This window comes from Bacillus cereus group sp. MYBK216-1 (assembly GCF_051916495.1).
Taxonomy (GTDB): Bacteria; Bacillota; Bacilli; order Bacillales; family Bacillaceae_G; genus Bacillus_A; species Bacillus_A thuringiensis_K.
Genome location: NZ_JBQAGT010000002.1, coordinates 115,343 through 173,013, shown reverse-complemented (window position 1 = coordinate 173,013; position 57,671 = coordinate 115,343). Strand labels below are relative to the sequence as shown.

The window sequence follows — 57,671 nt, the reverse complement described above, 5'->3', positions numbered from 1 at the left end:
TTAATGTATTTATGAAGATTTCTTGCTTTCCATCATTCGACATAGATTGCTTTAACTTCTTAATTACCGTCTCTTGAATATCACTTTCTAACTTTCCTGCAAGTTCTGTATCATATTCAGATACTTGTTTTTTTACATCTGCTAAATATTTTTGAATCGCTGCAGCATCAGTTAAAATATTCGGTTCTTTCTCTGAAAACGTAAATTGATTTGAAATAATTTTATTAGCGGATTCCAATGCACTTAATTGCTTTAAAGCATCGCCTGTATTCATATCATTCATATATTGATTGAATTGATTTGTGAAATTATTCGCTAACAAATTGTTATCAGTTTGCATTTTTTGAAAGTTATTAAAACCATCTAAGTACGTACTGTTAGATTTATTCCCTTCATCTAACGCTTGACCGAAACCTTTTAAAACATCCTGAAATCCTTTGAAACTATTAACAGAAACACCTGTATAATCTTGTACTGTTTTAAATTGATTTGTGTAATTTGCTAACGGACTATGTATATCTTTTTTATACATAGTTGTTTGAACGTTTCCTTTTTCAATTATTTTACCTATATTATCTTGTGCACCTTGTAGCTTACCGATAATACTCGCAAAATAAACGTCGATTATTTGCTTATTGAAATCTTCTAAAATAACAGAAGCTGTATTTTCTGCCTCAGCTTTCAAATCCTTATTCCCAGTTGCATTTACTTTGTAGTTTAACGTTAATTTCTCTGGAATCTCTGAATCAATCGCAACTGCCTTCCTAGAAAAATCATTTGGAATAACAATCATCATATTGTAATTATTATTTTTCAATCCATTTTCCGCTACCCCGCGACTAACTACGTACCATTCTTGTTTCGTATTTTTATTTACATTTTTAACAAATTGATCTCCAAACGCTATTTTATTGCCCTCAAATACAGTGCCCTGATCTTCATTTACCAACGCAACTGTCATTTTTGGTGTAGTATTCTCATTAGCTTTCTTAACATTTTGATTTAATGCTAAATAGGAGACCCCTGTTGATAGTACAAGAGCTAAAATAATAAACAACAAGATGCTCCATTTGAACTTTTTCACTACTTATCACTCCTGCGACTGCGAGTCTATCTGATGAAAGACTTCGTATCTTACTCTAGTTTTAAAGTAATTTAGCCATACAACGTATGGTTGCATGGCTAAATTATATATTTCTTTTTATCTGTCTTATTGTAGACCGAAATTACGAGAAAGATCTTCGTCATGTCTAGCAACAGCTTCTGCAGTTTTATTAAGCTGCATATTAATTTCTTGTAATAGCTGTGCGAAGTTTTGTACTTTTGGCTTTAATTGATTGAACTGTTGGTCAAAACCTTCGAAAGCACGACCTTCCCATTCTCCTCTTAATTCATTTTGTAAGTTTTGTAGTTGACGTAAAATGTCCTCAATTTGATTTGCACCTTGTCCATATCGAGTCGCTTTCGATTTAAGCTCCTCTGGTGACATACGAATTTGTCCTGCCATTATTAAATCCCCCTTAAAATTAAAAAATAGTAAAATTAACCAATAATCAATTCTACAAATTGATTATATCAATAATTTAAAAATTTCTAAACAAAAAAATGATATTTTTCCAAAATTTATCTTTTACTATAATAACGATATATTATATAATACTAATTTATTTGTTTTTTAAGCACACTCTATAAATCTACTATAAATAAAGGCAAACCATCTATTTTATACTTATTCGCTTTAAATTCCAGCGATAAAGTAGCCACTAAATCATTATTTTCTCTTCTCTCATTCAGACTATTCTACTCACTTCAAAGTCATAATTACCTGCCTTTCAACAAACCCAAACTCTTCGTACATCTCTTTTGCAAAATTCCCAGCAAATACATTCAACCGAATTTCTAAATACTTCTCCTTTAATTCCTTAATACCAGCTTCCATCAGTTCTCGCGATAATCCTCTCCTGCGATATTCTGGGAAAACGTACAATTCATATATAAATCCAAGTTTTTCACGAGAAAAATAGTCTGTATTTTCCCCTATTAATATCCACCCCATTACTTTATTTTTTTCTTTAACGATTAAATAGTATGCTCCTTTTTCTACAATCGGCTTTGTAATCTCAATTGCTTTCTCGGTACTTAATTGACAATTGCCTCTCGTCCCTTCAAAAAGCGATTGAGCCGAATATTTTAATATTTCATTGGTATCTTCTTGATTCGCCTTAACAATCATTTTTCACAACTCCCCTTGAATAATAGGCATTACTATCGCTTGTTCAAGATTCTCCGCTTCCATAACAATTGCTGTTAATCCGTGTTCTGTACTTGTTTCATGGAGCTCTCCCTTTTCCCAAAACACAGCTTGTCCCGCCTCTATCTTTATCTTTTCTTTATTTACCCCACATACATATCCAGCTCCTTCCACAATAAGAAGCAGTTGAGATACAACTGCTTCGTGATAAAGTGAAACTTTAATCAGTGGGGGGTTTATTCATCCCCCACTGATTATTAGTTGAACCAATCGGGCTTTTACGGGCAGTTGATCCCCCACCTAACTTGTTTGCTTTCGCTGAATTTTGAGGCAGGGTTCTTACTGCCCGTTAATGCGGGATAACCGATGATTCCATTCTCGTGTAAATGCATAGCACCGATATGTATATTTCCTCGATGGTTTAATATTTTCGACATGATGAAATTAGATTGAAATACTGATAGGTGCTTTCCTACTTTTTCACTAAAATCAAAAATTTTCATTACTAGTCCTCCTTATACGTATAAAACCATCCTTACTGTCTGCATCATATGTCCTTCAAAGTCTTCTTCAAATTGCTCTAATTCAGCAAAACCTTTCGCTTCATAAAAGCGTTTTCCTTTTTCATTTGCTGCTTCTACATGTATGTACAATTTCCGTATCCCATTTAATGCTTTAATTCCTTTTTGTAATAAAGCACTTCCGATCCCTTTTCCTTGCTGATCTGGTAACAAATAAATCGCACCTAATTCCGCTTCATTTTGTAGTCTAACAGGTGAAAAGTTCGCAAACCCTATTACTTCTCCTTCTTCTTCCGCAACGAATAAATGCGTATTTTTAAGACGATATTTCATTTTTTCATCAGAATATGCCTCGTCTAAAAAACTGTCTTGAATTTCTCTTGGAATAATGCCTTCATATGTATCATGCCAAGCTATTTTTGCTACTGATTGTACAGCATGAATATCTTCTTGCTTCATTTCTCTAATTATATATGTCATCTCGATGTCTCCATTCTCTTTAAATTATATTCTGCTAATATACTAGAAGAAACGGCAAAACCATTTTCATAATTCACCTTAATTAATTTTAATTTCTCAATTGAAGCTGTTGCAAAATCAAACTTTCCATAAATATATTCCATTACACTTAAAAACTGCTTTGTATGTAATTTATTTGCAATTGTACAATGCGGAACCCATTTTCCCGGTACGTAATATGAATTTGGGTTGTCATGAAAAGTTTTAAAATAATCATGATAAGAATAATGAAGTTTTAACAATTCATCGGTAACGGTCGGCGCTAGAAAGACCGTTCCATTAGTAGGAAAAATTCCAACAGAAGGAAAAGTTACTGCGTCCATGTTTTCTTGAATAGCTACAAATCCCTTTAATTTTTCAATATATAAATTAACATCTAACTCATTATAATCCGCAATCGTTATATGAGGTTCTACTCCAGCTAATTGATTTGTTCCAATTACATTTGTTAATTCATTTTGCAATTCTGTAATTTTATTAGTAAACACACGATCAAATGTAGCAATAATAGCGTACAATCTTTCTCACCCCTTCGTTACACATAGCGCTTCCCATTCTTCACGAATCATGCCCATTCGAATAGAATCATAGTATGTTCCGTTATAATAACGACACTTTCGCATTCTACCTTCTAAGCTCATTCCTATTTTCTCCGCTACTTTCATCATTCGTTCATTACCAGACCAAGTCGTGAGCCCTACTCTACCAATTTCCATCTTTTCAAATAATAAATCTCGATATAACGTTAACGCTTCTGTACCGTAGCCACCATTCCAGTAAGTTGGATTATAAATAACAATTCCCATCTCCAACCAACGCGTCGGTTTATGCTCCCAATAAAATCCGACCGTCCCTATAATTTGACCGTTATTTTCTATAATTAAATTTGACAGTGGTTCTTCTTGCAAACGAGTTTGCATCTTCTCTTTATAGGAAGAGTATTCTTGCATTGAGAACGGGAAATATGGCGCATCCCATTTCTTCCATTCTGGGCTTTCTTCTTTAAATATGATATTCCATAATGTTTTTATATCCGATTCTTCTATTGTACGAATTGTAACTTTCTTCCCCTTTAATACAACGTTTTGCATAATTCCCTCCTGCATTCCTCTTTATTTCATATATAATTATAATATTTTTTCAGAAAAATCAAAACTAATATCATTTATTATATTGTATAATTTTGTTATTAGATACCAATTATTGATTTAGAAAGCTGGTGATTCAGTGAAGAATCGATTTAGTATTGCTTTATTTCTCACTATTGTTACGACAAATATTATTCTATATTTCTTCTTACCATCAAATATTGTTACGAAATGGGACTTTAATGGAACGCCTACATCAACAATGGATAAAAGCACTTTTGTAATCGTAAATATAATTATATGTTCCTTCTTATTCTTTGTATTTTTAGCTTTATCTAAAGCAGCGAGTAACCAGAAATTTCTCCATTGGATCGGCAACACAATGTTACTATTCTTATTTTTTGTCGATATTGTCATCGCCCTCATCGCTCTTGGCTTTTCACTTCCTCTTGATCATTTCATATTTTTAGCATTAGGGCTTTTATTTATATTAATAGGTTATTTCAGTTCCAAAATTGATACGACTAAATCAACCGTTTCATTAGAATGGAATGATAAGCACCTTGAAAAAAGAGCTTCAAATATTAGTAGTATTTCAATGATGATAGCAGGTATTTTTTTAGCGATACTTCCTTTTATCGTTTCTGCTCCCTATAGAGGTTATGCTATACTAGCAATTCTTTTAGGAATGACGCTTATCATTCTGCCGAGTACGATTTATTTACTTATTAAAGACAGCAAGCAATCTACTCCTTTAAAAAAATAGGAGGTTATATCCCTCCTATTTCAGCTTAATGTTTTATTTTTCACTTTTTCTATCTCAACTAAAATCCCTTTCTCTATCCAACCCTCTACGCCATCTTTTTTAATTAAATCATATCCTGAACAGCTATCATCAATGAGAGAAACGATATCTCCCTTCCTAACGCTTATTTGCGCACAAGAAATATCAGTTTTCACTGTATATTCACCTGACTTAAGTTGTTTCATATATTCATTTTTTACAGTGAGCACATTATTCGTTTCCTTTTGTTTACATACGGTGTAATCTTGCATCTTCTCGATAGGCTCTATGTAATAATACGGATATGTCACTCCGCCCTGCATTTCTGAATTCGCATTAAAATCCGCTATTACTTCGTACTCTGGAAAATAGTCTACATATGTATAAGAAAACGTATCGCCCGTTTGTTTCCTCTGAATAATAAATACGTTTAATTGCCCTGCTTCTTTAATTGCATTTCCTCCATCAATTGCAATAATTTTTTTCTCCTTATCAATAACTGGATTATTAGACGGCGCTTCTTCAGAATAGTTCACGACAGGCCAATGACCGACTATTACATACTTATTTGCTTTATGTGATTGATTGAAAAACTCCGGCATTGCTATCGCATTTTTGCGCTCAGTTTCTTTCCAATCTACTCTATCTTCTAGACCGGCATGCACAAAAATATAATCTTCTGTTTCAATCGCTGTTGGCAACTCTGTTAGCCAATATAGTTCTTGTGAAAATTCACTTAACAATGCTTCTTTCACTTCACGAATTGAAGTGCCCTCATGAACTGAAAAACCCAATTGCTCTAGCCATTCATTAAAAATTGAATGCTTCCTCGTACATAAATAATTAATAAGACCAGGATTTTCATTTAGAAGAGCATCAACTAAAACTTCACAATTCCCTTCAACAACGTGAACCTTTGAATTGTTCTTTACAAGATTCATAACGTAGTTTACTACGCCTACGCTATCTCGTCCTTTCTCGCAAAGATCTCCATTAATAATTAAATAATCTTCATCTTTAAAGTTAACTTTATGTAGTGCTTCTTTTAAAAGATTTAATTCTCCATGAATATCAGATATGACGATAACTCTAGCATCATTAGGGATTGATAGTTTCTTTATTTTTTTCAAGTATAAGCGCTCCAATCATCCTCTTTATTAAATTAAAACAATTCGACAAAATACACTATATAACCTTTTCAAATACATATACCATAACTTACAACCTATTTACGGTTCAATAATAACTTAAAAAATAAGAAGAAGCTGTTCCCAACTTTTGCAGGACAGCTTCTTCTTATTTTTTTATAATTCTTTATAAAAAGAATAACTCACCTTATCATACCCTTCTCTTTCATAAAAACGATGAGCATCAATTCTTGAAAATGCTGACGTGAGGACGATAGACTCACATCCGTTTTCCTTTCCCCAGTTCTCTATATACGAAAGTAATACTTTCCCATGTCCTTTTGAACGATGTGCTTCTGCTGTTACAAGGTCATATACGAAAACGTGTTTCTTATTATAAAAGTTCGTACAAATCGCTACACCTGCAAGGCTAACAACTTCATCATTCTCATTACGCAGCGAAAATAGTTTATAATTTTCTTCTTTCATATTTCGAAATAAAGAGCTTGTTTCCTCTTTTGAAAGTTTCATTCGTAATTGCTGTAAAACAGGTAATACTTCATGTAATTGCTCTTCTGTTACTACTTCTTTAACATTCATTTTTAACTCTCCTCTAACTATTTATTTAATTTTCTAAATGTTATATCATTATTATAGAAAGTAACTGCCCTTCACTTAAGTGACAGTTTAAGTGTTTTTTATAAGGCCAGTTTTAAAGGAGAGTTTTATATGGATTTTACTATCCCATTGCAATTACAAAGTAACACACCTATTTACTTGCAAATTTACGAATATATAAAAGCTGAAATTATACAAGGGACTATTTCTGTTGGCACACGTCTACCCTCACACAGAAATTTAGCATCACAACTTAATATTAGCCGCATTACTGTTGAATCAGCTTATCAACAGTTATTAGCTGAAGGTTATGCAGAAAGTAAACCGAAACGTGGTATTTTTGTAGCAAATTTCGATATTGACGTTATCCCAAATAACAAACGAAATGCAGCAAAGAAGACGAACAATTTGATAGAAGAAAAATTTGAATATGATTGTAGCCAAGGTCTTATTGATCAAAATACATTTCCGATTACAAATTGGAAACGAGCATTACAAGAATCCATACTTACATACGAAAATGCACTATTTGCCAAAGAAGATCCTCAAGGTGAATTCGCTCTTCGAGAGCATATATCAACATATTTATATCATTCTCGCGGTGTACATTCTTCACCTGATCAAATTGTGATCGGCGCCGGAACACAGCCACTTCTCTGGCTACTACTTCAACTGCTTGGCCCTACAAAAGAATACGGCATTGAAAACCCTGGATTTCACCGTATACACGCAATTATTAAAAGCTGTGATAGACAAATTCATCCCATACCATTGGATGAAAAAGGGATTGATATTTCTAGTTTATACAATACAAATTCCAATGTCGCATACGTTACACCATCACACCAATTTCCACTCGGGATTATTATGCCTTTATCTAGAAGATTAGAATTGTTAAAGTGGGCTAATGATTGCAATGGATACATTATTGAAGATGACTATGACGGAGAGTTTCGCTACGCTGGTAAGCCGATTCCTTCTTTACAAAGTCTTGACTCAAATGAACGCGTTATTTATATGGGGACTTTCTCAAAATCTTTTTTACCTTCTTTACGAATGGGATATGTTGTTTTACCACCACACCTTTTAAAAATATATCAAGAACTGCATGGAATTTTCAAACAAACAGTCGCTACAATACAACAACTTGCTTTTGCTAACTTTATACAAAACAGGAATTGGGAACGTCACCTTAATCGGAGTCGTACACTATATAAAAGAAAACATCATACGTTAGTAAAATCCATTACGAAAGAAATGGGGGCTAATGTTCAAATTCTTGGCGAACAGTCCGGACTTCATATTGTCTTATGTGTAAATAACAGTATGAATGAAAATGAACTGATTGAATCCGCTAAAAAACAAAGCGTTAAATTATACCCACTTTCTCCATATGATTTCGTGAATGATTTACGTGAGGAATCATACGTATTACTCGGCTTTGGTAGTATTCCGGAAAATAAAATTGAAACGTTGGCTATATTATTGAAAGACGCTTGGTTCCCTAGTTGCAAGGAAACTTGTTAACAGTGGGTTTAACTTGTAACATGTTAACAACTCAACAAAATAAAAAAGAAGGCTGTTCCAAAATAACTTTTTGGACAGCCTTCTTCTAGTTATTCACCTGACCTAACTTTCCTTCCCGGACGTTTCACACCAGTCGTTTCTGTTGAATAGGAAGCTTCAATTATAGCGGTTGGATCTACAGAGAGAACGAGATCTTTCATTTTCGGATAAATGAATCGGTTTGTAATGCAATAAATGATTCTCTTATGCTCCCCTAAAAAACCACCTTCTCCATGTAGATACGTAACAGATAGTTGCAATTCTTTCATAAGTAAATCGCCTATTTCTTTATTCTTACCAGAAATAATCATAACGCTCTTACCTTGATTAATACCATCTAGTATAAAATCAATCATCTTCGTAACAATATAGAAAATTGCTAACGAGAACATCGCTTGTTCGATTGAAAATAAAATGGCAACAAAGATGAAAATAACTGCATTTACTGCAAGTAAAAATGTACTAATCGGTACATTAAAGTGTTTATTCATCCAAACTGCTAACATTTCTGAACCGTCAATTGCTCCACCCATTTTAACAACAATCCCAACACCAATTCCAAACAGTACTCCACCATAAAGTACAATTAATAACTCAGAAGTCGTAATTGCTGGAAATGGTTTTAAATAAATTAATCCGAGTGTTGTAACTACATTCGCATAAGATGTACGGATAAAAAATTTCTTTCCCATTACTTTTGCAGTAAATAATAAAATTGGGATATTAATTCCTAAGAACACACCATAAAGCGGTAATCCTGCGACTTTATTTGCCATAATAGCAATAGCCGTTACCCCGCCATCTACTAATCCATTAGGTGCTAAAATAAGCTCTAATGAACCTGCTACTATAATTGAGCCAATTGTTAATAATACGTATTCAAATACTTTCTTCATTCATTACCCCCAAAACTTATATATTTTCTTAGTATTATTTTAACGTAAATTTACTACTAATTCAAAGGTATCGATTTATATACAGAAAAGTTTCACCTTTGTCGCTATTTTTATGTACTACATGTAACGCGTAATACTAAAAACACACTTACCAATTAAAAGTAAGTGTGTTTTTAACATCTATTTAATCTTTACGTACGGCTTCATTTTTAATTTGAATATTTCCTCAACTGCCCTTTGGTATCCACCAGCATTTCTAAGCGACTCTCCCACTTTACGACTATTTTCCTTAAACGTCACATCATCCATTACTTTCTTTACAGTCTCACGTAACAATTCAGAAGTTAACTCGTTACGATTAAGTGTTATGCCTGCCCCTACTTCAGCCAATCGTTTTGCAACGAATGGCTGATCCCCTGTTACCGGAATTACAACTAATGGAACACCATAATATAACGCTTCACTCGAACTATTCATACCACCATGTGTCACGAATACATCAGCATGCTGTAAAACTTCTAATTGGGGGACATAATTATACAATTTAAAGTTTTTCGGGATATTTTCAAATTGACTTATATTTATCTTCTTACCAACGACTAATACGACTGTCGCATCAACATCTTTAAACGCTTCAAAACATTTTTCATACAGAGCAGGTTGTTCATTAAAAACTGTTCCCATAGAAATGAAAATCACTTTTTCATTTTTTAAATCTTCGGTAGGAAAATTCCCCACTTCTTTTCGAGTAGCAATTGATGGACCTACAAATTTATACGATTCATCAAATACATCTGAACGTGGCTGATATTCTTTTGAAGTATATACAATCGTAATATCACCAGGATGGTTCATAATATCATACATACTATTACATTTCATTCCATACTGCTTATTCCATCTTTCCATTCCCGCTAAACAAGATTGATATAATGGATCCATTTCATCTACTTGTCTCGATTCTTGCTCATCATGAAAATTAATGTACTGATTAACAGCAAACGTTGTACAGGATGAAACGCTTGGTAATTGTAAAATATTCGCTATAATACGTCCTACTGGAAAATGATTATCATATATTAAATAATCATATTTTTCCTCTTTTGTTTCTTCTACAATTTGAGTAACAATACGCTCTGATGCTTCAATCATATGAGATAGCATCGTCAAAGGGCTCCCACCTTCATTTACTCGTTCCATAATATTAATTTGAGAGAGAAAATTCTCAAATACTCGGAATTCCGCACCTGTTGCTTCAACCTTCTTTCTATAATCTTCAATACAATAAGAAACAACTGTTTCCCCTCGCTGAATTAACTCACTTACAACAGCTAAAGTCGGATTAATATGACCTTCCCCAGGAAAATTTATTACGAGTACATTTGCCATAACATTCTCTCCTATCCAATTAATATAATAAAATTAACAATTAATTATATTAATTAATTTAAGTCTATTATAAATGAATGCATTCTACTTCTTCATGCTTTTCTCTTCATTTTATTATTGAGAAATATTTTCTATAGCCTACATTATTGTGATTCACAATCTTATAAATGAATGCTTAATTTTACTTTTACTCTTCATAGATTTAAAGATACGAGTCTTACATTCAAGTATTACCACCATTATTTTTAGACAATTCATACAAAAATAGAGAAATATAATATTTTTAATGAGTTTTCACTATAAATGTAAGTATGCTTTCAATCTTTTTATCTTTATCCTCATAACTCATCATCTGTTATATAATGAATTTATAGAATTTCCAGAAAAAGGAGTCTTTTCATGTTACAAAAACTATTCAATTCACCTATTCTATCCGTTCAAGCCTTGCACCCAGGTTATGAAGATCATGCAAGTGATGTTTTTCTCGTTCAAACAGAAGATACAGAAATTATCGTTCGTGCTTCTAAAATGAATGAAGAACCAAATAATGATTTTTGGTGGGGATGTAAAAATCTATTTGGAATTGATCCAAGGAACGTCCATCATTTAGAAACTGTACATACATTGCTGCAAGAACATACGAATCTTCCTATCCCAACAATATTAGAAAAACATGTTTTAAATGGCCGTGAATTTGTGGTGGTCGAAAAGTTAGTAGGTAACACAGTTCAATCTTTTATCGAGCAACCAGATTCTATTTTATTCAGCCTAGGAAAAGGACTTGCAGAAATACATAAATTTAAAGCCGATTTCATAGGAAATCCGTCAGGCAAGTTCCAAGTTCCACTAGATGAATTCCAATCACATATTTTAAACGTGAGTAAAGAGCTTGTGAATATGTTTTATTCCGATGATGAAAGCATACAAAATGCATTCCCTACTTTTGAATCACAACTTTCTTCCCTGTCCGTACCAAAGGAATCTACACTCGTCTTAATTGATATGGATCCTACTCAATTTTTATCTGACGGTACAACTATTACGGGTTTAATAGATACTGAAGCTTACGCTGTTGCTCCGCGAGAGCTTGATGTTATCGGACTAGAATATGTACTTACAGAAAAAGAAGCGCATGCCTTTAAAAGTGGTTACGAAACAATTATGTCTATTCCTCACTTAGAAGAATATAGACAGCCTTATCGTTATTTATACCGACTGTTATCTGTGCAAGGTAATGTGGAATTAAAGAAATGGTTAAGTCACCCATCCTATTTTTAAATACAAATGAGAGGGAGTATACAATGGATATTCAGAAAAAGCGTTCTGTAACAGAAAGTGAAATACAGCAAATGAAGGATTTGGCTTATATTTGTGGGCAACAAGACAATCTTGATTACTCTTCAGATTTACATATCAACTTTTTAAAAAATCGAAATGAAGATTATATAAACGATTTTCTTCTTTATAACGGTACTCAATTAATTGGTGCTTTAAATATGTATGATTTCGAAAGACCAACAAAGCTTGAACTAATAGGCTTTGTACATCCTCATTTTAGAAAACAACGTTTCGGAACTATCCTTTTACAAACTGCAATGAAAGAAATACAAAATAGAGAGACAGATGAAGCTCTTCTTATTATTAATGGGGATTCTATTTCTGGGAATGAATTTGTAAAACATATGAAGTTACCATATTTATATAGTGAATATAGTATGGATTTCAAAACAAACGAAATTCAAAAAACAACAGATAATAATATACAGCTTACTCTTACACCTTCAGAATCACTTCTTGATCTTATTGAAATTTCTAGTAAAGCTTTTGGTGATTCAGTAGAAAATACGGCTACATGGTTACAAAAAATGATGAATTCATCTTCCCATCAAGTTTACAGTGCCCTTATTGCTGGAAAAGTGATAGGAACAATTACAGTTTCTAAACAAGAGCAATCTACTACAACACTATCAGGATTCGCCGTTCATCCTTCTTATCAAGGTAAAGGATACGGAAAAGATATTCTTTGTAATATAGTACATACTCTTATTACAGAAGGAGTTTCAACAATTGAGTTAGACGTCGAAACGAAAAATATCCACGCTTTAAAACTATATACACAATGTGGTTTTGAAATTAACACGAGGCATGACTATTATAATTTAATTAATTTTTAGGTGAATACATATGTTAAAAAAACAATTTATTCTAATTATGATATTTTAGCAGACATCTATAATAAACATTGGGGACATTTTGTTGAATACTCCTATCCAGCCTCGTTTTACAAGATGCTCTTCCCTACTCTCGTATATTAGATCTTTGTTGCGGGACTGGTCATCTCTGCCGGTGATAGTTTAATTTAGTTGAACTAAAAAGTGTGTTTCACAAAGTTTACTCCGTATTACATAACGAGGGTATATTCGCATTTGATATGAATAAAAAAATAAAAAAACTGAATCGAAATGATTCAGTTTTTTCTTAATATATTTACAATTGCAGTTGTTTCGTCATTTTCTTTATAGACACGCGGAATTCTTCTATCTAGCATACATGTAACTTCATAGTTTATTGTACCTAACATATCCGCTATTTCTTCTACTGCGATATTTTCTTCACCTTGTTTACCGTAGAATACTACTTCGTCTCCTACTTGTACTGGCATCGCTTTTGAAACATCCAACATTAACTGATCCATACAAACACGGCCAATAACAGGTACTCGAACCCCATTAATTAACGCATAGCCTTTATTAGATAATTGACGATTATAACCATCAGCATAACCAATTGGTACAGTCGCAATCCATTCTTCACCAGTTGTTACATACGTATTCCCATAACTTACACCACGATTCTTCTTCGCATGTTTAATATGAGCTACTTTTGATTTTAACGACAACGCAGGCTGTAAAGAAACGACTGAATGATCCACTTCTTTTGATGGATACATACCGTACACTCCTATTCCAACGCGTACCATATTTTGAAATGTGTTACTTAATTCCATTGATCCCGCACTATTTGAACTATGAATATATGGTATTTGAATTCCTAATTCTTTCGCTGTATTAACAGCCTTTTCAAATAAACTTGTTTGCATATTCGTATATGATTTATCGATTTCATCTGCTGTAGAGTAATGCGTAAATATCCCTACTACCTCTACATACTCCATACGGTTTAATTCTTCTAAAAATGGTTTAACTTCTTCTTCTTGTAAACCGATACGACTCATTCCTGTATCAATTTTCACTTGAATTTGTACTTTCTTTTGAAGACGGTTTGCAATTTCATTTATACCATGTAAATCTTCCACTCTATAAACAGTCATCATAACGTCATATTGAATTACATCTTCTACAGCCGCTACTGGTGTGTATCCTAAAATTAAAATTGGTACAGTAATTCCTGCTTCTCTTAATTCTATTGCTTCATCTACAAATGCAACTGCAAGTTGATGTATTCCCGCTTCAATTGCTGCTTTGGCAACTTCAACTGCCCCATGGCCATACCCATTCGCTTTTACAGCAGCCATCATCTTAATTTCTTCATCATTTACATGTTTTTTAAATTCTTTTACATTATGTTTTACAGCATTTAAGTCAATTTCTACAATTGTATCTCTTCCATATTTCAAACTCATTGGTCTAACTCCTAACTCAATAATTGCATTCCATTCTATTTCACGTTTCATATGACCTTTTACAATATAATACTTTTCATTATGCTAGTCAAACTACTAGAATTTTCGGAATTTTGAGTATGATATAATATCCTCAAGAAACTATTATATACGGAGACGAGGAGAATTACAATGTTTGTTCAATCTGCATTGCATCAACTAAAAGTTGCTATTGATACTTCTATTTATATGCTTAACCAATATAGTGAAAACGATTTAAAAATACAACTTTGTACATAAGTCTTTACATCCCGTCCAAATGATTCGTATCATTAATGAAATGCACCGTTTTTTGTTCACCCTCAATTTCAATTAAACTTATTCCCGTATCTCCCATTTTGAAATAGTAGTCCATTGAAATTGGCATTTTGAAAAATGCACGTAATAGACTATTAATTACGCCTCCATGGGCAACAATTGCAATTCGGTCATATGTATTCTCTGTCACGATTTTAGAAAAGATTCCTTCTATTCTCATTCGAAACTCAATAAACGATTCCCCGTTTTCAAAACGATCATGAAGAAACTTTGGTTCTGGATATTTCTTTGCTTCTTCAAATGATAAGCCTGCTTGCACTCCATTATTAAACTCCATTAATTCCTCTTCTAATTGAATTGGACAACCAATTGCTTCTGCTAATGTTTCACCCGTTTCACGAGCGCGTTTTAATGTGCTTGCCCAAATGAAATCTGGTGCAAAATCTTTTTTCACTTTCTGTACAAGTTTTTGTACTTGTTGTCTCCCTTTTTCAGTTAACTCAAAATCAGCTCGTCCTTCATGCACATGTAAAATATCAGCTTCTGATTCTCCGTGGCGTATTAGTAGTATTTGCATGTTTCTCTCCCCCTTTATTTAACATTCATAAAATTCCATTATATCACATTTTAAGATTCCAAAATAAAAAAGGAACGGTCTCCCGTCCCTCATCCATTCACTTTTTCCGCATCATTCCAATAATATTTACTAAACGCTTCTGTTAACACATCAATTGTGTTATATAATTCATCTAACGTATTATCAACACCACCAACTTCAATTAACATCGCATTTTTCGATAAATCTTGATTATAAACGCCATTTCCATCTTTTTTATACTTTGGAAAAATCCCTCTACTTAATCCGTAATAGTTTTCATCTAAATAACTATTGATCGCTCTTGCAATTTTTTCATTTTCAGCACGGCCTTCATTTTCCATCCCAATTATAAAATATAATCTTGCATACGATTTTCCGTTAATTACTTTTGTTGTTACTTTCTTACGCTGATCGTCACGGTGTATATCAATCGGAAACGCAATTTTATTATTTTGTGCTAATGCCTCTTTTACATATTCATGAGACGCTTTATATGACTGATACCATACCCACTTTTTACTCGCTAATAAATCACCCATATTCGTTTTATCATGAACTACCGGAATTCCTTGTCCTTCAAGTTGCTCTTTCATACGTTTCCCTAGTAAAGACACATTTACATCTGGGCTAGATGGATCAGTTGCCCCTGGTAATAATGGAAAGAAGGATTCCCAGCTATGTGTATGATAAATATATACTGCACTTTCACCTTTTTTCGCTCCGTTCTTTTTCTGAACCGGATTATTCTTTTCCGCTTCTGTAACTTTATCTTTTGCTATTTCACGTTCTTTCGTTACTTCTTCAATCGGTACACTAGATTCATTTGGGATATTCGTCAAGTTTGTCCCTTCCCCAGCTACGATAATATTAGAATAATACTTTGACATACCTGGTACTTCTTTACCGACGAATGTTCTTAAATCTTTAATTTTCAAATCTGTCGCGATAGAGAACATTAAATTCCCAACTGACTCTCTTTTATTCTTCTTAAAATAATCAAATCCGTAATAGCGATTCTCACTTTCTATCATTTGAACAAAACCTTGCATCGATACTTTTCCAAACCATTGATTTGCATAATTCGATTTCATTGTATGTAAAAATGACGTCAAAATCGACGCTATCATAATTACTATTAGCGCATATAAAAGGAGTAACGAAATCAGTTTCTTCCCATGTATTCGAGTTGCATACTTTTTCACTGCATCACCTTCTTTATACATGGATATGTACAAGCTTTTCGGAATATACGCAAAAAAAGAGAAATGGTATCCCATTTCTCTTCCTCACTTTTATTGTTCTTTTCCTGTATCATTTGAAGGTAGTTTCTTCGCTTGTTTTTCTTTAAATATTTCTCCAATTGCCCCAAGAGTACCAAGTGTTTCAATTGCATTAGACGGAATAAAGACTTTATTTGCTGGTCCTTTTGCAACTTCAGCTAATGATTCAAATGATTTGTAAGCAAGTATACGCTCATCCAAATTCGCTTCACGAAGCAATTCAATACGATTTTGTTCTGCTTTTGCGATTTCTTCAATTGCTCGTGCTTCCCCTTGTGCTTCTAATTCTTTTGCTTCTTTTATACCTTCAGCTTCGCGAATACGCGCTTCTTTATCCCCTTCAGCCATCAAGATTTTACTTTGCTTTTCCCCTTCAGCGCGAAGGACTTTATCTTGTTTTGCTGCTTCAGCTTCTAAAATAATTGCACGTTTATTACGCTCAGCCTTCATTTGTTTTTCCATTGATGCTTGCACATCTTTTGGCGGGTTAATATCAACAACTTCGACACGTTCAATACGTACGCCCCATTTTTCTGTTGCTTCATCAAGCGCTAAGCGGATTTCTGTTGAAATTTTTTCACGACCAGATAACGTTTCATCCAGTTCCATTTTACCAATGATTTGACGCATCGTTGCTGAAGTAATATTACGAACACCATATTCATAGTTTGAAATACCATATGTCGCAAGTTCTGGTTCAACAATTTGATAGAAAATAATTGTATCAATTTCTACTTGAACATTATCTTTCGTAATTACCTTTTGCGGTGGTACATTCGTTTGTTGAATGCGTAAGTCATGATATACACGAACACGATCTACAATTGGTATTAAAATATTTAACCCTGGGTGCATGATACGTTGAAACTTACCAAATCTTTCAACAACCCCAACTTTTTGCTGAGGAATAATTTTAATTGTTAATGCGATAAATGTAACTACAATTAGTGCGAATATAATCGTTAACGTTAATGCTACCATATTTATTCACTCTCCTTTTTCACTTGTAATATAGTACTATGTCTCTTTATAACAACGACTTTTTCTCCAGCATCAATTGAAGAATCTGCAATAGCTGTCCAAGTATCTCCATCCACTTTCACAATACCATTCGCTTCATTTGTAATCGCTTGCATAACGATCCCTTTTTTACCAACAAGCATATCTACTGTATCAGTAAATCCTTTTGCTTCTCGAAAGTTTTTTGAAATTCTTTTCGTAAAGAATGTCAAAGTTAAACTTACAATTGCACCAACAGTAACTTGTAACAGTAGTGCATCAGGAGCAAACAAAGCAATAAGACCTCCGACAACAGCTCCAATTCCAAGCCAAAGCATGTAAAATGTAATCGACAACATTTCTGCGATAAATAAAATACCAGCTATTATAAACCAAATTACCCAAGCAGCCATATGCAACCCTCGCTTTCTTTCTCATTTTCTATATGTATATGAAGAAAAGAATGGTTTATCCGCCCTTTCTTACACTCGGGCGTTCGCTACAAGCTATTGTACATATTCACTGTTACAATGATCATTAATATAATACTATATCAATATATTCTTCATTATACATGAAAATCCCTTTCAAAAAGTGACAAAAAATTAAATTCTTTAAAAATTTTAATTTTTAAATTACAATTATTCTAATTACTAAATACTATTTTTTATAGAGGTGATATTCTTATTGAGAAACCTGTCACTAATCTACTATTTAGGTTCAAAAATATGCATTACTCTCGCTGACATCGTATATGTAATGATTATTACAACTCATATTTATATAGCAACTAAATCAGCTACTATTACTGCTCTTTTTCCATTATTACAAGTTATCACAAATCTAATTGCTAACATCTCTGCACCACTTATAATAAAACGTTTTCCATCTTATACGTTGTTATATACGCTCCAATGGCTGAAAACAGTCTTTTTACTATTATTAATGATTTTGTTCCCGGTCTTATCCACAAACATTATAGCTCTATTAACTTTTATTTTTGTCATTTCATTATGTAGTGGGTGGAGTGCTCCATTATTATATGGTATTCTTCCGCGCCTTACACCGAAAGAAAAATTAGTAAAAGTAAATAGTATCTTTTCCTTTTCAACACAAATTGTGCAAGCCGTTGCTTATTTATTTACGAGTATTGTCGTTCTTCTCATTGGTGCTACTTCTACACTCATGATTAATAACATTTTAATGATTTTCGGATGTATTGCATTACATTTTTCATTACGTTCCATACATACTGAAAGAATAGCAGATTCTCCCTCTTCCAAAAGTACTGTTTTATTGGAAGGTTGGAAACTCCTATTTCAAAATCCTTCTCTCCGTACCGTTACATATATGGACTTAATCGAAACTTTCGCAGGGACAATATGGATTGGTGCTATTACGATGGCATACGTTACGACTATCCTTCATAAAGGCGAAGAATGGTGGGGATATATTAATACAAGTTATTATGTTGGCACGTTAATCGGTGGTCTATTAGCATGGAAAATGAGTTCCTGTATTCAAAACAATTTAATACGATCTATGTCGATTGGCTCTCTTATATTTAGCATTCTTACATTTTTATATGGTATGACGAGCAGCGGATTTATTGCGCTTTTTCTATGTGTTCTAATGGGACCATGTTATCAAATTAGAGATATTTCCCAAACGACTGTTTTACAATCAAGTGTCGCCCCTGCTTTATTATCCAAAATGTATACAGCACATGGTGCACTTCTTTCAACAGCCTCTGGACTATCTATGCTTAGCATTGGCATTATTACTGATATGTTCGGTGTTCGTACAATTTATATCATCGCTTCTATTCTTATTTTATGTTCCGCTTGTTTATCTTTTAGTTTATTAAAATATCATAAGACAGAGCAGAACGATATTTCACTTTAATCACTAAAACAAAGAGGACAGGGATTCCTGTCCTCTTTGTTTATTCTATTCATGATAAGTTGGGGATTTTTCTATGCTTTGTCGCTTGTTCAAAAGCATAACCTAGCTTAATTAATATCCCTTCACTAAAGGCAGTACTTGCAATCGTAATTCCAAAAGGTCTCCCGCTTTCCATATACCCAGCCGGTATTGCTATAGACGGATAACCCGCTTTCGCACATATAGTAGAACCTATATAGGAAGGAAACAGTATCGCATCAAGATTATATTTTTCCAATGCAAAATCAATGCCTTGTTCTTGAGAAAAATATATATCTTCTAATCTCGCATTTAAATATTCTGGATTTCGTAACGTATTTGGAAAGTCTTTTCTTCCCTCTAACTTAGTTTGTCCATATTTTAAAGCTCTTTCTGCTATGTTTTTATTAAACTCCATTAACTCCGAAATAGAATGTATCGGAATAGTAGAAGGTAATTTAGAAAGATAGTTATCTAAACTATGCTTCAGTTCATAAAGCGGAACTCCCCAACTCCATTTTCTATGAAAAGAAGGAATATCAATATTTTCTACTACTGTCGCTCCTTCATTACGTAATACTTGGATCGTTTCCTTAAACAAGTTTTCATCATACTCACCATTTTCGTAATAATCTTTTGGTGCAGCGTTAAACACACCAATCTTCGCTCCATTTAAGCCATTAACATCAAGATATTTTGTATAATCATGCTCTGCCCTACCTTCACTTCTATGAGTAGCAACATCTTTCTCATCTACCCCAATTAAACTCCCTAGCAAAATAGAAGCATCGGTTACTGTTCTAGCAAATGGTCCAGCTGTATCTTGCGAATAAGTGAATGGAATAATTCCTCTACGACTAATTAGACCGACAGTCGGTTTAATGCCAACTACAGAGTTTTGAACAGCGGGGCTCAAAATAGAAGCATCGGTTTCTGCCCCAACAGATACTACTGTAAAGTTAGCAGCAACTGCTATCGCAGAGCCTGTACTTGAGCCCCCAACAAACATACCATCCTTACCCGTTCCGTATGGATTAATTGTTTGACCACCTCTTGCACTATATCCAGCCCACATTTTAAAAGACATTGCATTTGCTAATTCTGTCATATTCGTTTTTCCTATTATCACGGCCCCTGCTTCTCGCAGTTTAGTAACGAGAAATGCATCTTCACTACTTATATTTTGTTCTAGAGCAATCGTACCTGCACTTGTATGCATGGAGTCATTCGTTTCAATATTATCCTTAACCAAAACAGGTATACCATGTAGCGGACCCCTTACACCCTTTGTCTTTCTTTCATGATCTAACGCTTCTGCAATAAAAATTGCATCTGGATTGATTTCTAAAATTGAATTGATTTTCGGTCCGTCTTGATCATACTTTGCGATTCTATAAAGATAATACATCACTAGCTCTTTTGAAGTTAACTTTCCTGATTCCATTTCATTTTGAATATCTTGAATTGTTAATTCCTTTTTTAAGATTGGATTAAACTGAATTTCCATTTATATTCTCCCTTATATGAACTTTTTTAGCGTATACCCCTTACTTTTTCACCTCAACACATCCTAAATTAATATCCCTTTAAAGAAATTCAATTTCCTTATTTAAACACCTTTAATTTCCCGAAAAATAAAAAAAGTCTGAAACGGATTAACCTTCGTTTCAGACTCTAACGTTACTGTGTGTATATTTCATCTAATAAATGTAAAAACTCACCTTGTTTCCCAGCTAATTCAGGGCATTTTGCAATATCAACCCATTCGTAGCAAAATACTAATCCTTTATCTTCCTCACCAGCACTTACAATATGTTCCCAAGTATCCTTTACATCTGTTAGTAAAGTAACATGGAAAAAGTGGCGTTTTTCATATTCCTGTTTTTCTTTCATATGTATGATGTAATCTGCTAAAAAACGTTCTATGCATAAATGACGCAATCCGGATTCTTCCTGTACTTCACGCAATATAGCCGCTTCTAACGTTTCACCTTCATCAACCGTTCCTCCTGGCACTTGAATACCAGCTTCATGTATATCACGATGTTTAAAAACAAGTAATTGCATAACCCCCTCTTTTTCTCTTGTAATATATGCATGTACTTTTTTCTTATATAACATCGTCATTATACGTCTCTCCCCTCAATCATTTACTCTGTTACTTCTTCAAGCGTCAGTTGATTATCATACAAATATGTAGCTTGTGGATTTCCCACATACCTTACGTGCCATGGTTCATACCGATAGCCCGTAATCGTTTCTTTCGCTTTTGTGTATCGAATCACAAAACCAAATTTATGGGCATTTTCAGAAAGCCACTGACCTTCTTTCGTTTCCCCAAAAACCGTCTCTAACTGAAATTTAGCAGATTGAGACGTAATATCCATAGCTAATCCAGTTTGATGCTCACTTGTGCCAGGAACCGCGCTAGACATTGCTGTTTTTGCTTCCCCATCTTGTTTTTTATACATCGTATTTAATGCTTTTTGTCGATCAAAGGATCTAAATCCAGAAACTGCAAAAAGAAAAATACGCTCGTTGTTAGCTTGCTGGAACATTTCCTCAAGCGCCCTCGCTGCCTCTTTTCTCATCTTTTTCTTTTCTTGATCACCTTCACTAGAGTAGCGCACTTTCGGAATAACTAAATCTGGCGGTCTATAACCATCTGGTAAACGCCTACTTTTATTCACAAGTACAAGCATTGAATTCGGATTATTAATTACCGCAATATCCCCATCCATATTAGCAATCGTTTCTTTCGCTTTCGGAAATATGCTATTTACACTTACTTCCCGCGCTTGCTTATCCTTATACATTTTATAATTGATTCCTGCTACTCCAACAATAATTATTGCAGCTACGATACCGAGTAGTGCCCATCTTTTTTTCATATAACGACCTCTTATTTTAATAATTTGGCCATTTCATACTCATCGATTTCCTTTCCATCGATAATAAGAGCAGCTTTTTTGACACCTTCTTTCTCAAATCCAGCTTTTTTATATAGTGTCTGAGCTCTTGTATTGTGGGCCATTACTGTTAATTCTAAACGCCATACATCATGTAATTTTGCCCACTTCTCAACCTCTTTAAACAATCTCGTCCCAATACCTCGCCCGTTATACTCTTGCAAAATACCAATTACAATGGTTGCCACATGTCTCTTTCTTTGAATGTTATTTCCATTCACTAATATAAAACCTACTATCCTCTCATCTTCAACTGCTACAAATATTGTTGCATATTCATTTTCTATAAAGCGATGGATTATTTTTTCTTGTTGCTCAGCTGTAGTTTTTCTTTCTCCTGGTTCATATAACATAAACTTCGTTTCTTCATCTAATTGCTTACTTAATTGTAAAAATGATGCTGCATCTTCTATTTCGATCTCCCTAATCACTTCAATCACCCTACCAGTTTCATAATAAAAAGTTTTCCTTATAAAAAGATTTTCTCTACTTTCTCGAAAATCCCTTTGTAAATCTCCTACTATAAATTGACAAATTTCGATATTACTATAACACCGACAAATTATGTCTATTCTGTGACGTCTCACCATTACAAAGAAAAAACGCAAGCATTACACTTACGTTTTTCCAAAATTGAAGTGAGCTAATAATTATCGATAGATGTCCTGGCTAATTCACGTTTCACTTTATCCATTCACTTTTTCTGCCTGCCAAAAATATTCACCAAATGCTTTAGCAAGTGCATCAATTGATCGATTCAATTCTTCCTCCGTATTATCTACACCGCCAACTTCTATTAATATCGCTTGTCCTGATAGGTCTTGATTATAGATTCCATTTCCTGTCTGGAACCCTTTTTGAATGACCCCACGACTCACTCCTGGATATTTCTTATTAATCGCCTCATGTAAAGCTGTCGCTAATTGTAAGTTTTTTTCATAGTTTTTATTTCCTTTCCCTACTACAAATGCAAGCTTTGCATATGATTTATCTCCAATTGTTTTTGTCGTTACATTCTTTCGGGCACTATCACGATGCAAATCAAAAAAGTATTGAAGATCTTTATTTCCAGCCATAGCTTGTTGCACAATTTCTCGTGACATTTTATACGAACTATTACTATTTAAACCTTTACTTATTAACTTTTGACCAACATCACTCTTATCGTTAGTAGCTCCAATCCCTTCACCTTCTAGTTGTTCACGGAAACGGTCTCCTAACATAGAAATATTCGATACAGAACTCGTTGCTTTATTCGGATTCGGGTCATTCGTTAAGTTAAGTAAAGGTAAATAAGATTCCCAGCTATGTGTATGATAAATAAACGCAACTTGTCTCTTTCCAGTCGTTTGGGACGGCTGTTTTTTCTCTTTATTCGTATCTTGTTTAGGTGCTTGTCCAGTTCCACTAGTCCGTTCCTTCACTACTTCTTCAAGAGGAACACTCGACTCTATCGGTAAGTTAGAATAATTTGTACCCTCACCCGCAATAACAATTTCAGTATCGTACTTACCGAACCCGGGGAGCTCTTTCCCGACAAAACTGCGTATATCATTAAAGCGAATATTTGTAGCCATAGAAAAGAGAAAAGAAGAAATTGAAAAATCTTGATTCAAATTTCGATACTCCTGTGTAAAATAATGATTCTCTTTTCCAAGTACATACATGTAACCATTCATCGATAACTCATTTAACCAATTATATAAATACGTTGACTTCGTCTCTTTCATAGAGGTTACCATCAGACTAATAAGAAAAAAAGTCGCTAGCACTGTAGTAATAACAAATAAAACTAACTTACGCATACTTGTAAACTTCATAAAAAAAAAGCCCCGATTCATACTATCACCTCTCTATTTCAAGTTATGTACAAGCCCTAGAGAATAGACCGTTAAAATTTCGGCTATATTGTTAATGAGGTGAAATGAATTGAAGCTATTAATAGGAATATTACCAATCGCTCTATCATTCATTTTTTATTTGTCCGCTAAGCATCCAAAAATCTCTATTGTGCTACATATTTCTGCGTACTTGGCACTTTATGTACTCGGTATAATTATTTCCATTAATATATACGATGTTTTAATACAAGATTTAGTTTTCATGACGAGCATTCATGGAATTTTACTGAATCCATTTTTCCTTATTGCAGGAGCGTATATAGGAACATACACTTTGTACCTACTTTTGTCTCACATTATTATGAAAATAAAAAATGGAGCGTAATGAAATGCAACCACCATTTATCTGTCATACATGCAAAAAAAGAATTGTGAGAAAGAAAGATCTTATTACAGCCACATGGTACTTCCGCTTTTATTTATTTCACAGTGATTGTTATAAAGGACAGCAAGTGTTCATCTCACGATTTCTCCCTTTGAATACACTTTTCAATTTCTTTCTTATTGTATATGGACTTATTTTTGGCAGTATTCTTATGATTACAGAACCATCTATTATTTGGCTGACTTTCTTTTTCCCCATTTTTTATCGGTTTCTTTCTTATTATTATGTTGAACGTTTTTTCTCTACATAATGCGCAGACTGATCTCTCGGAATACTTAAACATTCCCACTCATTTTCTTTTAACATCTTCCCAATGTAAATAATCTGACCAATATGCAATGCATAATGAGAAATTTGCCTTTCAATTGCTTGCATGACAGTATGTTCTTCACCGCGAATGTATACCGTCTTCAATAAGTGTTCCGGCGTTAAAGTATTTATCGTATTAAAAACATATTTCCATCCTTCTTGCCAAGCTATAATGGCTTCTTCTTTTGAATGATAGCATCCCTCAAATTCACCATCTCGATTACGATCTGTTTTTTCACCATCAGACGTAAAAAAATCCGTCCATCTAGAACGCATATTACCGTGCAGATGCTTAATAATAATCGCTATACTATTTGTTTCTTCATGAGAAGACCATTGTATTTGTTCATATGATAATTGAGAAAGTGCCCGTTCTCCTTGTTTCTTTATTGCTTTAAAGTTCGAAATCGCACATTGTAAATATTCTCGTCCGATATCCATATTAGCCCCTACCTTCACCCTAGCTAATTTTTGTTCCATTTGGCAATTCCATATTAGGCTGAAGCAACACTACATCATCAGCTTCAGGAACGCCGCCAAGCACAAGCACTTCTGATTTGAATCCAGCTACACGCTTTGGTGGAAAGTTTACAACAGCAACGATTTGTTGACCGATTAACTCTTCTGGACTATACCTTTTCGTAATTTGAGCACTTGACTGCTTTATCCCGATTTCTCCAAAATCTATTGCTAGTTTAATCGCTGGTACTCTCGCTTCTTTAAATTCCTCTGCATGTATTACAGTTCCAATTCTCAAATCCAAATTTAAAAAATCTTCAAAATTAGCCATTTATCATTCCCCCCAATTATTACTTAGACAAAATACAAAAATCCCCTTTAAAAAAAGAAAGGTGCCTAAGCACCTTTCTTTTGTAATTCACTTGATTCATTTGATTTATAGAAGAAGAAACCGAGAATCCCGCCAATACATGATGGAATTAACCATCCGATTCCTTCGTTATATAACGGTAACATTTGTAGTACATTAGAAATCGCGTCAATTTTAATTTTCGCACTTTCTAAACCGTTAAAGAAACTAATTAACAATGCACCTAAAATAGCTCCAATATAAATTGTATTACGCTTCCCAATCCACTTATGGAAATACGAAAGTACGATTAATACAATTGCAACTGGATAAATAATCATTAACACAGGTAATGTTACTGCGATTAATTGTGTTAAACCTAGGTTAGATACAATTAAACTAAATACACATACCATTGTTACAATCGTTTTATGCGAAAGTTTTGGGAATAAGTTTGTAAAGAAACCCGCACACGCAGATGTTAACCCAACAGAAGTTGTTAAACAAGCGAGTATAATAACAAGCCCTAATAAAATTTTACCACTCGTCCCATATAGCTCATTTACAACATTCGTTAAAATAAGACCACCGTTTTCTGAGATACCAAGTGATGTGCTTGTTGAACCAAGATAAGCAAGTGATAAATAAATTAACGTTAAACCAAGTACAGCGATAATACCTGATACTACTGTTATTTTTGCAATTTGACTACTCTCTTTTATCCCTTTAGAGCGGATAACTTGGACGACGACAATTCCGAATACGAGCGCGCTAATTGCATCCATCGTTAAATATCCTTGAATAAATCCACCAAAGAAAGCATTTTCTTTGTAAGCAGCTAACGGCGTAGCTGGCTCTCCAATTGGATCAATGATTGCCTTTCCGACAATAACAGCGACAATTAATACTAATAATGGTGTAAGAAACTTTCCAAACCAATCCACTAATTTAGATGGATTTAATGATAAATACCACGTTATTCCGAAGAAAACTATCGTGAAAAGAAATAGCATGTACCACTCTGAAACCATTGCCTCTGATAAAAACGGCTTCATACCCATTTCAAACGAAACAGCTCCAGTACGAGGAATCGCGAAAAATGGTCCAATTGCTAAATAACTAATCAATGGGAAAATAAACGCAAATATAGGGTGGACTCTAGAAGATAGCGCTTTCAAGTCCCCCTCTACAAACGCGACAGCTGTTACAGCTAGTAGGGGTAATCCGACTCCCGTTACAAGGAATCCTATTGTAGCAATCCAAACATTCTCTCCTGCTTGTTGACCTAAAACTGGCGGAAAAATTAAATTTCCTGCTCCTAAAAATAATGCAAATAGCATTAAACCAATTGCTACCGTATCACCTGGCCTTAAACGTCCCTTCATGCTCTTTATTTGCATAGCACTTTTTCATTGTTTATCTCTATATTTTACAATATGCTATGCATCCTCCTCTCTGCTCAAGATGATAAAATATGCCCCTTACAAAGCAGTGTCTTTCTCCATAATTTCTCCATTCCCCTTATTTTTACTCTAATCATTATTACAATTGTCGTTTTGAATTTTGATTTTTTTGAATTTTTAAATCATTAGAGTGTTATTACGTGGAGTATAGTTGTCAGACCTCTTTGTTTTTATCACACATATAGTAACATATTTAGTTGCAAAATAAAAACATATTTTCAAATTGATTTTTTTGAAAATCAAAATTATCTACATTTTTATTCTCTTACACAAATATTGTTACAATCTCACCTATTATCCTATCGTTATTTTCAAATAACTTTACACACGTAACATAACAAAAGCCATCCATAATGAAGTGCACCTCCAATTAGATGGCTTTTGTTATGTTACTCTATCGTTTCAACTTCACGTGGATTTTTCATCTCTTCCACATACACAACTCTAAATCCGTGATCTTCTAAATCTTTCAATAATGTCTCTAATTCACCGTCGTTAAACTCTTCTCCTAATGTAAACATAATTCTACGAACTAATAAGGCATCATTATCAAAAGTCATCAAACTTTGAATACCAGTGTATTTCTTTAAAACTGTCGATAACTTTTGGATTGCTCCATTATAGTCTTGCGTCCCAATCATGACAGAGTATTTACTAGAGTGAACGCCCCATGCATCCTCTAATAACTCAAAAACCTTTTTATGCGTTAAAATTCCAAGGAAAACCCCTTTTTCGTCAACTACTGATAAATAAGGCAATTTTTTTATTGTAAAAAATACTTTAAAGAAAGATGAATCTTCTCTCACAAATCCTTCTTTATCGTTTAATAATTGTATTACACTCTCATCAAGTGATCCTTTATATTCTAAAATATTTACTTTATATATATTCCCTAAAAATTTCTCTTTTTTTTCATCTAAAACTGGTACACAACGATACCCTGTTTTATTTAAATGCTCTAACGCTTCCCCTATCGTAATCGAACTTGAGCACAGTAAAACTTCCCTTTTCGGCACGTAATTCCCTTTAATCCTCATAAAAAAGCCTCCTTATGTTAAAATACTTTCTGTGCCATAACTATATTATATTTTCAGAAAAAAATAAATAATTTATTTTATTTTTCTGAAAATTATTCATTTTCTTGTCATAATTTATTCATCAATCCTTCACTTGCATATTTTTGCTATCAAATCTTCTCTCTGAATTGCTGAATGAAAAATATATTGTAACTTCTTTCAAAAAAAGCTAAAATAAGAATAAGAATTTTCTGAATATTCCAAGAGCAGGTGGTTATATGTCCTTATTACACTCACATATATGTAAATTTATAATTGGTGTTATTGTTATTTTTGCCATAAGTCCTATTCCAGCTCTTTTTACTACACACAATTACTCTTATCAAAATGGATTTATTAGCATTTTTCAAAACTTCGCACAGCTTTCTTCTATATCAATTCCAAAGGTTGATTGGATGCATGAATCTATCTTTTTCTCAGCAAACCAAATGATACATACTTCTAATCATTCAACACCATTATTCCCTTACATATGGGAAATATATTTTATATCGATTGTTCGTTTTACTTTTACCCTTGCGATCGGATTTTTCATAAGTTTGGGTATCGGCCATTTATTTTTCAAATTACCTAACTCGTTTAAAAAGTTTACTACTGTATTAAATTGGATACCTTACTCTTTTTGCACTGTAGTATTACAATGTTCAGTCTTATTACTACTTCTATACGTTGCACAATTTATAAACCTTCCTTACTACTCATCTTTTATTATCGTATGTAGTACTTCCATGATTATCGTTATGCAAGCAGTACAAAAATGGATTCCTTTCTTGAAAAACAAAAATGAATATGAAATAAAACATGATTCTTTTCTTGTGGATACATTGTTTTTGGCGCTTACTTCGAATCATAAATCAATTTTAGGTTCCATTATTCTTTCATTCGTTTTTATGGAATGCGTTTTTCATGCAAATGGACTGTTACAATTTATCGTTCAATTTGGCGGAAATTCCCCCATAATTGTTACAATCGGCTTATTACAACTCTATATCCCTTATAGCATGCTTTCTTTCCTTCAAACACTATGGACCACAAATTACTCCAAGCAACAGTCATACACTTTAACGAGAAGTGTTCCAAAACCTTAATTTGAAATAACCCTCTATAATCTAAAAGTAGAGGGTTATTCCTTTTGTATAGCGGACAAAATAACAGCAAATTCAAAAACTATTACAGAAACATACCAATATTTACCCTTTTCCTTTGACTATTCTTTTCATTTGGATTTATTATAAAAGTATAACATAATTGCAGGAGGTGACATCTTTATTCCAAACCTTGGAATGGAGAATACACTTGGACATATTAAATATTTTTCTCATCTTTGTACTTATTCTTATTTCTGGCTTTTTCGTTGCATCAGAATTCGCTGTTGTAAAAGTACGAAAAAGTCGAATTGACCAACTTGCAAATGAAGGTAATAAACAAGCTTTAGCTGCAAGAAGTGTCATATCAAATTTAGATGTTTATTTATCAGCTTGTCAGCTCGGGATTACAATCACTTCTTTAGGGCTTGGTTGGCTTGGTGAACCGACTGTAGAACATTTGCTACGACCGCTCTTTGAAAAAATTAATATTACTGGAACAATGGCTAACACTTTATCTTTTATTATCGCTTTTAGCGTTATTACATTTTTCCACGTTGTATTAGGTGAGTTAGTTCCAAAGTCTTTCGCAATTCAAAAAGCAGAAGCAATCACACTTAAATTTGCAAGACCGCTTATTTTATTTGATAAAATTATGTATCCATTCATTTGGCTGCTCAATAGTACAGCTATATTTTTCACAAAACTACTCGGATTAGAACCTGCGAAAGAAAATGAACTGGCTCATTCTGAAGAGGAATTGCGACTCATATTAGGTGAAAGTTTTAAAAGTGGTGAAATAAACCAAACCGAATATAAATATGTAAATAATATTTTTGAATTTGATGATCGAGTTGCAAAAGAAATTATGGTTCCTCGTACCGAAATGATTTGCCTATCTACTGAAAATACGTTAGAAGAAAATATGGATATCGTCGCTACTGAAAAATATACACGCTATCCAATCATTGAAAAAGATAAAGATGATATTATCGGGATGATCAATACGAAAGAAGTATTCCATGATCAAACAAAAGGTATTTATAAACCACTTGAATCTTATATACATCCTGTTCTAACTGTATTTGAAACAGTTCCAATTCGTAAAACGTTAGTACATCTTCAAAAAAATCGTGTTCAGATGGCAATCGTTATGGATGAATATGGTGGAACTGCCGGGCTTTTAACGATGGAAGATATTCTTGAAGAAATCATTGGAGAAATTCAAGATGAATTCGATGCGGATGAATCACCTATGATTGAAAAACGTACGCCTAAGCTTACTGTTTTAGATGGAAAGGTGCTTATTTCTGAAGTAAATGATATCTTTGGCCTACATATTGATGATAGTGATTTAGATACAATCGGAGGATGGCTTCTCTCTCAAGCAATTGACTTAAATATTGAAGCTGGCTATTCCATTGAATATGCTGGTTTTCAATTTAAAGTATTAGAACTTGATGGACATCAAGTCAAAAAAGTTGCTGTACATAAACTAGATATTAAAAAGGAGCTATAAAGTGACTGTTTTATTAACAATTTGTATCATTGCCTGTTTCGTTGTTTCATTTCTCGCCTTTATTTATCCAATTATCCCTGGCATACTAGCTGTCTGGGCTGGATATTTGATTTACCATTTCGGTATAAATGGAGGAGAATTAACAACTTCTTTTTGGATTATTCAAATCATTTTTACTCTTTTCATTTTCGTTGCTGACTTTATTGCAAATGGATATTTTTTAAAAAAATACGGTAGTTCTAAATGGGGCGAACGTGTCGGAATGATTTCTATCATTGTCGGATCGTTCTTCTTCCCCCCATTCGGACTTATTATCATACCGTTCTTATCAGTATTTATAACAGAACTAGTGCATAAAAAAGCGCCAAAAGATGCCTTTCTAGTTGGAGTCGCTACTGTAGTTGGTTTTTTAAGCAGTACAGTAGCGAAAGCAATTCTCCAAATCATTATGATTATCATCTTCGTATGTTATATCATCTTTTAACCATCCCGACTTCGGGATGGTTTTTTAATATGCAATACCTACTCGACTATTTTCATATATGTTTTTCTTGCATAGGTCCCATGCAAAGTGTGCTGTATCACCTACTGTAATTTTTGATCCACCTTCTGGCAATATATCTTTTTCAGTTCGATATACCTTTATCGCCTCACCGTCTATTAAATGTGTCGGACAAACAACTGTCCAACATAAATGATTACTATTACTTAGTACCTTATATGCAGCCAAATGATCTTCTGCTGCCGTTGTCGTTTTCCTTTTGGATTCCGTTGATTGAAAACGATATAAATTGGGATTTGATCTTGCTTGTAAAATACCAGCTGTTCCTATTGTAATGATTTTACGAACCCCTTTTTCTTCCATTTCCTTTATAATTTGTGGCATACTCTTCGCTAATGTTCCATTTTGATCCGTTCCAAGTGCACTAATTACTATATCACTTCCTTCTATCGCTTTCTTTATATCATTTTCGTTTAATACATTACCTTCTATCACTCGCAACCTTTCATGTTGTATTTCTATTCTACTTAAATCACGTGCTAATGCTGTCACTTCAGCTGAATCCTTTAGTGCTAATTTTATTATATTTGAACCTACTCGTCCCGTTGCTCCCAATATGCATACTTTCATTTATTTCCCTCCTCTTTCCTTCTTTCTCTATTTTTCAATACTCTCAATCAAATTACAACAAAAAAGCTTCCTCATATGTAAGAGGAAGCTCTATTATTACTTTATTTCTTTTCTTTAGAATCCGTAGACTTCTCAGTTCCACTTGTTTCTTTATCCTTTTTGTCCTCTTGTTGTGTAGTTGTATCTTCTTCTTTCTTCTTATCCTCACCTTTACTACAACCTACCATTAATAAAGAACTTGCAAGTGCCATAGCAGTCAATGATTTAACCCATTTGTTCATTTGCGTTTCCTCCTTGTGATAGAATATGTACAATCCCATATTACTCTCTATTTTTAAAGGAGAGATTGAAAAACAGTAAATATACGGTAAATTATTGTAAATTTTCTGATAACAAAACTTGATTTTAATTTATATATTCCATTTCCAATCGATACACAATAAAACTAGTTATTTTCTCTCAATGGACGTAAAAAACTAAGGCGCATACCATTCCGCCTTAGTTTCTCATGCAAACTTTTCATTTTCATATAGATGTGTAATCTTATATTCCTTCTTCATAACATATTGCCACACACTATAAGCGTAACGATTCATTTTCAGGAAACAATTTTCCAAAAATGAGCGAAACTCCGGATTAGCAACTTCCACTGCAACTTGAGCAAACTTTAGTGCTAATCGTTTTAAATGCGAAATATATGCAGTAGCAATATAGATATCTCCTGTATCTTTATATTCCGTTTCCTCTTCTATTTCATGCAAATGAAATGGAAGAGGTTCACAAGTAATATGCTGTACATTCTCTCCTTCTTGAAAGTTCACTTGCTCATTATATGCTTGTAACATATATGGTAAATGCTGCTGCAATAACTCCTTTAATTCTTCGTCTCTCACCTCTACTGTATACTCCCCAACCTGATATATGAGCATATAACTATATCTCATTAATTCTTTCATACAGTCCATGAAAGTGCCTCCCTTCTCTATTGTCTATATGTTATAAATATGATGCTATAACGTTTGCTATTCTTGCTAAAAACCAATCCCATTTACTAATTTTCTCAAAGTCTTCTTCTGAAAATCTTTTTGATTTATGAAAGTCTACCTGTAATCGACTCCATACTTCATCAACAGCTGTTTTATCATATATGATACAGTTAGACTCACAATTTAAATAAAAACTTCTATTATCAAAATTCGCTGTCCCAATATCAACAATTTCTCCATCAATGATTGTTACTTTCCCGTGAAAAAAACCATTCTGATATTGATAGATCTCAGCTCCAACATGGTTCATCTCTTTCAAATACGGATAAGCAGCTTGTTTTAACAATATGGCATCACTTTTAAACGGTACGAGAATTTTCACATTGACACCCCGGTTTAATGCATCTTTTAACTCTTTCATCATTTCTTTACTTGGTACAAAATATGGCGTAGCAATAATTAAAGATTTTTTAGCCTGCTTTAATAGTGCTCCATATTTTTCCCATAAACCTTTTCCATCTGAAAATAAATATTGATATTTCACATTCCCTAATGTAGGTATACTTTCATGTATAGGCATTTTTTCTCCTGTATCTTCTTTCCAATCAGCAGCAAATTTTCTTTCCATATCCGTGGCACCATTCCCCTTGACTCGTACATGATAATCACGCCACGGACCAAATTTCGGATTTTGTCCAAGATACTCCTTTCCAATGTTAAAGCCGCCGATATATGATACTTTTCCGTCAATCGTAACAATACGTCTATGATTCCGTTGATGCAAAGAATAGAACACATTTTTCAGTTTCAGTTTTTTACTAAATGTAAACTTCACACCGTTTTCTTTTAATCGGCTAATTACCTTTTTCTTCAGCTTATATCCGCCTACCCGATCGACTGACAATTTCACTTCTACTCCGCTAGATGCTTTTTTCTCTAATAACTGTAAAAACTCTTGGCTTATTTCGTCTTTTCCTACAATATAAAAATGGATATATATATACTTTTCTGCATCGTTTATATCGTCAAATAATTTCCTATATAACTCTTCACCGTTCGTATATAGTTGAAATTCACCTAATCGAACTTTTCCTAATTCATATTCACTAGCCATTTCCTTCCCCATTTCTACATCGATATTCATCCAAATGAATACACCTATTAAACAAAGGATTATAGCGAAAAAGTACTTCATGGATAAATTCCTTTCTCCACTTACTGTTATTTCTATATCTTCCCTTTTTTATTACATTATCATTCAAGAAAATATGTCATTACATGATATATGTCCATATCAAACAATAGCTCATTTGCATATTGTATGTTGTATCTTAAAATAAAAGGAGGAAATAACAATGGGCTTCGCACATGGTAATGGATTTGCGCTATTAGTCGTATTATTTATCCTCTTAATCATCGTCGGTGCTGCTTGCTTCTGCTAAGTAGCTACTGTCATATGATATGTGGATGAAAAAATTATAAAAGCGGACACCTATTTTTTAGGTGTCCGCTTTTCATTTTAAAATCATTTCCGCCTGCTATAGTAACTTAAATGGCTAAATATTCATCTCAAAAAGTTAACAATGTAGCTACTTTCTTACTCTCTTCCTTACGTATATGACGCTGTTCTGCACGTAATACAGCAATACGATGTAATTCTTTCTCTTCTTCTGTTTCAGGGATAACACGCGGTACAGGAACTGGATTATTTTCCTTACTAAGTGCAACAAAAGCAACAAATGACGTTGCCGCTATACGCTTCTCACCTGAGATTAAATCTTCAGCCACTACCTTCACAAACACTTCCATCGAAGTTCTCCCCGTCCAAATTACGAAAGATTCATAACTAACACAATCTGAAGAACGAACAGGATGTAAGAAATCAACCCAGTCCATAGATGCTGTGACACATTCCTTTCTCGAATGTCTGGATGCTGAAATAGAAGCAACCATATCCATCTCCGCTAATATCTTCCCACCAAATAGCGTGTTATGATCATTTAAATCTGTTGGAAATACTCGGCTCGTTTTGAACACTCTTGACTCATTGGCAGTTTTTCCTTTTACTTCCGTCATTGTTATCACCCCTTTAATGATTTATCCCTAACATTTTAATAGTCACTATACTAAATGAACTACACATTTAATATTAACAACATTCAGAACTTTTAGTCCACAAAAAAGAACCGATTTTATCAATCGGCTCCTCTAAATACATATTGTTCTTTCGGCTGTTCAACTTTATTCCATTTTGTTACTTCTAATACAGGAATATTTGCATGAAACGGCTGATAAAACTCAGTAGTTATCTCTCCTTCTACTTGAATCCAGTCATCATTATTCCACTCTACACCTTCTGGTTTTTTCACTAACATACCATACACACCAGAATCTGCTACGCAATGTATAATACCGAAACGGAATAAGAAGTATTGTTCTTTTTTAGATGAATCATCTCTGAAAACAAACCCTTTATAGGATAATTTTTTCCCAGTAAACTCACCAGGATAATTATAAATTGTCTCCATCCCTTTTAGAAAATCTTCGTCTTTTAAATTAATACTATCTTTCGTAACAAATTCTTTTTTACCTTTTTCCATTACACCTCGGTATCCTTCTTTCCCGTAATAAATGCTCGTATCAGGTCTTAGAAATTGCCTTGTCATAAATGGATCTTTACTTTCTGCTTGTGCTACTGGAAAATGAAATCCCTTCGCCTTAACAATGTCGGAATCTAATGTTGCAATCGGGAAAAACAATCCTGTGACTATCGGAAAACAAAACAATGTGTACGAAAATGCTTTTTTCCACCACGTATTCTCATCTTTTGAATGATCATGTCCGCAATGGCTATGATCGCAACCACAATTGTGCTGTTCCTTCTCTTTTTGATGTTCTTTTTGGAAAACGATAATAATTTGAACAATCGTTAAGAATCCTAAAATAATAGCTGCTGTTGTTGATAAATAGGCATACTTCATATTGATATACTTCGTAATATTGCCTGAAATATGAAGCTGCGCAATTAATATTGTAAAACCTAATAATATATACGCTCGAAACATAACCTACCACCCTATCGCATAAATGAGTAGTGAGCTTGCATAAACAACAAGTGTAACTGTAACTGTAACGACAATTACAAATTTTGTTTTAAATGTCGCAAGCATCATAAACATATTTTTAATATCCACCATTGGTCCGTAAACAAGGAACGCGACAAGTGATGCTGTTGAAAATGTACTTTGGAATGACGAAGCAATAAATGCATCTGCTTCTGAACAAAGTGATAAAATGTAAGCAAGTCCCATCATAACAGCTGGTGAAGAGAACGGCCCTTGTCCTATAGCAAGAAGTGTTGAAGTTTGTACAAACGTTTGAACTGCAGCCGCAATTAACGCACCTAATACTAAATATTTTCCCATCGAGAAAAATTCCTCAACAGCATGCGTACACACATCCCACATTTTTTTACGTAATGGACGCTTATGATTCACTTCTGGGAAGTGATCATCTCTTAATTGATGTTCTTTAAACATAAATGATAATATAATTCCAACGATAATGGCTACAATAATCGCTACAATAGAACGATACCATACCATGTGCATACTACTTCCAAAGGCAACGTATGTTGCAAATAAAACAACTGGATTAATAATTGGCCCAGTTAACATAAATGCAATTCCAGCATATGGCGGAACCCCTTTTCCGATTAATCGCCTTACAATCGGAACGATTCCACATTCACAGCCCGGAAACATCATCCCTAAAAAAGTAGCCATTAAAACAGACAGAAATCGGTTTTTCGGCATCCATTTTGCTACCATATCTTCTGTAACAAACATTTGAATGAATCCTGAAATAAATACACCAATGAGCACGAAAGGAAGTGCCTCGATTAATATGGAGATAAAAATTGTATTCATTTGCAGGAATGCTTTCGGTAATTGAAACAATTCCATGATGTATTTCCTCCAACTTTTCATTAACAATATGTAATTTTAACCCCATTTCATTAATTGGACAAGGTTTATATGGAATACATACCCTTTATATACATTACATTGTACAAGTTATATTCTATTCAAAATTTGAGATTTCATAGCAAAAAAGCTGCTCTAGCGCAGTTGTATAACTATGCTAGAGCAGCTTTCCTATCGTTAAAAGTAACGTTTCTTCCAAAATACAAATGCTAAAGCGCAAGATAATGTTGCACATATTATGAGTACAATTACAAAACCTTGAGCCTCACCTTCAAATGGAACCTTTACGTTCATTCCAAAGAAACTAGAAACCATCGTCGGTAAAGATAAAATGATTGTAATTGACGTTAACAGTTTCATAACACTATTTAAATTATTTGATATAACGGAGCTAAAAGTATTCATCATTCCACTTAAAATGTGACTATATATTTCCGCCATTTCAATAGCCTGTTTATTTTCAATTAATACATCTTCTAATAAATCTTGATCGTCTTCATACATTTTTAAAAATGTACTGTTACGCATTAACTTTTGAATTACAATTTTATTAGCCTTTAATGACGTCGTAAAGTATACTAAACTTTTCTCAAGGCCTAGCAATGTGAAAATCTCTTTATTTTTCATCGACTTATTTAATTGATGCTCTAAATCAATTGTTTTTCGATTTATTTGCTTTAAGTATCTTAAATAATAAGTAGAAATCGTATATAAGAGCTGAAGTGCAAAGCGCGTCTTCTTAAACGTATAAAATTCTTTAATACGTTGATTAATAAAACGTTCAAAAATTGGATTCTCTTCTAAGCAAATTGTAACAAAACAATCCGGCATCACAATCATACCTATTGGAATCGTGTCATAAATCGAATTTCCTTCTTCGTCATGTCTAACTGTCGGAATATCCACGATAATTAAAGTATTATTGTCTTCCTTTTCAATACGAGAGCGTTCTTCATCATCCAAAGGATCTTTAATGAAATCTAAGTCTACATTTAAAGTTTGTACTAGATATTGAATTTCTTCTTCTGTTGGATGAAGTACATTAATCCAGCATCCCTTTTGCATTTCCTCAATCTCTTGTAGTTTTCCGTTTCGGTCTGTTAAATATATATTTAACATACTATCACCCCGATTCTTTTTACATGTAGGAATCTACCTCTCTTAAATCACAGTTTTTAAACCGACATTCTCAGCATATGAAACATACGTTTAAATTTCAATAGAAAAATTATTTTGAAAACGTTTTTATAGGAAAAATATTATAAAGTGAAACTTTAATCAGTAGGTAGCTTTATCCCCCGCTGATTATTAGCCCTCACAAATCGGGATTTTACGGGCAGCCCGCCCCCAACCAAACTTCTTTTCTTTCGCTGCATTTTGAGGTGAGGGTCTCACTGCCCGTTAAAGCGGGATAAACATAGAAAAAGACAGAGTGCTCTCTGCCTTAAAAGCTTATGTTGCCTTTATAACATATTTAGAAAGCATCCACAAGTTAAACCCGACTGAAATCGTATAGCCCGCGTATGTTGAAATGATAAAACTTACATAATCGAAATACGGAAGCAATACAATATTTAGAACTATCTTCATAATAATTCCAATCACTAGTCCTAGCACCGTCTTCTGCTGTTGATTGATTCCTTGTAGCATAGCAGCCGTTACTGTAAAAAGAGAAAATAGTATGCAAGCAGGAGCATAATACTGTAAAATGATTCTCCCCACCTCTGGATCATTTCCAGCACCGAATAAAAGAGTATATACAGGTTTGGCTAACACCATCATTCCAATTGCCGCCGGTACCGTAATCGCTACTACTAATACATTTGTTCTCGTAAAATGTTTGTACAATAGCTTCGTATTTCCTGCTGTGTAAGCTTTCGTCATCTCTGGTACGAGAGACATACTAAAAGCTGTGGCAACGGATACCGGGATGAGCACAACCATTTGAACAAGACCAATTATCGCATTAATTTTTTCCGCTTCTCCTTGCATATACCCTATTTGTATAAGTAGTTTATTAATTGTAAATGTATCAATCGTCTGATACAACGGAATTGCTAAGCCCACCACAACAAAAGGAATAGAATATGTAAAGAGCTCCTTATAAAGCGAGAAAAAAGATTTCGTTGTTTGTGATATACTTGCCATTTCTTTTTTCTTTAAGTGCCTTCTCCTTCTCATATAATACGCACTTAAAACAGTTAATCCACCTACCGCTCCCATAAAGGCACCAAATGTTGAAATACCAACTGCTAGCGAGACAGATGCTTTTAAAATATATAAAACGACAAAGCTTCCTATTAAAATGGTTAAAACCCGAAAAAATTGCTCTACAACTACACTTAATGCAGAAGGCCCCATCGATTGGAATCCTTGAAAGAAGCCCCTTAATAAACTCATTACTGGCACAAGTATTAACGCAAAACTTACAATTCGAATATTAGTAGTAACCGCTCCTACACTATTCCCCGTTTGATCATTCCCATCGATGACAAGCTTAGCTAAATGCGGAGCTAGCATATATAACGTAAAACACGAAATGACTCCCATTATAAACATAAACACGATTCCACTTTTCAACACTCTCTTAACCGTATGATAATCATTCAGTTGATCATATTTTGATACCATTTTTGAAACTGCAAGTGGTAATCCCATTGTCGCAATGCTGAGCATAATTGTATAAGGGCGATATGCATACGTATATAAAACGTATCCACTCGTACCGACCATTGCTGTAAATGGTATAACATATATAAATCCTAACATTTTTGATATCATCGTTGCCATCGTTAAAAATATCGTTCCACGTATAAACGGTGACCCTTTCATCACATTCCTCCGCTACGCTTTATTATTATACATTATGGACAACTCTTTTTTTTTAGAACCGAACCGAAACAAATAAAAAAAGCCAATGAAAAATCATTGACTTTAACGCGCTGCTTTTTTCTTTTTGAAATACTTTAAACCAAAGTATAGAGCAATAAAAAGAACAGCTCCTATAATTATGTAATGTGTGTAATCAGATGCATACTCTTTAATTTGTCGCCAATTCCCACCAAGTTTTTCACCTAAGTATATAAATAGAATTGACCACGGAATGATCGCTACAACCGTATAAAGTGTAAATAGTTTTAATGGCATCTTAGCTAGTCCTGCTGGAATAGAGATCGCATGACGTACTACTGGGATAAAGCGCGCAGAAAATATTACGCCTGCTCCATAACGCTTAAACCAACCTTCCGCTATGTCTAAATGATGTTTATTAATAAGTAGATACTTCCCATATTTCTCTACAACCGGACGCCCTCCGTAGTATCCAAGCCAGTATAAAAAGATTTGTGCTAAAGTACCACCAATCGTTCCGGCGATAACTGCACCAACAAAACTAATTTTACCATTCGCTACTAAAAAGCCAGCATACGAAAGTACAATTTCACTTGGGATTACTTCAATCATTAAAGCAAGAGCTACCCCAAAGTAACCTAAGCTTGCGAAAAATTGCAATAACTGATCTATTATGTTTGCTAACATGTTCTTTTTTATCTCCTTTTTTCTTCACATACCATCCCATTATTACATAAAGGCTGCAATCTGCCAATATCTTCATTTTAACAATATGTACAATTCAAGCAGGATTAATCTATTAATTTCTCTTTCTGGGGGTCTTTCATGTAGGCAAACATCTCTTTAATTTGGTCTTCTGTATTTCTAGCAAATGATAAATTAGGCAATTCATTTTCACCAAAAAACTCCACCTCTTCTGTTTCAATGCTAGTTTTCTTTTCTCCACCAATAATCTCGCATCCAATGAAAATTTTATATACATGCGTTGCCGATGGAGATGGTTGATGTTTTTCTTTATCAAATATAGCTAGTAACTTAAAATGATCTACCTCATAACCAGTCTCTTCAAAAACCTCTTTTGCTGCAACTTCGGTTGGCGTATAACCGACATCAGCCCATCCACCTGGCAATGCCCATTTCCCATCGCTTTTTTCTTTCACAAATAATAACTTTTCATTTTGAAAAATAACTGCTCTTATATCAACTTTAGGTGTTTGATAGCCTGTCTCACTTGCAAATAATTTCTCTACGACTTCCCAATCTGTTTTCGTGTAATGTGACATCATTGAAATAGAAATATCTCGTAATTGCTGGAAACGCTCAATATCATACACATCCTTAGAATACGTTAAACCCGCTTGAGCTATAGATTGTATTTGTTTTACCCAATCAATCCATTTAATTTTCATATATCCGCATCCCCATTCTCTATGAAATATATTACTTCATTTTTATTGATACATCTTTATTATACAAAAAAAAGAGATTGATAACGTTTCAATCTCTTTCAAAATTAATCCAATTCATGTAAGTGGTCTTGTATATATTTTCTTCTTTTATTTATATATTCATAAATCATATCAGCCTCTTGATCAAATGTTTCTAATTTTTCTTTCATGTATGGATCTTGTAGTAAATATGGACGAATCAATTCACACAACCCTTCTACTTTCGGCCTCATAACCGAAACTGTAAATTGATTTTCTAATATTTCTTCTAAAATACTTCGATACTGCTTTCTAAATACAGGTATGTCTAGCAATCTTGCACTTAACGTATTATACCCTTGAATGCGAATATATTCATGATTAAGTGGTCTCCCTTGTACATCTCGCCCCCAAGTTGCATCATAATCCCACGGTATAACTTCAAATAAGTTTGTTTCATCGTTATGATATAGTGCATAGTTATGAACAAAACCATCAAAGTTTTGCGTAAAAATAACTCCTGCTAACCATCGTAAATATTTATCTACATGTAGAAACTTCCCAATTTCTTTTTCATAGGCTTCCCTCGTCAAAGTATTCGCTTGAAATACAAATTCACTCAATTGTTCTTCACTATTTTTATTCGAATATTTAAATTCATAACCCGCAAAAAGCTCCGTCTTAACATCTTTATCTCGTTCACTCATTAATGAAAAATTCGCATCATCATCTATCGCATAATAAATAGAACCACTCGGTAATCCTCTATTTTTCAAAAAATTTTCATCAACGGATTCTAACTGTAAATACACACCTTGAATTTGACCATTAATTTTTATAAATACATGTTGTGATTTTGGCGAAAGTACACCAATATCATGAAAAAAATCTAAAGATAATTTATTTCGTATGAGAGACGGATCCATAAACTCCGAATTCAAATGAAACTCTTTCGCACCTTGAAATTTTTTAGGCTTATAAAACATAACATGATAAGACTTTTTCTCAAATTCGCGAATATGAGCTCCTCGGTATACGATATCAATATCATACTTCTTTTTTCCATAAGTTAATTTTGCTGGCACTGGACTATCTGACCAAATGTCCTTTTTCAATTCCACTAAGTACATTGGATGAACAAAAAAATCATATGAAGGCAGCATGTTTTCTCATCCCTTCTCAGTTCTCTTCATTCAATGTATGCGCCTTGTCTTGTCCATACATCCGCTATCATCTATTTATAGAAAATTACACTCTTGTCCTGTTCAGAAAGATGCCTATATACATATCATGTTAAGGAAAAAGAATACCTTTTCAACTTAATACATGATAAGGAGGATTTCTATGAAACGTGATATTAGAAAAGCTGTTGAAGAAATCAAAAGTGCTGGGATGGAGGATTTCTTACACCAAGATCCAAGTACTTTTGAATGCGATGATGATTGCTCTTCAAAAGTTGAATGTAGCGATGATTGTAATTGCCCAAGAACAAGATGTACTCGTGTGAAACATTGTACTTTCGTTACAAAATGTACTCATGTAAAAAAATGGACATTTGTTACGAAATGTACTCGCGTACGCGTTCAAAAATGGACGTTCGTTACGAAAGTAACACGTAGAAAAGAATGCGTTTTAGTTACAAAACGTACGCGTAGAAAACATTGTACTTTCGTTACAAAATGTGTACGCTTTGAAAAGAAATTTTACTGGACTAAACGATGTTACTGTAAAAAATGCGAGTTCTTCCCTAACGGACACGGTGGCTCTTGCGATGATTCATGTGATCATGGTAAAGACTGTCACGATAGCGGACACAAATGGAATGATTGCAAAGGCGGACATAAATTCCCATCTTGCAAAAATAAGAAATTCGATCACTTCTGGTATAAAAAACGTAACTGCTAGTTTTTATACCACCAAAAAAAGGCCGTTTTGCGGCCTTTTTTATATTTATTGAAAGTGACTTATATCTGCAAATTGTTTCACTTTACCAATACCCTCTTCAAATTCTATTATGCTCAAACTGGCACTATGCATAAATGGATCATCCCACACATTTTCTATTTCAATTCGCGCGAAATGCCCTACAAGTAATTTTGCTGCTGCCGCATGAGAAACAATCAATATGTTTTGTCCTTTATGCTTCTCTAAAAGAAGATGCACCCCTTCAATTACTCTTTCATAAACGGCCTCAAAATTTTCGCCTGATGTTGACTGAAAAAGATGTGGCTCATTCCAAAATAGATGTACTTCTTCTGGAAATTGCTTTTCTATATCCGCGATTGTTTCTCCTTCCCATATACCCATGTTGATTTCATAGAAATGCTCATCCGCTATAATGGGTATATCACGTTCCCCCTTTATTAACTCTGCCGTATGAAGTGTTCTTTCGCTCGGACTACTATAGATCGCATGGATTGGTAAATCTTTCATTCGATTTCCTAATTGTTTCGCCTGAACTATACCATTTTCAGTTAAAGCAGAATTTTTTCGTCCCTGCATTCGCTTCGCTACATTCCACTCTGTTTCACCATGCCTTGTTACATATATAGTTGTTTTCATTTCTTACTCCCCCTCACCATGTTGGTCGTAATTCCCACGGTTCAACTCTCCCTACAATCCACTCCGCTCGTTTACTTTCAATCCCTTTTATAACTCCATCAGCTATCTCTTCATGAGTAAGCCATTTTCCATATGTATCTTCTAAAATAAAACCTAAAATAATTCTATGATAAATACATCGCGTACTCCCCATTTTTTGTGCAGGCATACGTGATGCTTTACTACCTAAAATATGAAATAAACTATATGTTTTAGACGACAAATCTAGTTCTTTACAAATATTTGATAGTGCATGTTTTGCACTTGTGTGTACCCATGCAACAACTAATGTGATCGGGCCATTTTTCTTAATTGTACTTTTAATAGCTAGCTTTACATCTTCATCATTATGATAATCTAACGAAAGGCATGTAATATTTTCTGGTGCAGAACTCATTTGCTTAACATTTTCTAATTTCACTTCGTCTCGCCCGATAATAGAAACATAAAATCCTTTCTCACAAAGCCACATAGAAACTTTCTTTAGCATTCCTGTTCCACCAATTACAAGTGCATGCAAATACTATCCCTCCCTAATAAAATGTCATATGAGGTTTCTCATCTCTATAATAATTTAAACGGTCTTGCAGTGTCCCTGAGTGAAATTCAAATTTATGACCGTCAGGATCAACAAAGTATATAGATTCGCAATCTCTTACATCACGTTCTCTTCCTTGTAAAATATGAACATCATTTTCTTCTAATCGCTTTATTAGACATTTAAAGTCTTCTTGTTCAACAGAAAATGCAATGTGCGTATAAGATTGATGAATCTCATTTCTCGGAATATGCGTCTCTTCATTAAGCGCTATCCACACTCCACATATGTTAAAATAAGCCAATTTCCTTCCTTTAACTAATAATTCTCCTTCTAATACTTTTTCATAAAACATAATAGAGTTTTCTAAATTAGATACCGAAAAACAAATATGATTGATTCCCCTTAACAACTATAATTCCTCCTTATACAAATAAAAGATGAGCGAAAATTCACTCATCTTTTATTATACTATTTTTTTGTAATATATGCCCATTTATAACTGAAGTCCCCACCAAACGTATGGTTAGCAATGTCTTTTACAAACGGCTTCTCTAAATAAGCTGTACTTTGTTGGTACGTAGGAGAAATTGCTGCGTCTTGACCAATTAAGATTTTTTCAGCTTCCGCAAGTGCATTCCAGCGTGCTTTATCATCTTTTAATAGCTCTCCTTTTGATTTCGCTACTAAATCATCATACTTCGGATTAGAATAATCCATTTCATTAAATGAGCTTCCAGTAACAAACATATCAATATAAGTCATTGGATCCGGATAATCAGGGCTCCATGCAGATAATGAGAATTCATATTGGAATTTCTTTTCTAAATCTAGCTTCTGCTTGTATGGTTGCTGTTTCAAATTCACTTTAATACCAGGCAAGTTTTTCTCTAGTTCTTCCTTAATAAAGTCGCCCACTTTTTTACGGCTACCGTTATCATCGTTTAGTAATTCAACCGTAATTGTATCTTGACCAAGCTCTTTCTTCGCTTCTTCCCATAATTTTTTTGCTTTCTCTGCATTATCTTTACTATCACGGAAGTTTTTATTTACAGAGCGGAAATCTTTTCCATCCGGACCTGTCGTGAATTTTTCAGGTACTAAGAAATATGCTGGCAATGAACCGTCATTTAAAATGACATCAGCAATTCCTTTTTTATCGTATGCTAAATCAATCGCTTCACGTACCTTTTGGTTTTTAAATGTTGCATTTTTTTGGTTAAAACGTAAGAAATATATGCGTGGATCTAACTTCGTTTTAAATTCATCTGGCTTATTCTTTTTATATTTATCAACAAATTCAGAAGTTAAAATAACTCGATCTGCTTGATCACTATCATATAAATTTACTCCCGTGCTTGTTTCCTTCACAATACTTACATTAATTTCGTCTAACTTTACAGTATCTTTATCCCAATAATTAGGATTTTTCTTCAACTGATAATTTTGTTCATGTTTCCATTGACTCATTGTAAATGGTCCATTATATACTAATTTATCTGCTTCTAATCCGTATTTATCTCCTTGCTCTTTCACATATTTTTCATTTAATGGGAAAAATGTAGGGAACGACGTAAGCTCAAGAAAATAAGGTGCTGGTTGCTCTAATTCTACTACCAACGTTTTATCATCCTTCGCTTTAACACCCAATTGATCTGCTGGTAATTCACCTTTATTTACTTTCTGTGCATTTTTCACATCAAATAAAATGAATGCATATTCTGCCGCTATTGCTTTATCTAATGTACGTTGCCATGCATATACAAAATCTTGTGCTCGAACTGGATCACCATTTGACCATTTCGCATCACGTAATTCAAATGTATATGTCTTTTTATCTTCACTAATCTTCACATCTTTTGCCATACCTGGTGTTGGTTTATTATCTTTATCTAGACGATATAAACCTTCCATTGCATTTACAAATACACGGAAAGATACAGAATCCGTTGATTTAGATGTATCCATTGAAGGAATTTCAGCTGTTTCTAGCAAATTTAAAACTTGTTTATCGGCCATTCCCTTATTCGATTCTTTCTTCGTTGTCGAAGCCTTCTCACCATTCCCACATCCTGCAACCAATACACTCGTCGTTAACGCAAGTGCAGCAATTGTTGTTGTCTTTCTCTTCATTCTTCCTTCCCCCAATCTATATGTATAAGTTAAATCCTATATAATATATTTCATTATACAAAAGATTCTGATTATTTTAAATATTTATTTTAACAAACATAGAAAAAAGCGATCAGAAATTTCTTTCCAGCCGCTTTCTTGAATAGCATTTACTTGTAATCCATCCTCTATATCAAATGGATTTTGAACTTTAAATATTTCTTCCATCAGCTTCAAAAACTCTTCTTCAGTTTTAGATTCACCATTAACCATAAGTGAGTATGGTTCCACTTCACCTAATTTATAATCGACAACAAATTGAATCTTCACCTTTTGTCTTGGCGTTCCGGTGTTATATCCTTGGAATTCTACTAATTCTAACCCTTCCGTTCCACGATAATATATCCAACCTGAATTTTGAAAATAATTTTCGAAAGATTCACCTATTGAAAAGAAAGGATATTCATAAAGCGAGCTTGTACGAACCTTTTGAATAACGTCTCGATCAGTCGGAAAAAAGAAATGACTAAAAAATATGCTAGCAACTGCTAAAATAGTAACAATTGTCGCTCCCATTTTGCTCGTTCCGCCGCTATCATTGATTAGATAGTTTTCAACTGATTTATCTTTTATTTCTCTTGCTTTTATTCGGTATATACGTCTTTCCGCAAATTGATAGTATAATCCATTTGCAAAAATCCCCATTCCAAACAGAATAAAAATGAGTAATAAAAACGTAAGAGGCACCATATTAATGATTGGCAACGCTACATTAAACCCCATATAATACGAAAATGCATCACACGCTACTAATAACAACATAAATAAAGCAGCTGGTACATAATACTTACGATATCCTAGCCAGCCTATATTGAAAATAGCAGCCCAACCATTCCAGCTCCACCTAGCAATCCGCTTATTCTCAAGCTCCCATTTCCTTTTGTAATACGGATATTGTCTCCCTACATATACTTCTAGTTCTTTATCTATTAACGAGCTACCTTCCTCTTGTTCATTATCCAAGTTTCGCTGACAACTTGCACAATTTAACTGTTCCTCCTCGCAAGGTTGCCCACAATTTATACATTTCAAAACAATCCCTCTTCCCATCCATACGTCATTTCAAAATACCTTCGTGTTTTAATAACCACTCTTTCCTCCATAAACCACCAGCATATCCAACAAGCTTTCCACTCTTCCCTATTACACGGTGACATGGAACAATTATTGAAATTGGATTCCGACTATTTGCCCCTCCTATTGCCCGTACAGCTTTTGTATTTCCAACTTTCTCTGCAATATCTAAATATGAAGCACTTACGCCGTACGGAATAGTATAAAGTGCATCCCATACATTTTTTTGAAATGCTGTTCCCTCCGCAGACAGCGGGACCGTAAACTCTTTTCTTTTCCCTTTAAAATATTCATCTAACTCATTTATACATTGTTCTATCATTTCATTTTTATTTTCTTCTTGTCGTTCATCAACAAATATAACAGACGTAATTCCTTCTTGATTCGCTGTAATTTCAAGCAAACCTACTTCGCTTTCATAATAAGCCTGGTACATATGCCATCCTCCAATTCAGTTCATATTAGTCATTGTAACACGAATATACAAAATTTTTCGTATAAGCGTTTTATTAGAGAAACAAAAAAGAGAATGATACAATGTAAGAAAATTCAATCTAGGAGGCTATTGGATGAATTCCGAACTTTTTTCACCTTATACAATTAAGGACGTTACATTAAAAAACCGGATTGTTATGTCACCTATGTGCATGTATTCATCGGAAAACGGGGATGGCCAAGTAACGAATTTCCATCTCATTCATTATGGAACAAGAGCTGCCGGTCAAGTTGGTTTAGTTATGATTGAAGCAACAGCCGTGTTACCTGAAGGTCGAATTTCAAATAAAGACTTAGGCATTTGGGATAACAGTTTAATTGAAGGCTTACATAAAACGACTACTTTTATACATGATAATGGTGCAAAAGCTGCCATTCAACTCGCTCACGCCGGAAGAAAAGCAGAACTAGAAACAGATGCGTTAGCTCCTTCAGCCATTCCATTTAATGAAACAATGAAAATGCCAATAGAAATGAGCAAACACCAAATTAAAGATACCGTATTAGCTTTTCAGCAAGCTGCAGTACGATCAAAACAAGCTGGATTTGATGTTATTGAAATACACGGGGCTCATGGTTATCTTATTAATGAATTTCTTTCTCCGCTTTCCAATAAGCGGACTGATGAATATGGTGGTTCACCTGAAAACCGCTATCGTTTCTTACGCGAAATCATTGACTCGATAAATGAAGTTTGGGACGGACCAATATTCGTTCGTATTTCAGCAAATGATTATCATCCTGACGGGCTAACGGTTCAAGATTACGTTCAGTATACAAAGTGGATGAAAGAACAGGGAATAGATTTAATCGATTGTAGTTCTGGCGCAGTTGTACCAGCACATATTGATGTGTATCCCGGTTATCAAGTACAATATGCCAAACATATTAAAGAGCATGCTAACATTGCAACTGGTGCAGTTGGATTGATTACGACCGGAGTACAAGCAGAGCAAATTTTAAATAATAACGAAGCAGATTTAATTTTCATCGGACGTGAATTACTTCGCAATCCGTATTTTCCGAGAATAGCGGCCAATGAACTTGGCTTTGAATTGCAAGAACCTCACCAATATAAGCGAGCACCAGGAAAAATTCATACGAATAAATAAAACCGAGAAGTCATTCTTCTCGGTTTTATTTATTCTATCGTTGTAATTTCATTTGAATTATAAGTATGGATACCCGATTCTTCTCGTAGCGCGGTTATATACATCCCTTTCGCCACATCTTTAGCTGAAATTGGTTTATATTTTTTGAAAGCTCCTTTAAAGATAAACGGAATAATACGAGATAACTTTTCAGCCATTCGTTCGCCGAAACGAAATTCTTGTCGATTTCCTACTAATAATGATGGTCTAAAAATGTGAATACCACCAATCACTAACTTTTGCAATTCTTCTTCCATTTTTCCTTTCACTTGTGAATAAAAGAAGAATGATTTAGGATTCGCTCCCATAGAAGACACGACAAGGAAATTTTGTACCCCTTGTTTTTCAGCTAAACACGCAGCTCGTAACGTATATTCATAATCTACTTTTTTAAAATTTGCTTTTGTTTTTGCTTTTTTTATTGTTGTTCCTAAGCAACTAAAAACATCATCCACAGCAAAGAACTCTTTATATTCCTCTAATACCGAAAAATCAACTTGTTTCTGCTGTAACTTCTCATGTTGCAATTGCATTGGCTCTCTTACAAAAATAGTAACCGAATCGTAGTAATCTGATCCAAGTAATAGACGCGTTATCTCTTGTCCAACTAAACCACTTGCACCAAGTATTAACGCTGTTCGCTTATTCATATATGCATATACCTCTTATTTTACTTTTCTCTCCTTTAGTAAAATACAACCTTTAGGAGTTTCCTGCTCTTATTTTACCACAAGTAAAACACTATGCGTACGCATAGTGCTTTACTCACTCTTTTTTCTCATCTCTCTCTTGTAATTTCGTTATTGTTGTAGCGTCCCCTAAATTACTTATTAATTTTCTTAAAAAAATTAATACGAAAAATAATGGCAATACTACCGCTAATATTAATAAAATAGCTTCCATTAAGTAACCCAAGCGCTCATCCCCCTCTTTACCTCCTTTTCAATATATGAAAACAGCGTTGTCACATATGCATGCATTTGCAAAAATAATACACCTATATTTGACAACTTTATAACAAAAACAAATCGGAATGATTATTATTTATTGCAACTTTATTAAAGATGTATTATACTAAGTTCGCAAACTAAAACGTAATTATTCCGTTTTGTATTAAAATGATATTTTTCTTCTATAATTGGGGAAAATATATCCGTAAAAAAGAAAAGAGGAGAACTTCATGCCTAAAAGATTGACTATATTTTCATTCTTACTTATTTTTACCTTAATTTTCGCTGGCTGCTCAAATAAAAAAGAAAGTAATGCCAAGAAAGATGGAAAGCTAACAGTTTATACAACGATTTTCCCACTTGCTGATTTCGCAAAGAAAATCGGTGGCGACTATGTAAATGTTGAAGCGATTTACCCACCTGGTGCAGATTCACATACATTTGAACCAAGTCAAAAACAAACAGTACAAGTTGCAAAAGCCGATTTATTTGTTTATAACGGCGCTGAATTAGAACCATTTGCTGAAAAAATGGAAAAAACATTACAAAAAGAAAATGTTAAAATTGTAAATGCATCTAAAGGTATTGAGCTTCGTGCTTCTACTGAAGAAGAGCATCATGATCATGGAGATGGCCATAAAGAAGATGAACATCATCACGATAAAGACCCGCATGTTTGGTTAGATCCTACTCTAGCAATGAAACAGGCAGAAAAAATTAAAAATGCACTTGTAGAATTACAACCTGAACATAAACAAGAATTCGAAAAAAACTTTGCAGCACTTCAAACTAAATTTACTGATTTAGACGATGGATTTAAGGCAGCTGTAGCGAACGCAAAAACGAAAGAAATTTTAGTTTCTCATGCTGCCTATGGTTACTGGGAACAACGATACGGCCTAAAACAAATTCCTATCGCTGGAATTTCAGCTTCTGATGAACCATCTCAAAAGCAGCTTGCTGACATTACAAAAACAGTAAAAGAACATAATCTAAAATATATTTTATTCGAAACATTCTCTACTCCAAAAGTAGCATCCGTAATTCAAAAAGAAACTGGTACAAAAGTTTTACGCTTAAATCACTTAGCTACTATTTCTGAAGATGATGCAAAAAATAATAAAGATTACTTTACTTTAATGGAAGAAAACGTAAATACATTGAAAGAAGCAACAAACTAATCCATTATATTTTCTAGGCAGCTGAATTTGTTATTCAGCTGCCTTTTTATGTATTTATCCTTGACTTGACCAAAATAACAAGTAAAATTATCCATATTAGCTTTAAAGCTATATTAATTTAGAAGGTGAGTTGGAATTATGAATCTTCACATTTGTGAAGTAACAGCAAAAAATTGGCGTTCAGTAGTTGCTTTAGACGTCGCAAAAGATCAGCAACAATTTATTGAAAGTAACGCGTTTTCTTTAGCAGAATCATTATATGAAGGAAACGGAACGTCAGTAGGTTTATATGATGGAGAAACACTTGTAGGATACGCAATGTATGGATGGTATTCAGTAAAACATAAAAGTGTATGGCTCGATCGCTTTATGATTGACCAACAATATCAAGGAAAAGGATACGCAAAACGTTTCCTTCGCTTACTCATTCAATTCTTACAAGAAAAATTTGAATGCAAAATAATTTACTTAAGTTTACATCCAGACAACAAACTTGCAATGGGACTGTATGAATCATTTGGTTTCCGCTTAAATGGGGATATTGATGATGAAGGTCCAGTTGTAGGTGTTGTAATGGAGTTACTAATAGACGAAAATACAAGCCTGTGAAAACAGGCTTTTTATTATACATTTATCAATTTTTAGTTTCTTACCCTTATTGAATTCTGTTTTGCAATCTAATAGAATGCTCATAAAAAATAAGCCTGCAATTTACGCAGACTTATTTCACACACTCCTCGAAATGTTCTTGGAACCACTCTTTATTAATATCTCTTCCGATAAAAACTACTTCACTTACTCGCTCTTCGCCCTCTTGCCACTCTCTATCGTACGAAGCAGCAAATAACGTATGTACACCTTGGAAAACGATACGTTTATCTACTCCATCTATCGATAAAATTCCTTTGTAACGATATAAATATTCCCCTAGCTCTTGAACGACAGCTGACATCCACTCATTAAGCTTTTGTAAATCCAGCGGACGTTCTTCACGTAATACAAATGATTTCACACCTTCTAAGTGGTTATGTTCTTTATGAGGGTAAATTTGCAACGTATCTTTCGTTTTAAACGTTTGGATTTGTAATAAAGATGGTATATCTACCTCACAGTTAGTCGCCTCAATTAACTTTGCAGTCGGGTTAATTCCTTGAATTTCATGCAAGAGATTTTCTTTCTCATTCTCTTCAATTAAATCTAATTTATTTACTAAAACGACATCAGCAAACGCAATTTGCTCTTTTGCTTCTAATCCTTTTTCAAAATGTTTATGTATATGATAACTATCTACTACCGTTACAACACCGTTAATTTGGTAAGCAGATTGAATGACTGGATCTAAAAAGAATGTTTGAATAATTGGGCCTGGATTTGCAAGGCCAGTCGTTTCAATTACTAAACCATCAAAATCCATTTTCCCTTCTGCTTTTACGTCCAGTAACTGTTTTAAAGCAACGAGTAAATCTTCACGTACAGTACAGCATAAACAGCCATTTGTCATTTCCATAATTTCTTCTTCCACATTCATAATCAACTGATTATCAATGCCAATTTGCCCTATTTCATTTACAATCACCGCTAATTTCTTACCGTGATTTTCTGATAAAATACGATTTAATAATGTCGTTTTCCCAGATCCAAGAAAACCAGTTAATATTGTTACTGGAATCATTTCGTACATCTCCTTATAGCTATATGTTTCTACATTATAGCATATAGAGAAAATCGTTTTTGTAGCAAAACATATTTATTGTCTCTACACCTAATTAACTATATAATAACATGTAGTAAGAAAGCCTTTTCAAAACATTATTATTCATCAAGGGGGTACTTATAATGGATCGAGTTCAAATGGCTGAAACGCTAGAATTTTCTCGTATTATTCAAGGATTTTGGCGTTTAGCAGAATGGAATATGACGAAACAAGAATTACTTTCTTTCATTGAAGATTGTATGGATATGGGAATTACTACTTTTGATCACGCTGATATTTACGGCGCATATACGTGTGAAGGGTTATTTGGCGAAGCTTTACAATTAAAGCCTTCCTTACGAGAAAACATGCAAATTATTACAAAGTGTGGAATCGCTCCCCCATCACCGAAATTTCCAGAGCGATATGTTGCTCACTACAATACTAGTGCAGAGCATATTATGCAAAGTGTAGAAGCATCACTTAAAAATTTACATACAGATTATATTGACGTATTACTTATTCATCGTCCCGATCCTTTTATGGATCCAAATGAAGTGGCAAAAGCATTTTCACAATTAAAACAAGAAGGGAAAGTTCGTCACTTCGGTGTATCTAACTTCTTACCTTCACAATTTAATATGTTAAGTTCGTACTTAGATTTCCCGCTTATTACGAACCAGATTGAAGTTTCTGCATTGCAGCTTGAGCATTTTGAAAAAGGGACAATTGATTTATGCCAAGAAAAACGAATCAATCCAATGATTTGGTCACCTCTTGCTGGTGGGGAGATTTTTACTGGTCAATCAGAACGCGCCGTACGTGTACGTGAAACTGTGCAAAAAGTTGCTACTGAGTTAGGTGTTTCTAGTATCGATACAGTTATGTATGCTTGGTTACTTGCTCATCCAGCTAATATGATGCCTATCGTTGGCTCTGGTAAATTAGATCGCGTAAAAACTGCCGCTCTTGCTACAAAAGTTAACTTAGACCGTCAACAATGGTTTACAATTTTCGAAAGCTCTAATGGACATCCTGTACCATAATGCATAAAAAGAAGAGCTGTTTTCTTACAGCTCTTCTTTTTCATATGTATTTCTAGTCATAGCAAATACACACATATCCCTTAATCCGTTTCCATCTACCGCAACGCTCGCACTTTCTAACGTACCTTCTAACTTAAAGCCTAATTTCTCAGGTATCGCTCTACTCTTCTTATTGAAAGAATCACAACGAATTTCTACACGGTTTGCTTTCAATTCAGAAAAAGCGTAATCCGTTATACCTTTCGCAGCCTCTACCATATAGCCTTTTCCACTAAACCTTGTATCAATCCAATATCCGATTTCAAATTGAGGTATATCCCAATTAATACGATGTAATCCGGCTGAAGCAATAAATTCACCTGTTTCTTTCGAAAATACTAGTAATCTTAAATCTTCACGTTGCAAAAATTGAATATGTGATTTTCTAATACTTTCTTCTACTTCTTGCTCTGTTTGCTCTTTTTGTGCAAACACCATCCAAGGTTTTAGTTCTTGTATTGAAGCCTGAATTGCATCATATACAACTTTACCATCTCCTGGTTTCGGCATTCGAATAAAAAGCCTGTCAGTATAAAATTCAGAAGGAAAATCGAATAATAACGGATTCACTGTAAACACTCCCTATATTTCTTTTATATATAATAATATCCATCTCAAGTTATATAGTAAAGAATTTTCTGAATTGAAAACCTTTTACTCATTCACTTCCACCGCTACACGAATTCCAGATTCAATCGCACCTTGAATCCATCCGTGATATAGCGTTGTATGATCTCCAGCGAAGAATATTCTCCCCTCTGGTTTGACAATCGCTGGTTGCAGCTCAGTTTCTTGACCTGCTTGAAAAAGTGCAAATCCTCCAAGCGCATACGGATCCAATGTCCAGCTTTTTGAAATTCCAGATATGAACTCATCATAGACTTGACCACCTAATATCGTTGCTAAATTGTGTAAGGTGTAATAAATACGATCGCCTTTTGATAAACCATCCCATAACAATGCATCGTAAGACCATGTATAGCTACCTAACATCATAGCAGGTCCTTTTTCTCCAATCCCATGACTTGGATAATAGGCATAACGGATTGGCAAATCTGTTATAATTCTGCCACCTAATTGCCCTTGTTCTTCCCAAAATCTGCTTTTAAATTGAATTCCTATTTTCGTCGCAGGCATGTAATGTAATTCACGAATTGCTTTCCATTTTTCATGAGATATAGAATCAAACGGATCTACTTCTACAAAACGCATTGTCGAAAACGGGATAGTAACAATAACTAAATCTCCTGTAATACTACTATATTCAAAAGTTTCCTCGTTCCGATAGAAAGCTGTCACACCATTATCGTGTTGATGTAACTTCATTAATTTTTGATTATATATAATATTTTCTTCTAATTGCGGTAAAAACGACTTTGGTAATCTATCATTCCCGCCCATAATTTCACAAAATCCGCTCTCCTCTTGCATAATGTATAAAAATCGTAAAGTCTCTACAAACGACCGCTCTAAAAAACCTTCTAAATCTAATAGAACACCGATCATCTCAATTGTTACTGGCGAAAAGTAAGTATTATACTGATAAGGATGATACTTTAAAAATTGTCCAGTAGAGTATCTTCCAAAATCCTTTACTACAACGTCCCAATTTTTTTCTGGGTTCTTTTTTATAAAATTTATAATGGGCTGTACCGCTAACAATAATAATTCCTCTGACGTTTTTCCAACTTCATTCATTTCCACAGGATATCTTAGAATACTTGGATCTTTTTCATATTGTTTTAACGTCGTTTTCCGTCCATTTACGTATATAACATCCGTCTCATTCCTATTAATAAAAGGTCTCACCTGTAGCCCAAATTTTCTTATATATGCCATCGTTAATGTATGCGTATACGGAATTCTCATTGCTCCAACATCTAAATATAATCCGGTATCTTCCATTCTAACCGTTTCTATACGGCCACCTACCCGGTTATTTGCTTCAAAAATTTTCACATCATGTCCTGCAGCCTTTAATAAAGATGCTGAAACTAACCCAGCCATACCAGCTCCCACTACAATAATCTGTTTTGGGCTTATCGTCTTCTTCAATCCTTTATCTATAACTTTTAACGCTTCATCCATTTCAGTGTTATACATTATATCTTTCTGCACAATTCCACCCCTTACTTCATCAAATGGACGTTAGTGGTTTAGTGCATTTTATTCATAAATCCCCATAAACATAACACCATTGCAATTTGAATATTCACTAAAAGTACATAAGAGACAGATCTCACTTTTCTTTATACTTCGTATAATATAGCAACTACAAAGAAGGAGTGGTTAAAAATGAAACATACTTATGACTACGATGCTACAAAAAAACATTTAGAATTAAAGAAACAAAACTTATGTAAAAAACTTAGCAATATGACACTATCTGAAAAAGAACGTGAACAACTAAAACGTGAAATTGACAACTATGAATATATTTTAAATCTAGTCGAAATGAATCATTATGAACGCGGATTTTCTCGTTAAAAGCGGAAATAAGATTATCCGCTTTTCATTTTGAGCATTTCACTACGCATTTTTCATAAGTAAATATATAATAGGATGTACATTAAGATTGAGAGGTATATTCTATGATCAAGTTAAGTGTATTAGACCAATCACCTATTTCAGATGGTAGCACAGCAGCCCAAGCTTTTTCACATACAGTTACGCTTGCACAAGAAGTTGAAAAACTCGGATTCACACGTTTTTGGGTATCCGAACATCATAATTCCGTAAGCTTAGCTGGTTCAAGTCCAGAAATACTTATTTCTCATATTGCCGCAAAAACGGACCGTATTAGAGTCGGTTCAGGTGGTGTTATGTTACCGCATTATAGCCCATATAAAGTTGCTGAGAATTTCCGTGTTCTAGAAGCACTGTATCCAAATCGTATCGATCTCGGTGTTGGTAGAGCCCCTGGTGGTATGCCAATAGCAACTCGCGCACTTCAAGAAGGGAAAATGGTCTCACTTGATCAATATCCAGAACAAATTGCAGACGTTGCAATGTACTTACATGATCAAGTACCAGAAAACCATCACTATGCAAACTTAAGAGCCACTCCAGTTATCCCAACATCTCCTGAAATGTGGATGCTCGGTTCTAGCGGAGAGAGCGCTAAAATTGCTGCAAACAACGGAGCTTCTTTCGCATTTGCACAATTTATTAACGGCTTCGGAGGCCCTGAAGTTATGAGGGCTTACCAAGAACAATATCAGCCTTCATTTTTAGGAGATAAGCCTAATTCAATCGTTGCCATCTTTGTTATATGCGGAGAAACAAATGAAGAAGCGGAAAAAATTGCTTCTAGTTTAGATTTATCAATCTTATTAT

The 57,671-nt window shown here is 34.0% G+C and carries 65 protein-coding genes and 3 pseudogenes (2 of these 68 running past the window's edge); 20 read left to right on the top strand and 48 right to left on the bottom strand.

The features are described from left to right. The 7 genes and pseudogenes from esaA to ACTFRH_RS06440 all read right to left on the bottom strand — a co-directional run. Window positions 1-1,084, bottom strand: the 5' portion of a protein-coding gene (gene esaA / locus ACTFRH_RS06470) for a type VII secretion protein EsaA (protein WP_440048735.1). Its footprint begins 2,483 nt before the window's first position; only the first 1,084 of its 3,567 coding nucleotides appear in the window; the start codon lies at window positions 1,082-1,084; its stop codon lies off the left edge, out of view. A 126-nt stretch (window positions 1,085-1,210) separates the two neighbouring features. Beyond that, complete coding sequence (locus ACTFRH_RS06465) at window positions 1,211-1,507, bottom strand: WXG100 family type VII secretion target (RefSeq protein ID WP_000918601.1); 297 nt, start codon at window positions 1,505-1,507, stop codon at window positions 1,211-1,213. A gap of 297 nt (window positions 1,508-1,804) precedes the next feature. Further along, window positions 1,805-2,233 (bottom strand): GNAT family N-acetyltransferase, encoded by a 429-nt coding sequence (locus ACTFRH_RS06460; RefSeq protein ID WP_000635652.1) that lies wholly within the window; start codon window positions 2,231-2,233, stop codon window positions 1,805-1,807. Between the two features lie 3 nt (window positions 2,234-2,236). After that, window positions 2,237-2,754, bottom strand: a pseudogene (locus ACTFRH_RS06455) (cupin). Window positions 2,755-2,766: 12 nt separating this feature from the next. Then, complete coding sequence (locus ACTFRH_RS06450) at window positions 2,767-3,252, bottom strand: GNAT family N-acetyltransferase (protein ID WP_000221048.1); 486 nt, start codon at window positions 3,250-3,252, stop codon at window positions 2,767-2,769. Next, entirely contained in the window at window positions 3,249-3,809 is a 561-nt protein-coding gene (locus tag ACTFRH_RS06445; RefSeq protein WP_000270890.1) for a 2'-5' RNA ligase family protein, read from the bottom strand. Before ACTFRH_RS06445 ends, ACTFRH_RS06450 begins: the two co-directional genes overlap by 4 nt. A 6-nt stretch (window positions 3,810-3,815) precedes the next feature. Then, entirely contained in the window at window positions 3,816-4,382 is a 567-nt protein-coding gene (locus ACTFRH_RS06440) for a GNAT family N-acetyltransferase (protein ID WP_001181857.1), read from the bottom strand. 136 nt (window positions 4,383-4,518) lie between these two features. On the opposite strand from ACTFRH_RS06440, the gene ACTFRH_RS06435 reads away from it, so the two are divergent. After that, the gene (locus ACTFRH_RS06435) at window positions 4,519-5,145 is read left to right on the top strand and encodes a DUF1648 domain-containing protein (protein ID WP_003300956.1); all 627 of its coding nucleotides are present in this window, start codon (window positions 4,519-4,521) and stop codon (window positions 5,143-5,145) included. A gap of 20 nt (window positions 5,146-5,165) precedes the next feature. Here ACTFRH_RS06435 and ACTFRH_RS06430 read toward each other — a convergent pair whose 3' ends face one another. Together ACTFRH_RS06430 and ACTFRH_RS06425 are read right to left on the bottom strand one after the other, a co-directional pair. Then, entirely contained in the window at window positions 5,166-6,293 is a 1,128-nt protein-coding gene (locus ACTFRH_RS06430; RefSeq protein WP_000721385.1) for a metallophosphoesterase, read from the bottom strand. A 174-nt stretch (window positions 6,294-6,467) separates the two neighbouring features. Further along, window positions 6,468-6,890, bottom strand: coding sequence for a GNAT family N-acetyltransferase (locus tag ACTFRH_RS06425; RefSeq protein WP_001101112.1), 423 nt, complete (start codon window positions 6,888-6,890; stop codon window positions 6,468-6,470). A 129-nt stretch (window positions 6,891-7,019) separates the two neighbouring features. Between ACTFRH_RS06425 and pdxR the strand changes: the two genes are divergently transcribed. Next, window positions 7,020-8,435 (top strand): MocR-like pyridoxine biosynthesis transcription factor PdxR, encoded by a 1,416-nt coding sequence (pdxR, locus tag ACTFRH_RS06420; RefSeq protein ID WP_000348033.1) that lies wholly within the window; start codon window positions 7,020-7,022, stop codon window positions 8,433-8,435. 89 nt (window positions 8,436-8,524) lie between these two features. Here pdxR and ACTFRH_RS06415 read toward each other — a convergent pair whose 3' ends face one another. After that, window positions 8,525-9,370 (bottom strand): YitT family protein, encoded by an 846-nt coding sequence (locus tag ACTFRH_RS06415; protein WP_000755127.1) that lies wholly within the window; start codon window positions 9,368-9,370, stop codon window positions 8,525-8,527. Between the two features lie 180 nt (window positions 9,371-9,550). Next, window positions 9,551-10,759 (bottom strand): macrolide family glycosyltransferase, encoded by a 1,209-nt coding sequence (locus ACTFRH_RS06410; RefSeq protein ID WP_000024490.1) that lies wholly within the window; start codon window positions 10,757-10,759, stop codon window positions 9,551-9,553. A 399-nt stretch (window positions 10,760-11,158) separates the two neighbouring features. Between ACTFRH_RS06410 and ACTFRH_RS06405 the strand changes: the two genes are divergently transcribed. From ACTFRH_RS06405 to ACTFRH_RS06395, 3 genes and pseudogenes are all read left to right on the top strand, one after another. After that, window positions 11,159-12,037 carry a hypothetical protein gene (locus ACTFRH_RS06405; protein WP_000939565.1) on the top strand — a complete coding sequence of 293 codons (879 nt, stop codon included), beginning with the start codon at window positions 11,159-11,161 and terminating at the stop codon, window positions 12,035-12,037. 23 nt (window positions 12,038-12,060) lie between these two features. Then, window positions 12,061-12,933, top strand: a complete 873-nt coding sequence (locus tag ACTFRH_RS06400; RefSeq protein WP_440048736.1) for a GNAT family N-acetyltransferase — start codon at window positions 12,061-12,063, stop codon at window positions 12,931-12,933. Continuing rightward, window positions 12,934-13,196 (top strand): annotated as a pseudogene (locus ACTFRH_RS06395) (class I SAM-dependent methyltransferase); the annotation flags it as partial. Window positions 13,197-13,226: 30 nt separating this feature from the next. On the opposite strand, the gene alr reads toward ACTFRH_RS06395, so the two are convergent. Continuing rightward, window positions 13,227-14,402, bottom strand: coding sequence for an alanine racemase (gene alr, locus ACTFRH_RS06390; protein WP_001987589.1), 1,176 nt, complete (start codon window positions 14,400-14,402; stop codon window positions 13,227-13,229). Between the two features lie 171 nt (window positions 14,403-14,573). Between alr and ACTFRH_RS06385 the strand changes: the two are divergent. Further along, window positions 14,574-14,669, top strand: a pseudogene (locus ACTFRH_RS06385) (DinB family protein); the annotation flags it as partial. Between the two features lie 16 nt (window positions 14,670-14,685). Here the strand turns inward: ACTFRH_RS06385 and ACTFRH_RS06380 are convergent. The 4 genes from ACTFRH_RS06380 to ACTFRH_RS06365 all read right to left on the bottom strand — a co-directional run bounded on the left by ACTFRH_RS06380 (window position 14,686) and on the right by ACTFRH_RS06365 (window position 17,989). Then, a complete protein-coding gene (locus tag ACTFRH_RS06380) occupies window positions 14,686-15,276 on the bottom strand; it encodes a histidine phosphatase family protein (protein WP_001166446.1) in 591 nt (196 codons plus the stop codon). 89 nt (window positions 15,277-15,365) lie between these two features. Beyond that, window positions 15,366-16,574, bottom strand: coding sequence for a stage II sporulation protein P (gene spoIIP / locus ACTFRH_RS06375; protein WP_306418678.1), 1,209 nt, complete (start codon window positions 16,572-16,574; stop codon window positions 15,366-15,368). A 15-nt stretch (window positions 16,575-16,589) separates the two neighbouring features. After that, the gene (locus tag ACTFRH_RS06370) at window positions 16,590-17,558 is read right to left on the bottom strand and encodes an SPFH domain-containing protein (RefSeq protein WP_000226252.1); all 969 of its coding nucleotides are present in this window, start codon (window positions 17,556-17,558) and stop codon (window positions 16,590-16,592) included. A gap of 2 nt (window positions 17,559-17,560) precedes the next feature. Next, the gene (locus ACTFRH_RS06365) at window positions 17,561-17,989 is read right to left on the bottom strand and encodes an NfeD family protein (protein WP_000741974.1); all 429 of its coding nucleotides are present in this window, start codon (window positions 17,987-17,989) and stop codon (window positions 17,561-17,563) included. A 274-nt stretch (window positions 17,990-18,263) separates the two neighbouring features. On the opposite strand from ACTFRH_RS06365, the gene ACTFRH_RS06360 reads away from it, so the two are divergent. Next, window positions 18,264-19,481, top strand: a complete 1,218-nt coding sequence (locus tag ACTFRH_RS06360) for an MFS transporter (protein WP_001245220.1) — start codon at window positions 18,264-18,266, stop codon at window positions 19,479-19,481. 49 nt (window positions 19,482-19,530) lie between these two features. Here the strand turns inward: ACTFRH_RS06360 and ACTFRH_RS06355 are convergent, their stop codons facing one another. The 5 genes from ACTFRH_RS06355 to spoIIP (ACTFRH_RS06335) all read right to left on the bottom strand — a co-directional run bounded on the left by ACTFRH_RS06355 (window position 19,531) and on the right by spoIIP (ACTFRH_RS06335) (window position 24,309). Then, window positions 19,531-21,006: an amidase family protein gene (locus tag ACTFRH_RS06355; protein ID WP_440048737.1), complete on the bottom strand. Its 1,476-nt coding sequence runs from the start codon at window positions 21,004-21,006 to the stop codon at window positions 19,531-19,533. Between the two features lie 173 nt (window positions 21,007-21,179). Beyond that, entirely contained in the window at window positions 21,180-21,626 is a 447-nt protein-coding gene (locus ACTFRH_RS06350) for an NUDIX hydrolase (RefSeq protein ID WP_000178284.1), read from the bottom strand. A gap of 23 nt (window positions 21,627-21,649) precedes the next feature. Then, window positions 21,650-22,390, bottom strand: a complete 741-nt coding sequence (locus tag ACTFRH_RS06345) for a M15 family metallopeptidase (protein ID WP_000747650.1) — start codon at window positions 22,388-22,390, stop codon at window positions 21,650-21,652. 11 nt (window positions 22,391-22,401) lie between these two features. Next, entirely contained in the window at window positions 22,402-22,899 is a 498-nt protein-coding gene (locus ACTFRH_RS06340) for a GNAT family N-acetyltransferase (RefSeq protein WP_000617569.1), read from the bottom strand. 255 nt (window positions 22,900-23,154) lie between these two features. Next, window positions 23,155-24,309 carry a stage II sporulation protein P gene (gene spoIIP, locus ACTFRH_RS06335; protein ID WP_001079281.1) on the bottom strand — a complete coding sequence of 385 codons (1,155 nt, stop codon included), beginning with the start codon at window positions 24,307-24,309 and terminating at the stop codon, window positions 23,155-23,157. A gap of 88 nt (window positions 24,310-24,397) precedes the next feature. Between spoIIP (ACTFRH_RS06335) and ACTFRH_RS06330 the strand changes: the two genes are divergently transcribed. Continuing rightward, window positions 24,398-24,694 (top strand): hypothetical protein, encoded by a 297-nt coding sequence (locus ACTFRH_RS06330; protein WP_000770727.1) that lies wholly within the window; start codon window positions 24,398-24,400, stop codon window positions 24,692-24,694. 4 nt (window positions 24,695-24,698) lie between these two features. Next, window positions 24,699-25,004: a hypothetical protein gene (locus ACTFRH_RS06325; RefSeq protein WP_002163956.1), complete on the top strand. Its 306-nt coding sequence runs from the start codon at window positions 24,699-24,701 to the stop codon at window positions 25,002-25,004. On the opposite strand, the gene ACTFRH_RS06320 is transcribed toward ACTFRH_RS06325, so the two are convergent. The 4 genes from ACTFRH_RS06320 to cbpA form a co-directional block, all read right to left on the bottom strand. Beyond that, entirely contained in the window at window positions 24,977-25,543 is a 567-nt protein-coding gene (locus ACTFRH_RS06320) for a DUF1572 domain-containing protein (RefSeq protein ID WP_000435826.1), read from the bottom strand. The genes ACTFRH_RS06325 and ACTFRH_RS06320 overlap by 28 nt on opposite strands. After that, window positions 25,524-25,853 (bottom strand): chaperone CsaA, encoded by a 330-nt coding sequence (gene csaA / locus ACTFRH_RS06315; protein WP_001263019.1) that lies wholly within the window; start codon window positions 25,851-25,853, stop codon window positions 25,524-25,526. The genes ACTFRH_RS06320 and csaA overlap by 20 nt, the downstream gene beginning before the upstream one ends. A 65-nt stretch (window positions 25,854-25,918) precedes the next feature. After that, window positions 25,919-27,256 (bottom strand): branched-chain amino acid transport system II carrier protein BrnQ4, encoded by a 1,338-nt coding sequence (gene brnQ4, locus ACTFRH_RS06310; RefSeq protein WP_000678504.1) that lies wholly within the window; start codon window positions 27,254-27,256, stop codon window positions 25,919-25,921. A gap of 467 nt (window positions 27,257-27,723) precedes the next feature. Beyond that, entirely contained in the window at window positions 27,724-28,371 is a 648-nt protein-coding gene (gene cbpA / locus ACTFRH_RS06305) for a cyclic di-AMP binding protein CbpA (RefSeq protein WP_001220529.1), read from the bottom strand. A gap of 257 nt (window positions 28,372-28,628) precedes the next feature. Between cbpA and ACTFRH_RS06300 the strand changes: the two genes are divergently transcribed. The 3 genes from ACTFRH_RS06300 to ACTFRH_RS06290 all read left to right on the top strand — a co-directional run bounded on the left by ACTFRH_RS06300 (window position 28,629) and on the right by ACTFRH_RS06290 (window position 31,498). After that, on the top strand, window positions 28,629-29,498 hold the full coding sequence (locus ACTFRH_RS06300) for a hypothetical protein (protein ID WP_000054647.1): 870 nt from the start codon (window positions 28,629-28,631) through the stop codon (window positions 29,496-29,498). Window positions 29,499-29,706: 208 nt separating this feature from the next. Continuing rightward, window positions 29,707-31,014 (top strand): hemolysin family protein, encoded by a 1,308-nt coding sequence (locus tag ACTFRH_RS06295; RefSeq protein WP_000353731.1) that lies wholly within the window; start codon window positions 29,707-29,709, stop codon window positions 31,012-31,014. Window position 31,015: 1 nt separating this feature from the next. Continuing rightward, window positions 31,016-31,498, top strand: coding sequence for a DUF456 domain-containing protein (locus ACTFRH_RS06290; RefSeq protein ID WP_000217337.1), 483 nt, complete (start codon window positions 31,016-31,018; stop codon window positions 31,496-31,498). A gap of 24 nt (window positions 31,499-31,522) precedes the next feature. Here the strand turns inward: ACTFRH_RS06290 and ACTFRH_RS06285 are convergent, their stop codons facing one another. The 4 genes from ACTFRH_RS06285 to cls form a co-directional block, all read right to left on the bottom strand. Then, a complete protein-coding gene (locus tag ACTFRH_RS06285) occupies window positions 31,523-32,146 on the bottom strand; it encodes an NAD(P)-dependent oxidoreductase (protein WP_000861628.1) in 624 nt (207 codons plus the stop codon). 101 nt (window positions 32,147-32,247) lie between these two features. Then, on the bottom strand, window positions 32,248-32,427 hold the full coding sequence (locus ACTFRH_RS06280; RefSeq protein WP_001045967.1) for a hypothetical protein: 180 nt from the start codon (window positions 32,425-32,427) through the stop codon (window positions 32,248-32,250). Window positions 32,428-32,652: 225 nt separating this feature from the next. Beyond that, window positions 32,653-33,111 (bottom strand): spore coat protein, encoded by a 459-nt coding sequence (locus ACTFRH_RS06275; protein WP_000340562.1) that lies wholly within the window; start codon window positions 33,109-33,111, stop codon window positions 32,653-32,655. Between the two features lie 31 nt (window positions 33,112-33,142). Next, window positions 33,143-34,327: a cardiolipin synthase gene (cls, locus tag ACTFRH_RS06270; protein WP_003300934.1), complete on the bottom strand. Its 1,185-nt coding sequence runs from the start codon at window positions 34,325-34,327 to the stop codon at window positions 33,143-33,145. Window positions 34,328-34,487: 160 nt separating this feature from the next. Between cls and ACTFRH_RS06265 the strand changes: the two genes are divergently transcribed. Then, complete coding sequence (locus tag ACTFRH_RS06265; RefSeq protein WP_000505094.1) at window positions 34,488-34,574, top strand: YjcZ family sporulation protein; 87 nt, start codon at window positions 34,488-34,490, stop codon at window positions 34,572-34,574. Between the two features lie 127 nt (window positions 34,575-34,701). On the opposite strand, the gene ACTFRH_RS06260 is transcribed toward ACTFRH_RS06265, so the two are convergent. From ACTFRH_RS06260 to cotH, 8 genes are all read right to left on the bottom strand, one after another. After that, window positions 34,702-35,208, bottom strand: coding sequence for an acyl-CoA thioesterase (locus ACTFRH_RS06260; RefSeq protein ID WP_000141162.1), 507 nt, complete (start codon window positions 35,206-35,208; stop codon window positions 34,702-34,704). A 119-nt stretch (window positions 35,209-35,327) separates the two neighbouring features. Further along, window positions 35,328-36,197: a TIGR03943 family putative permease subunit gene (locus ACTFRH_RS06255; protein ID WP_000488052.1), complete on the bottom strand. Its 870-nt coding sequence runs from the start codon at window positions 36,195-36,197 to the stop codon at window positions 35,328-35,330. Between the two features lie 3 nt (window positions 36,198-36,200). Further along, the gene (locus ACTFRH_RS06250; RefSeq protein ID WP_000418723.1) at window positions 36,201-37,097 is read right to left on the bottom strand and encodes a permease; all 897 of its coding nucleotides are present in this window, start codon (window positions 37,095-37,097) and stop codon (window positions 36,201-36,203) included. 198 nt (window positions 37,098-37,295) lie between these two features. Then, on the bottom strand, window positions 37,296-38,237 hold the full coding sequence (locus ACTFRH_RS06245) for a magnesium transporter CorA family protein (RefSeq protein ID WP_000932387.1): 942 nt from the start codon (window positions 38,235-38,237) through the stop codon (window positions 37,296-37,298). Between the two features lie 333 nt (window positions 38,238-38,570). Further along, window positions 38,571-39,950 carry a putative polysaccharide biosynthesis protein gene (locus ACTFRH_RS06240; RefSeq protein ID WP_000678843.1) on the bottom strand — a complete coding sequence of 460 codons (1,380 nt, stop codon included), beginning with the start codon at window positions 39,948-39,950 and terminating at the stop codon, window positions 38,571-38,573. A 102-nt stretch (window positions 39,951-40,052) separates the two neighbouring features. Continuing rightward, complete coding sequence (locus tag ACTFRH_RS06235; RefSeq protein ID WP_000880691.1) at window positions 40,053-40,655, bottom strand: DedA family protein; 603 nt, start codon at window positions 40,653-40,655, stop codon at window positions 40,053-40,055. Window positions 40,656-40,759: 104 nt separating this feature from the next. Further along, entirely contained in the window at window positions 40,760-41,377 is a 618-nt protein-coding gene (locus ACTFRH_RS06230) for an NUDIX hydrolase N-terminal domain-containing protein (protein ID WP_000695954.1), read from the bottom strand. Window positions 41,378-41,481: 104 nt separating this feature from the next. Beyond that, entirely contained in the window at window positions 41,482-42,558 is a 1,077-nt protein-coding gene (cotH, locus tag ACTFRH_RS06225) for a spore coat protein CotH (protein WP_000938002.1), read from the bottom strand. Window positions 42,559-42,739: 181 nt separating this feature from the next. On the opposite strand from cotH, the gene exsB reads away from it, so the two are divergent. Next, window positions 42,740-43,300 (top strand): exosporium protein ExsB, encoded by a 561-nt coding sequence (gene exsB / locus ACTFRH_RS06220; protein ID WP_000817483.1) that lies wholly within the window; start codon window positions 42,740-42,742, stop codon window positions 43,298-43,300. Between the two features lie 45 nt (window positions 43,301-43,345). Here the strand turns inward: exsB and ACTFRH_RS06215 are convergent, their stop codons facing one another. The 6 genes from ACTFRH_RS06215 to ACTFRH_RS06190 all read right to left on the bottom strand — a co-directional run bounded on the left by ACTFRH_RS06215 (window position 43,346) and on the right by ACTFRH_RS06190 (window position 48,216). Next, window positions 43,346-43,957 (bottom strand): phosphoserine phosphatase 1, encoded by a 612-nt coding sequence (locus ACTFRH_RS06215; protein ID WP_000858824.1) that lies wholly within the window; start codon window positions 43,955-43,957, stop codon window positions 43,346-43,348. A 13-nt stretch (window positions 43,958-43,970) separates the two neighbouring features. Next, complete coding sequence (locus tag ACTFRH_RS06210) at window positions 43,971-44,516, bottom strand: short-chain dehydrogenase (RefSeq protein ID WP_000543109.1); 546 nt, start codon at window positions 44,514-44,516, stop codon at window positions 43,971-43,973. 13 nt (window positions 44,517-44,529) lie between these two features. Beyond that, a complete protein-coding gene (fosB, locus tag ACTFRH_RS06205; RefSeq protein WP_000943766.1) occupies window positions 44,530-44,946 on the bottom strand; it encodes a FosBx1 family fosfomycin resistance bacillithiol transferase in 417 nt (138 codons plus the stop codon). Window positions 44,947-45,005: 59 nt separating this feature from the next. After that, window positions 45,006-46,667 (bottom strand): peptide ABC transporter substrate-binding protein, encoded by a 1,662-nt coding sequence (locus ACTFRH_RS06200; RefSeq protein WP_000824272.1) that lies wholly within the window; start codon window positions 46,665-46,667, stop codon window positions 45,006-45,008. 84 nt (window positions 46,668-46,751) lie between these two features. Continuing rightward, window positions 46,752-47,756 carry a DUF2628 domain-containing protein gene (locus ACTFRH_RS06195; RefSeq protein ID WP_003300930.1) on the bottom strand — a complete coding sequence of 335 codons (1,005 nt, stop codon included), beginning with the start codon at window positions 47,754-47,756 and terminating at the stop codon, window positions 46,752-46,754. A gap of 7 nt (window positions 47,757-47,763) precedes the next feature. Then, window positions 47,764-48,216 carry a methylated-DNA--[protein]-cysteine S-methyltransferase gene (locus tag ACTFRH_RS06190; RefSeq protein WP_000283913.1) on the bottom strand — a complete coding sequence of 151 codons (453 nt, stop codon included), beginning with the start codon at window positions 48,214-48,216 and terminating at the stop codon, window positions 47,764-47,766. Between the two features lie 133 nt (window positions 48,217-48,349). Here ACTFRH_RS06190 and namA point away from each other — a divergent pair, with 133 nt between their 5' ends. Then, entirely contained in the window at window positions 48,350-49,387 is a 1,038-nt protein-coding gene (gene namA, locus ACTFRH_RS06185; RefSeq protein ID WP_001083646.1) for an NADPH dehydrogenase NamA, read from the top strand. Between the two features lie 29 nt (window positions 49,388-49,416). On the opposite strand, the gene ACTFRH_RS06180 is transcribed toward namA, so the two are convergent. Both ACTFRH_RS06180 and ACTFRH_RS06175 read right to left on the bottom strand, forming a co-directional pair. Next, window positions 49,417-50,076, bottom strand: a complete 660-nt coding sequence (locus ACTFRH_RS06180) for an oxidoreductase (RefSeq protein ID WP_001042740.1) — start codon at window positions 50,074-50,076, stop codon at window positions 49,417-49,419. A 115-nt stretch (window positions 50,077-50,191) separates the two neighbouring features. Further along, window positions 50,192-50,341 carry a hypothetical protein gene (locus ACTFRH_RS06175; RefSeq protein WP_000540930.1) on the bottom strand — a complete coding sequence of 50 codons (150 nt, stop codon included), beginning with the start codon at window positions 50,339-50,341 and terminating at the stop codon, window positions 50,192-50,194. Window positions 50,342-50,606: 265 nt separating this feature from the next. Between ACTFRH_RS06175 and ACTFRH_RS06170 the strand changes: the two genes are divergently transcribed. Together ACTFRH_RS06170 and ACTFRH_RS06165 are read left to right on the top strand one after the other, a co-directional pair. Then, a complete protein-coding gene (locus tag ACTFRH_RS06170; protein ID WP_001126151.1) occupies window positions 50,607-51,557 on the top strand; it encodes a metal ABC transporter substrate-binding protein in 951 nt (316 codons plus the stop codon). Between the two features lie 138 nt (window positions 51,558-51,695). After that, entirely contained in the window at window positions 51,696-52,166 is a 471-nt protein-coding gene (locus tag ACTFRH_RS06165) for a GNAT family N-acetyltransferase (protein WP_001048677.1), read from the top strand. Window positions 52,167-52,278: 112 nt separating this feature from the next. Here ACTFRH_RS06165 and ACTFRH_RS06160 read toward each other — a convergent pair whose 3' ends face one another. Continuing rightward, window positions 52,279-53,229 (bottom strand): CobW family GTP-binding protein, encoded by a 951-nt coding sequence (locus ACTFRH_RS06160; protein ID WP_000613422.1) that lies wholly within the window; start codon window positions 53,227-53,229, stop codon window positions 52,279-52,281. Window positions 53,230-53,393: 164 nt separating this feature from the next. Between ACTFRH_RS06160 and ACTFRH_RS06155 the strand changes: the two genes are divergently transcribed. Beyond that, window positions 53,394-54,296 carry an aldo/keto reductase gene (locus ACTFRH_RS06155; RefSeq protein ID WP_000376358.1) on the top strand — a complete coding sequence of 301 codons (903 nt, stop codon included), beginning with the start codon at window positions 53,394-53,396 and terminating at the stop codon, window positions 54,294-54,296. A gap of 24 nt (window positions 54,297-54,320) precedes the next feature. On the opposite strand, the gene ACTFRH_RS06150 is transcribed toward ACTFRH_RS06155, so the two are convergent. Then, the gene (locus ACTFRH_RS06150; RefSeq protein ID WP_001068749.1) at window positions 54,321-54,905 is read right to left on the bottom strand and encodes a GNAT family N-acetyltransferase; all 585 of its coding nucleotides are present in this window, start codon (window positions 54,903-54,905) and stop codon (window positions 54,321-54,323) included. An 84-nt stretch (window positions 54,906-54,989) separates the two neighbouring features. Next, window positions 54,990-56,453, bottom strand: coding sequence for a flavin monoamine oxidase family protein (locus ACTFRH_RS06145; protein ID WP_001168124.1), 1,464 nt, complete (start codon window positions 56,451-56,453; stop codon window positions 54,990-54,992). A 177-nt stretch (window positions 56,454-56,630) separates the two neighbouring features. On the opposite strand from ACTFRH_RS06145, the gene ACTFRH_RS06140 reads away from it, so the two are divergent. Further along, the gene (locus ACTFRH_RS06140; RefSeq protein ID WP_000683359.1) at window positions 56,631-56,822 is read left to right on the top strand and encodes a DUF3896 family protein; all 192 of its coding nucleotides are present in this window, start codon (window positions 56,631-56,633) and stop codon (window positions 56,820-56,822) included. 104 nt (window positions 56,823-56,926) lie between these two features. Beyond that, window positions 56,927-57,671 carry the 5' portion of an LLM class flavin-dependent oxidoreductase gene (locus ACTFRH_RS06135; RefSeq protein WP_000594046.1) on the top strand. The gene runs 257 nt beyond the window's last position, so 745 of the gene's 1,002 nt are visible here — the first part of the coding sequence; its start codon is at window positions 56,927-56,929; the stop codon falls past the right edge of the window.

Excerpts from the sequence above, each read along its gene's own strand:
- ACTFRH_RS06465 (WP_000918601.1), bottom strand. The coding sequence starts at position 1,507 with ATGGCAGGACAAATTCGTATGTCACCAGAGGAGCTTAAATCGAAAGCG.
- ACTFRH_RS06460 (WP_000635652.1), bottom strand. The coding sequence starts at position 2,233 with ATGATTGTTAAGGCGAATCAAGAAGATACCAATGAAATATTAAAATAT.
- ACTFRH_RS06450 (WP_000221048.1), bottom strand. The coding sequence starts at position 3,252 with ATGACATATATAATTAGAGAAATGAAGCAAGAAGATATTCATGCTGTA.
- ACTFRH_RS06440 (WP_001181857.1), bottom strand. The coding sequence starts at position 4,382 with ATGCAAAACGTTGTATTAAAGGGGAAGAAAGTTACAATTCGTACAATA.
- ACTFRH_RS06425 (WP_001101112.1), bottom strand. The coding sequence starts at position 6,890 with ATGAATGTTAAAGAAGTAGTAACAGAAGAGCAATTACATGAAGTATTA.
- pdxR (WP_000348033.1), top strand. The coding sequence starts at position 7,020 with ATGGATTTTACTATCCCATTGCAATTACAAAGTAACACACCTATTTAC.
- ACTFRH_RS06415 (WP_000755127.1), bottom strand. The coding sequence starts at position 9,370 with ATGAAGAAAGTATTTGAATACGTATTATTAACAATTGGCTCAATTATA.
- ACTFRH_RS06410 (WP_000024490.1), bottom strand. The coding sequence starts at position 10,759 with ATGGCAAATGTACTCGTAATAAATTTTCCTGGGGAAGGTCATATTAAT.
- ACTFRH_RS06405 (WP_000939565.1), top strand. The coding sequence starts at position 11,159 with ATGTTACAAAAACTATTCAATTCACCTATTCTATCCGTTCAAGCCTTG.
- ACTFRH_RS06400 (WP_440048736.1), top strand. The coding sequence starts at position 12,061 with ATGGATATTCAGAAAAAGCGTTCTGTAACAGAAAGTGAAATACAGCAA.
- alr (WP_001987589.1), bottom strand. The coding sequence starts at position 14,402 with ATGAGTTTGAAATATGGAAGAGATACAATTGTAGAAATTGACTTAAAT.
- ACTFRH_RS06380 (WP_001166446.1), bottom strand. The coding sequence starts at position 15,276 with ATGCAAATACTACTAATACGCCACGGAGAATCAGAAGCTGATATTTTA.
- spoIIP (WP_306418678.1), bottom strand. The coding sequence starts at position 16,574 with ATGGGATACCATTTCTCTTTTTTTGCGTATATTCCGAAAAGCTTGTAC.
- ACTFRH_RS06370 (WP_000226252.1), bottom strand. The coding sequence starts at position 17,558 with ATGGTAGCATTAACGTTAACGATTATATTCGCACTAATTGTAGTTACA.
- ACTFRH_RS06365 (WP_000741974.1), bottom strand. The coding sequence starts at position 17,989 with ATGGCTGCTTGGGTAATTTGGTTTATAATAGCTGGTATTTTATTTATC.
- ACTFRH_RS06355 (WP_440048737.1), bottom strand. The coding sequence starts at position 21,006 with ATGGAAATTCAGTTTAATCCAATCTTAAAAAAGGAATTAACAATTCAA.
- ACTFRH_RS06350 (WP_000178284.1), bottom strand. The coding sequence starts at position 21,626 with ATGACGATGTTATATAAGAAAAAAGTACATGCATATATTACAAGAGAA.
- ACTFRH_RS06345 (WP_000747650.1), bottom strand. The coding sequence starts at position 22,390 with ATGAAAAAAAGATGGGCACTACTCGGTATCGTAGCTGCAATAATTATT.
- spoIIP (WP_001079281.1), bottom strand. The coding sequence starts at position 24,309 with ATGAATCGGGGCTTTTTTTTTATGAAGTTTACAAGTATGCGTAAGTTA.
- ACTFRH_RS06325 (WP_002163956.1), top strand. The coding sequence starts at position 24,699 with ATGCAACCACCATTTATCTGTCATACATGCAAAAAAAGAATTGTGAGA.
- ACTFRH_RS06320 (WP_000435826.1), bottom strand. The coding sequence starts at position 25,543 with ATGGAACAAAAATTAGCTAGGGTGAAGGTAGGGGCTAATATGGATATC.
- csaA (WP_001263019.1), bottom strand. The coding sequence starts at position 25,853 with ATGGCTAATTTTGAAGATTTTTTAAATTTGGATTTGAGAATTGGAACT.
- brnQ4 (WP_000678504.1), bottom strand. The coding sequence starts at position 27,256 with ATGAAGGGACGTTTAAGGCCAGGTGATACGGTAGCAATTGGTTTAATG.
- cbpA (WP_001220529.1), bottom strand. The coding sequence starts at position 28,371 with ATGAGGATTAAAGGGAATTACGTGCCGAAAAGGGAAGTTTTACTGTGC.
- ACTFRH_RS06300 (WP_000054647.1), top strand. The coding sequence starts at position 28,629 with ATGTCCTTATTACACTCACATATATGTAAATTTATAATTGGTGTTATT.
- ACTFRH_RS06285 (WP_000861628.1), bottom strand. The coding sequence starts at position 32,146 with ATGAAAGTATGCATATTGGGAGCAACGGGACGAGTAGGTTCAAATATA.
- ACTFRH_RS06280 (WP_001045967.1), bottom strand. The coding sequence starts at position 32,427 with ATGAACAAATGGGTTAAATCATTGACTGCTATGGCACTTGCAAGTTCT.
- ACTFRH_RS06275 (WP_000340562.1), bottom strand. The coding sequence starts at position 33,111 with ATGGACTGTATGAAAGAATTAATGAGATATAGTTATATGCTCATATAT.
- cls (WP_003300934.1), bottom strand. The coding sequence starts at position 34,327 with ATGAAGTACTTTTTCGCTATAATCCTTTGTTTAATAGGTGTATTCATT.
- ACTFRH_RS06265 (WP_000505094.1), top strand. The coding sequence starts at position 34,488 with ATGGGCTTCGCACATGGTAATGGATTTGCGCTATTAGTCGTATTATTT.
- ACTFRH_RS06260 (WP_000141162.1), bottom strand. The coding sequence starts at position 35,208 with ATGACGGAAGTAAAAGGAAAAACTGCCAATGAGTCAAGAGTGTTCAAA.
- ACTFRH_RS06255 (WP_000488052.1), bottom strand. The coding sequence starts at position 36,197 with ATGTTTCGAGCGTATATATTATTAGGTTTTACAATATTAATTGCGCAG.
- ACTFRH_RS06250 (WP_000418723.1), bottom strand. The coding sequence starts at position 37,097 with ATGGAATTGTTTCAATTACCGAAAGCATTCCTGCAAATGAATACAATT.
- ACTFRH_RS06245 (WP_000932387.1), bottom strand. The coding sequence starts at position 38,237 with ATGTTAAATATATATTTAACAGACCGAAACGGAAAACTACAAGAGATT.
- ACTFRH_RS06240 (WP_000678843.1), bottom strand. The coding sequence starts at position 39,950 with ATGAAAGGGTCACCGTTTATACGTGGAACGATATTTTTAACGATGGCA.
- ACTFRH_RS06235 (WP_000880691.1), bottom strand. The coding sequence starts at position 40,655 with ATGTTAGCAAACATAATAGATCAGTTATTGCAATTTTTCGCAAGCTTA.
- ACTFRH_RS06230 (WP_000695954.1), bottom strand. The coding sequence starts at position 41,377 with ATGAAAATTAAATGGATTGATTGGGTAAAACAAATACAATCTATAGCT.
- cotH (WP_000938002.1), bottom strand. The coding sequence starts at position 42,558 with ATGCTGCCTTCATATGATTTTTTTGTTCATCCAATGTACTTAGTGGAA.
- exsB (WP_000817483.1), top strand. The coding sequence starts at position 42,740 with ATGAAACGTGATATTAGAAAAGCTGTTGAAGAAATCAAAAGTGCTGGG.
- ACTFRH_RS06215 (WP_000858824.1), bottom strand. The coding sequence starts at position 43,957 with ATGAAAACAACTATATATGTAACAAGGCATGGTGAAACAGAGTGGAAT.
- ACTFRH_RS06200 (WP_000824272.1), bottom strand. The coding sequence starts at position 46,667 with ATGAAGAGAAAGACAACAACAATTGCTGCACTTGCGTTAACGACGAGT.
- ACTFRH_RS06195 (WP_003300930.1), bottom strand. The coding sequence starts at position 47,756 with ATGGGAAGAGGGATTGTTTTGAAATGTATAAATTGTGGGCAACCTTGC.
- ACTFRH_RS06190 (WP_000283913.1), bottom strand. The coding sequence starts at position 48,216 with ATGTACCAGGCTTATTATGAAAGCGAAGTAGGTTTGCTTGAAATTACA.
- namA (WP_001083646.1), top strand. The coding sequence starts at position 48,350 with ATGAATTCCGAACTTTTTTCACCTTATACAATTAAGGACGTTACATTA.
- ACTFRH_RS06180 (WP_001042740.1), bottom strand. The coding sequence starts at position 50,076 with ATGAATAAGCGAACAGCGTTAATACTTGGTGCAAGTGGTTTAGTTGGA.
- ACTFRH_RS06170 (WP_001126151.1), top strand. The coding sequence starts at position 50,607 with ATGCCTAAAAGATTGACTATATTTTCATTCTTACTTATTTTTACCTTA.
- ACTFRH_RS06165 (WP_001048677.1), top strand. The coding sequence starts at position 51,696 with ATGAATCTTCACATTTGTGAAGTAACAGCAAAAAATTGGCGTTCAGTA.
- ACTFRH_RS06160 (WP_000613422.1), bottom strand. The coding sequence starts at position 53,229 with ATGATTCCAGTAACAATATTAACTGGTTTTCTTGGATCTGGGAAAACG.
- ACTFRH_RS06155 (WP_000376358.1), top strand. The coding sequence starts at position 53,394 with ATGGATCGAGTTCAAATGGCTGAAACGCTAGAATTTTCTCGTATTATT.
- ACTFRH_RS06140 (WP_000683359.1), top strand. The coding sequence starts at position 56,631 with ATGAAACATACTTATGACTACGATGCTACAAAAAAACATTTAGAATTA.